Source organism: Sphingomonas sp. RB1R13 (genome assembly GCF_036663775.1).
In the GTDB taxonomy this organism is placed as follows: domain Bacteria; phylum Pseudomonadota; class Alphaproteobacteria; order Sphingomonadales; family Sphingomonadaceae; genus Sphingomicrobium.
This window is the reverse complement of record NZ_JAXOJM010000004.1, coordinates 114397-170932: the sequence shown is the minus strand read 5'-3', so window position 1 is coordinate 170932 and position 56536 is coordinate 114397. Positions and strand designations below refer to the sequence as shown.

54 protein-coding genes and 2 tRNA genes (1 of these 56 cut by a window edge) are annotated in these 56536 nt (G+C 61.2%); 26 read left to right on the top strand and 30 right to left on the bottom strand.

Translation table 11 applies throughout. The features are described 5' to 3' along the window. Positions 1–218: the start of a dihydrolipoamide acetyltransferase family protein gene (locus tag U1700_RS13340; protein WP_332753173.1), read on the bottom strand. 943 nt of this gene lie to the left of the window's left edge; only the first 218 of its 1161 coding nucleotides appear in the window; the start codon lies at positions 216–218; its stop codon lies off the left edge, out of view. Continuing rightward, entirely contained in the window at positions 218–2329 is a 2112-nt protein-coding gene (locus U1700_RS13335; protein WP_332753172.1) for an alpha-ketoacid dehydrogenase subunit alpha/beta, read from the bottom strand. The genes U1700_RS13340 and U1700_RS13335 overlap by 1 nt, the downstream gene beginning before the upstream one ends. 120 nt (positions 2330–2449) lie before the next feature. On the opposite strand from U1700_RS13335, the gene U1700_RS13330 reads away from it, so the two are divergent. From U1700_RS13330 to U1700_RS13320, 3 genes are read left to right on the top strand one after another with little or no spacing between them, the layout of a single operon-like run. Next, positions 2450–2914 carry an Lrp/AsnC family transcriptional regulator gene (locus U1700_RS13330; protein WP_332753171.1) on the top strand — a complete coding sequence of 155 codons (465 nt, stop codon included), beginning with the start codon at positions 2450–2452 and terminating at the stop codon, positions 2912–2914. After that, positions 2829–3404, top strand: a complete 576-nt coding sequence (locus U1700_RS13325) for a MaoC family dehydratase (RefSeq protein ID WP_332753340.1) — start codon at positions 2829–2831, stop codon at positions 3402–3404. The genes U1700_RS13330 and U1700_RS13325 overlap by 86 nt, the downstream gene beginning before the upstream one ends. Positions 3405–3412: 8 nt before the next feature. Then, on the top strand, positions 3413–4273 hold the full coding sequence (locus tag U1700_RS13320) for an HpcH/HpaI aldolase/citrate lyase family protein (RefSeq protein WP_332753170.1): 861 nt from the start codon (positions 3413–3415) through the stop codon (positions 4271–4273). 1 nt (position 4274) lies between these two features. Here the strand turns inward: U1700_RS13320 and U1700_RS13315 are convergent, their stop codons facing one another. Both U1700_RS13315 and U1700_RS13310 read right to left on the bottom strand, forming a co-directional pair. Beyond that, positions 4275–4643: a DUF2141 domain-containing protein gene (locus U1700_RS13315; protein WP_332753169.1), complete on the bottom strand. Its 369-nt coding sequence runs from the start codon at positions 4641–4643 to the stop codon at positions 4275–4277. Further along, on the bottom strand, positions 4600–5421 hold the full coding sequence (locus U1700_RS13310; protein WP_332753168.1) for a sterol desaturase family protein: 822 nt from the start codon (positions 5419–5421) through the stop codon (positions 4600–4602). The genes U1700_RS13315 and U1700_RS13310 overlap by 44 nt, the downstream gene beginning before the upstream one ends. A gap of 46 nt (positions 5422–5467) precedes the next feature. Here U1700_RS13310 and crtY point away from each other — a divergent pair, with 46 nt between their 5' ends. From crtY to U1700_RS13295, 3 genes are read left to right on the top strand one after another with little or no spacing between them, the layout of a single operon-like run. After that, positions 5468–6628 carry a lycopene beta-cyclase CrtY gene (crtY, locus tag U1700_RS13305; protein ID WP_332753167.1) on the top strand — a complete coding sequence of 387 codons (1161 nt, stop codon included), beginning with the start codon at positions 5468–5470 and terminating at the stop codon, positions 6626–6628. Further along, positions 6625–8094, top strand: a complete 1470-nt coding sequence (locus U1700_RS13300; protein WP_332753166.1) for a phytoene desaturase — start codon at positions 6625–6627, stop codon at positions 8092–8094. Before crtY ends, U1700_RS13300 begins: the two co-directional genes overlap by 4 nt. Then, positions 8091–9038, top strand: a complete 948-nt coding sequence (locus U1700_RS13295; RefSeq protein ID WP_332753165.1) for a phytoene/squalene synthase family protein — start codon at positions 8091–8093, stop codon at positions 9036–9038. The genes U1700_RS13300 and U1700_RS13295 overlap by 4 nt, the downstream gene beginning before the upstream one ends. Positions 9039–9077: 39 nt before the next feature. Here U1700_RS13295 and U1700_RS13290 read toward each other — a convergent pair whose 3' ends face one another. The 3 genes from U1700_RS13290 to U1700_RS13280 are packed head-to-tail and all read right to left on the bottom strand — an operon-like array spanning position 9078 to position 10464. Beyond that, positions 9078–9578 (bottom strand): beta-carotene hydroxylase, encoded by a 501-nt coding sequence (locus U1700_RS13290; RefSeq protein WP_332753164.1) that lies wholly within the window; start codon positions 9576–9578, stop codon positions 9078–9080. Between the two features lie 46 nt (positions 9579–9624). Next, entirely contained in the window at positions 9625–9957 is a 333-nt protein-coding gene (locus U1700_RS13285; RefSeq protein ID WP_332753163.1) for a hypothetical protein, read from the bottom strand. Between the two features lie 9 nt (positions 9958–9966). Continuing rightward, the gene (locus U1700_RS13280) at positions 9967–10464 is read right to left on the bottom strand and encodes a DNA-deoxyinosine glycosylase (protein ID WP_332753162.1); all 498 of its coding nucleotides are present in this window, start codon (positions 10462–10464) and stop codon (positions 9967–9969) included. 47 nt (positions 10465–10511) lie between these two features. Here U1700_RS13280 and U1700_RS13275 point away from each other — a divergent pair, with 47 nt between their 5' ends. Continuing rightward, positions 10512–11678, top strand: a complete 1167-nt coding sequence (locus tag U1700_RS13275) for a glycosyltransferase family 4 protein (protein ID WP_332753161.1) — start codon at positions 10512–10514, stop codon at positions 11676–11678. Positions 11679–11887: 209 nt separating this feature from the next. Continuing rightward, the gene (locus U1700_RS13270) at positions 11888–12532 is read left to right on the top strand and encodes a hypothetical protein (protein ID WP_332753160.1); all 645 of its coding nucleotides are present in this window, start codon (positions 11888–11890) and stop codon (positions 12530–12532) included. An 83-nt stretch (positions 12533–12615) separates the two neighbouring features. Here the strand turns inward: U1700_RS13270 and U1700_RS13265 are convergent, their stop codons facing one another. Further along, complete coding sequence (locus tag U1700_RS13265; RefSeq protein ID WP_332753159.1) at positions 12616–13218, bottom strand: PadR family transcriptional regulator; 603 nt, start codon at positions 13216–13218, stop codon at positions 12616–12618. Between the two features lie 156 nt (positions 13219–13374). On the opposite strand from U1700_RS13265, the gene U1700_RS13260 reads away from it, so the two are divergent. The 4 genes from U1700_RS13260 (at position 13375) to U1700_RS13245 (ending at position 17045) form a co-directional block, all read left to right on the top strand. Next, positions 13375–14748 (top strand): replication-associated recombination protein A, encoded by a 1374-nt coding sequence (locus U1700_RS13260; RefSeq protein WP_332753158.1) that lies wholly within the window; start codon positions 13375–13377, stop codon positions 14746–14748. 29 nt (positions 14749–14777) lie between these two features. Then, positions 14778–16058, top strand: coding sequence for a mechanosensitive ion channel (locus U1700_RS13255; RefSeq protein WP_332753157.1), 1281 nt, complete (start codon positions 14778–14780; stop codon positions 16056–16058). Next, a complete protein-coding gene (locus U1700_RS13250) occupies positions 16055–16936 on the top strand; it encodes a hypothetical protein (protein WP_332753156.1) in 882 nt (293 codons plus the stop codon). The genes U1700_RS13255 and U1700_RS13250 overlap by 4 nt, the downstream gene beginning before the upstream one ends. Positions 16937–16969: 33 nt before the next feature. Then, positions 16970–17045 (top strand) — tRNA-Thr (locus U1700_RS13245). 206 nt (positions 17046–17251) lie between these two features. Here the strand turns inward: U1700_RS13245 and U1700_RS13240 are convergent. The 7 genes from U1700_RS13240 to U1700_RS13210 all read right to left on the bottom strand — a co-directional run bounded on the left by U1700_RS13240 (position 17252) and on the right by U1700_RS13210 (position 23761). After that, positions 17252–18826 (bottom strand): recombinase family protein, encoded by a 1575-nt coding sequence (locus tag U1700_RS13240; protein ID WP_332753155.1) that lies wholly within the window; start codon positions 18824–18826, stop codon positions 17252–17254. Then, positions 18823–19275, bottom strand: coding sequence for a DUF2924 domain-containing protein (locus tag U1700_RS13235; protein ID WP_332753154.1), 453 nt, complete (start codon positions 19273–19275; stop codon positions 18823–18825). The genes U1700_RS13240 and U1700_RS13235 overlap by 4 nt, the downstream gene beginning before the upstream one ends. After that, complete coding sequence (locus U1700_RS13230) at positions 19262–19516, bottom strand: DUF3489 domain-containing protein (RefSeq protein ID WP_332753153.1); 255 nt, start codon at positions 19514–19516, stop codon at positions 19262–19264. Before U1700_RS13230 ends, U1700_RS13235 begins: the two co-directional genes overlap by 14 nt. A 373-nt stretch (positions 19517–19889) precedes the next feature. Next, positions 19890–20471, bottom strand: a complete 582-nt coding sequence (locus U1700_RS13225; protein WP_332753152.1) for a hypothetical protein — start codon at positions 20469–20471, stop codon at positions 19890–19892. 31 nt (positions 20472–20502) lie between these two features. Beyond that, positions 20503–21648 (bottom strand): hypothetical protein, encoded by a 1146-nt coding sequence (locus U1700_RS13220; protein WP_332753151.1) that lies wholly within the window; start codon positions 21646–21648, stop codon positions 20503–20505. A gap of 349 nt (positions 21649–21997) precedes the next feature. Continuing rightward, positions 21998–23086 (bottom strand): outer membrane protein, encoded by a 1089-nt coding sequence (locus tag U1700_RS13215; RefSeq protein ID WP_332753150.1) that lies wholly within the window; start codon positions 23084–23086, stop codon positions 21998–22000. A 354-nt stretch (positions 23087–23440) separates the two neighbouring features. Further along, positions 23441–23761: a PepSY domain-containing protein gene (locus U1700_RS13210; RefSeq protein WP_332753149.1), complete on the bottom strand. Its 321-nt coding sequence runs from the start codon at positions 23759–23761 to the stop codon at positions 23441–23443. 115 nt (positions 23762–23876) lie between these two features. Between U1700_RS13210 and U1700_RS13205 the strand changes: the two genes are divergently transcribed. The 3 genes from U1700_RS13205 (at position 23877) to U1700_RS13195 (ending at position 26754) form a co-directional block, all read left to right on the top strand. Continuing rightward, positions 23877–24554, top strand: coding sequence for a response regulator transcription factor (locus U1700_RS13205; protein ID WP_332753148.1), 678 nt, complete (start codon positions 23877–23879; stop codon positions 24552–24554). A 61-nt stretch (positions 24555–24615) separates the two neighbouring features. Next, positions 24616–25926, top strand: a complete 1311-nt coding sequence (locus U1700_RS13200) for a sensor histidine kinase (protein WP_332753147.1) — start codon at positions 24616–24618, stop codon at positions 25924–25926. 21 nt (positions 25927–25947) lie between these two features. After that, on the top strand, positions 25948–26754 hold the full coding sequence (locus U1700_RS13195; RefSeq protein ID WP_332753146.1) for a COG4705 family protein: 807 nt from the start codon (positions 25948–25950) through the stop codon (positions 26752–26754). A 169-nt stretch (positions 26755–26923) separates the two neighbouring features. Here U1700_RS13195 and U1700_RS13190 read toward each other — a convergent pair whose 3' ends face one another. Further along, on the bottom strand, positions 26924–27694 hold the full coding sequence (locus tag U1700_RS13190; protein WP_332753145.1) for a COG4705 family protein: 771 nt from the start codon (positions 27692–27694) through the stop codon (positions 26924–26926). A 420-nt stretch (positions 27695–28114) separates the two neighbouring features. Between U1700_RS13190 and U1700_RS13185 the strand changes: the two genes are divergently transcribed. Together U1700_RS13185 and U1700_RS13180 are read left to right on the top strand one after the other, a co-directional pair. Next, complete coding sequence (locus U1700_RS13185) at positions 28115–30031, top strand: potassium transporter Kup (RefSeq protein ID WP_332753144.1); 1917 nt, start codon at positions 28115–28117, stop codon at positions 30029–30031. A gap of 204 nt (positions 30032–30235) precedes the next feature. After that, positions 30236–30622, top strand: coding sequence for an energy transducer TonB (locus U1700_RS13180; protein WP_332753143.1), 387 nt, complete (start codon positions 30236–30238; stop codon positions 30620–30622). Positions 30623–30811: 189 nt separating this feature from the next. Here the strand turns inward: U1700_RS13180 and U1700_RS13175 are convergent, their stop codons facing one another. Both U1700_RS13175 and U1700_RS13170 read right to left on the bottom strand, forming a co-directional pair. After that, complete coding sequence (locus tag U1700_RS13175; RefSeq protein ID WP_332753142.1) at positions 30812–32056, bottom strand: hypothetical protein; 1245 nt, start codon at positions 32054–32056, stop codon at positions 30812–30814. Between the two features lie 5 nt (positions 32057–32061). After that, on the bottom strand, positions 32062–32643 hold the full coding sequence (locus tag U1700_RS13170) for a PepSY-associated TM helix domain-containing protein (RefSeq protein ID WP_332753141.1): 582 nt from the start codon (positions 32641–32643) through the stop codon (positions 32062–32064). Between the two features lie 343 nt (positions 32644–32986). Here U1700_RS13170 and U1700_RS13165 point away from each other — a divergent pair, with 343 nt between their 5' ends. Then, the gene (locus tag U1700_RS13165) at positions 32987–34876 is read left to right on the top strand and encodes an alpha/beta hydrolase family protein (RefSeq protein WP_332753140.1); all 1890 of its coding nucleotides are present in this window, start codon (positions 32987–32989) and stop codon (positions 34874–34876) included. A gap of 260 nt (positions 34877–35136) precedes the next feature. Here U1700_RS13165 and U1700_RS13160 read toward each other — a convergent pair whose 3' ends face one another. Then, positions 35137–36249 carry a ScyD/ScyE family protein gene (locus U1700_RS13160; RefSeq protein ID WP_332753139.1) on the bottom strand — a complete coding sequence of 371 codons (1113 nt, stop codon included), beginning with the start codon at positions 36247–36249 and terminating at the stop codon, positions 35137–35139. Positions 36250–36878: 629 nt separating this feature from the next. On the opposite strand from U1700_RS13160, the gene U1700_RS13155 reads away from it, so the two are divergent. Next, positions 36879–38969, top strand: a complete 2091-nt coding sequence (locus tag U1700_RS13155) for a TonB-dependent receptor plug domain-containing protein (RefSeq protein WP_332753138.1) — start codon at positions 36879–36881, stop codon at positions 38967–38969. Between the two features lie 135 nt (positions 38970–39104). Here the strand turns inward: U1700_RS13155 and U1700_RS13150 are convergent. The 6 genes from U1700_RS13150 to U1700_RS13125 form a co-directional block, all read right to left on the bottom strand. Continuing rightward, positions 39105–39181, bottom strand: a tRNA-Arg gene (locus tag U1700_RS13150). Between the two features lie 23 nt (positions 39182–39204). Then, positions 39205–39801 (bottom strand): phosphatase PAP2 family protein, encoded by a 597-nt coding sequence (locus tag U1700_RS13145; protein WP_332753137.1) that lies wholly within the window; start codon positions 39799–39801, stop codon positions 39205–39207. 423 nt (positions 39802–40224) lie between these two features. Next, positions 40225–42819 (bottom strand): M1 family metallopeptidase, encoded by a 2595-nt coding sequence (locus U1700_RS13140; protein ID WP_332753136.1) that lies wholly within the window; start codon positions 42817–42819, stop codon positions 40225–40227. A gap of 470 nt (positions 42820–43289) precedes the next feature. Then, a complete protein-coding gene (locus U1700_RS13135; RefSeq protein WP_332753135.1) occupies positions 43290–43802 on the bottom strand; it encodes a MucR family transcriptional regulator in 513 nt (170 codons plus the stop codon). A 30-nt stretch (positions 43803–43832) separates the two neighbouring features. Next, entirely contained in the window at positions 43833–44840 is a 1008-nt protein-coding gene (locus U1700_RS13130) for a hypothetical protein (RefSeq protein ID WP_332753134.1), read from the bottom strand. 456 nt (positions 44841–45296) lie between these two features. Continuing rightward, entirely contained in the window at positions 45297–45737 is a 441-nt protein-coding gene (locus U1700_RS13125) for a hypothetical protein (protein WP_332753133.1), read from the bottom strand. A 407-nt stretch (positions 45738–46144) separates the two neighbouring features. Here U1700_RS13125 and U1700_RS13120 point away from each other — a divergent pair, with 407 nt between their 5' ends. Continuing rightward, positions 46145–46915, top strand: coding sequence for a hypothetical protein (locus U1700_RS13120; RefSeq protein WP_332753132.1), 771 nt, complete (start codon positions 46145–46147; stop codon positions 46913–46915). A gap of 256 nt (positions 46916–47171) precedes the next feature. Here U1700_RS13120 and U1700_RS13115 read toward each other — a convergent pair whose 3' ends face one another. Then, positions 47172–47801: a protocatechuate 3,4-dioxygenase gene (locus tag U1700_RS13115; RefSeq protein WP_332753131.1), complete on the bottom strand. Its 630-nt coding sequence runs from the start codon at positions 47799–47801 to the stop codon at positions 47172–47174. Between the two features lie 283 nt (positions 47802–48084). Here U1700_RS13115 and U1700_RS13110 point away from each other — a divergent pair, with 283 nt between their 5' ends. Continuing rightward, complete coding sequence (locus tag U1700_RS13110) at positions 48085–48996, top strand: IS1595 family transposase (protein ID WP_332753130.1); 912 nt, start codon at positions 48085–48087, stop codon at positions 48994–48996. A gap of 58 nt (positions 48997–49054) precedes the next feature. Here the strand turns inward: U1700_RS13110 and U1700_RS13105 are convergent, their stop codons facing one another. Further along, positions 49055–49405 (bottom strand): hypothetical protein, encoded by a 351-nt coding sequence (locus U1700_RS13105; RefSeq protein WP_332753129.1) that lies wholly within the window; start codon positions 49403–49405, stop codon positions 49055–49057. Between the two features lie 339 nt (positions 49406–49744). Next, positions 49745–49879, bottom strand: a complete 135-nt coding sequence (locus U1700_RS13100; RefSeq protein WP_332753128.1) for a hypothetical protein — start codon at positions 49877–49879, stop codon at positions 49745–49747. On the opposite strand from U1700_RS13100, the gene U1700_RS13095 reads away from it, so the two are divergent. Continuing rightward, positions 49878–50438 carry a hypothetical protein gene (locus U1700_RS13095; protein WP_332753127.1) on the top strand — a complete coding sequence of 187 codons (561 nt, stop codon included), beginning with the start codon at positions 49878–49880 and terminating at the stop codon, positions 50436–50438. The genes U1700_RS13100 and U1700_RS13095 overlap by 2 nt on opposite strands. Before the next feature lie 81 nt (positions 50439–50519). Here U1700_RS13095 and U1700_RS13090 read toward each other — a convergent pair whose 3' ends face one another. After that, positions 50520–51551, bottom strand: coding sequence for a DUF2268 domain-containing putative Zn-dependent protease (locus tag U1700_RS13090; protein WP_332753126.1), 1032 nt, complete (start codon positions 51549–51551; stop codon positions 50520–50522). Positions 51552–52334: 783 nt separating this feature from the next. On the opposite strand from U1700_RS13090, the gene U1700_RS13085 reads away from it, so the two are divergent. The 3 genes from U1700_RS13085 to U1700_RS13075 all read left to right on the top strand — a co-directional run bounded on the left by U1700_RS13085 (position 52335) and on the right by U1700_RS13075 (position 55251). Beyond that, positions 52335–53543: a glycosyltransferase gene (locus U1700_RS13085; RefSeq protein ID WP_332753125.1), complete on the top strand. Its 1209-nt coding sequence runs from the start codon at positions 52335–52337 to the stop codon at positions 53541–53543. Continuing rightward, complete coding sequence (locus tag U1700_RS13080) at positions 53540–54988, top strand: ArnT family glycosyltransferase (protein ID WP_332753124.1); 1449 nt, start codon at positions 53540–53542, stop codon at positions 54986–54988. Before U1700_RS13085 ends, U1700_RS13080 begins: the two co-directional genes overlap by 4 nt. 125 nt (positions 54989–55113) lie before the next feature. Continuing rightward, on the top strand, positions 55114–55251 hold the full coding sequence (locus U1700_RS13075) for a hypothetical protein (protein ID WP_332753123.1): 138 nt from the start codon (positions 55114–55116) through the stop codon (positions 55249–55251). Positions 55252–55287: 36 nt separating this feature from the next. Here U1700_RS13075 and U1700_RS13070 read toward each other — a convergent pair whose 3' ends face one another. Next, positions 55288–55830, bottom strand: a complete 543-nt coding sequence (locus U1700_RS13070) for a DUF4337 domain-containing protein (protein ID WP_332753122.1) — start codon at positions 55828–55830, stop codon at positions 55288–55290. Between the two features lie 265 nt (positions 55831–56095). Between U1700_RS13070 and U1700_RS13065 the strand changes: the two genes are divergently transcribed. Continuing rightward, positions 56096–56425, top strand: coding sequence for a hypothetical protein (locus U1700_RS13065; protein WP_332753121.1), 330 nt, complete (start codon positions 56096–56098; stop codon positions 56423–56425). The last annotated feature ends 111 nt before the right edge of the window (positions 56426–56536 follow it).

The following is a 56536-nucleotide window of genomic DNA, read 5'->3' as shown; positions in this document are numbered from 1 at the left end:
AACGCCCCCGGCACCGCCTCGCCATCGCTCGCGATCAGGATCTCGGCCAGCACCCCTGCTCCGGGCGACGACACTTCCTGCGTCACCTTGTCGGTTTCCAGCTCGACCAGCGGATCGTCGAGGGCCACCGCCTCGCCGACCTGCTTCAGCCAGCCGCGAACCACCGCCCTCGTCCCCTCTTGCTCGGCGGGCACGAACACGTCGATCATGCCGCTCATCAGTACCCCACCAATTCATCGATCTTCGCCGCGATCTTCGCGACACTCGGCACCGCCCAGTCGAGCAAGGCCGGATGATGCGGGCTGGGAATGTCGGGCATCGTCAGCCGCACGACCGGCGCATCGAGGTCGATGAACGCCTCGTCGGCCACCACCGCGGCAATCTCCGCTCCGAACCCGGCGGTCTGCAGATCCTCGTGAACGATCAGGCACCGCCGCGTCCGCCGCACACTCGCCAGCACGGCCGCCTTGTCCCACGGCATCAGCGTGCGCAGGTCGATCACCTCGACCGACCTCCCGCCTTCTGCCGCTGTGGCGCCCGCCTCCTCGCAGCGCGGGACCATCGCCCCCCACGTTACGATGGTGATGTCGTCGCCTTCGCGCGTGACCCGCGCCTTGCCGAACGGCAGCGCATAATCATCCCCCGGATATTGCCGCCGCGCCCATGCCGCATCGAGCATCGCGCGATGCTCGAAGAAGATCACCGGGTCATTCCCGCGAAGCGCCGTCCTTAGCAACCCGACCGCGTCCTCGGCATTGGACGGCACCGCGACCTGCCAGCCGGGATTATGGATAAAGGCCACTTCATTGGTCTGGCTGTGCCACGGATCGCCGCACTTGAAAAAGCCTCCCGGCACCCGCACCACCATCGGCGCGGCGAACCGATTGTCTGTCCGCCAGCGCATCGTCCCGGCATCGTTGATCTGCTCGGTCGCGGGTTCGGCATATTTGCGAAACTGGATTTCGGGGACGGGCATCAGCCCGGCGATTGCCATCCCGACGGCGCGCCCGATAATCCCTTCCTCGGACAGGCTGGTGTCGAACACCCGCCCTGACCCATGCTTGTCCTGAAGCCCCAGCGTGACCGCATGGACCCCGCCCTTGGGCCCGATGTCCTCGCCGAACAGCAGCACGCGCGGATTGATCGACAGTTCGTGATCGAGTGTCCGCCGGATCGCGGTCACCATGTTGATCCGCTGGCCCACGGTCGCCTCCACCACATCGCTCGCTGCGGGCGCGACATAGCCCTTGGTCCATTGCCCGCCCATTTCCTGAAGCGCGCCAGTTTCCGAGAAGACATTCCGAAGCACCGACTCGACCGGCGCCACGTCGCGCCCCTCGGCGGCGACCAGCGCCGCCTCCGCCGCTGCCCCCGCTTCGCGCTCGATCGCGTCCCATTCACCCTGGCTGAGCACCCGCCCGACCAGATGCGCCTTCAATTTGGGCAGCGGATCGCGCGCCCACTCCGCGCTGACCAGCGCGTCAGACTTATACGTCTGTGTATCCTGGAAACTATGCCCCTGAAGCCGCGGCACCGTCAGCCGCAGCAACGCCGGCCCTTGTCCCCCCCGGACATGCTCCGTCGCCGCCTCGACCAGCCGCTCAGCTTCCGCTGGGTCGGTCCCGTCGCCGTCGAAAATCTCCAGCCCTCGCCAACTTGCCAGGTTCGCCGCGATATCGCCGCCTGGAGTCTGAAAGCTCGACGGCACTGAAATGCCGAAGCCATTATCCTCGATATAAAACAGCATGGGCAGCTTTTGCGTCGTCGCAATCGTCAGCGCCGACCAGAAACCATTGCTCGCCACCGACGCATCGCCGCCCAGCACTACCGCCATCGCGCCGTCGTAAGATGCATCACCCAGCACGGTGCGATAATAGTCGATCGCCTGTGCCCAGCCTGCGGTCGGCGTATATTGGGCGCCCACCCCGCCGCACATCGGGAGCGCCGACGCGCCATGCCTGTTGGGAAAATTGAACACCGTCCCGATGTCGCGTCCGCCCGAATATCCGCCCTCGCGCGCCATCGCCGAGGCCAGCGCCACTTCGGGGTCGACCCCCAGCGCGAGCAGCAGCGGCCGCGACCGATAATAGCCGCAGGCCGCGTCCTGCGGCCGGTCAAGCTTTAGCCCGAGCAGGACCTGCGCCATGTCATGCCCGCGCGCCGAAAACTGGTACATGATCTTTTTCGCCGGGATGAGGCGCGTCTCTTCCATCTCGTCGAGCGCCCGGCTCAACAGGGTAAGATAGGCCACGCGCCGCCAGTCGGTGCCACCGGGCGTCACCGTGTCGCGCAGCGTTTCCGTCGGTTGATCGATCGTCTCGACGCTCATGCGCTGTCTCTCCCGAACCGGAAGAATATCCCCATTCTGCTGCAAATACCTTCCAGTATTGCTTTGTGGGCGCAATTCTGTGATCAACTTCATTCGTCGATTACGCAATTGGTGACAAAAATGCCTCATACGCTCGACGCCATTGATCGCCGCATCCTCGCCGTTCTCCAGCGGCAGAGCGATATCAGCCACGCCGCGCTCGCCGTCGAAGTCGCCTCTTCCCCCGCTTCCTGCTGGCGCCGGATCCGCGCGCTCGAAGAGGCCGGCATCCTCGGGCCCGCAGTCCGCTTGCTCGACCCCGCCGCGATCGGGCGCGAACTCGACGTCGTCTGCTACGTCCGCCTGAACTCGCAAGCCCCCGACGCCCGCGCCAGCCTCGAGCAATTCATTCTCGCCCGCCCCGAAGTCATGTCCTGCTACTCGATGACCGGCGAGTGGGACTATATGCTCAGCATCGTCGTCGGCGCGGTCCGCGATTTCGAACGCTTCCTGATGAACGATTTGCTTCGCCACCCGGCAGTCGCCTCGTCCAACTCGCATTTCGCGCTCAAACGCGTCAAATACACCACCGCGCTTCCGGTCTGACCGGTTACCACGCTCACAAGACAGGACAGGATCCAGCATGGCCGGCCTTTATTTCGACCAGTTCACCGTCGGGCAGCGCTTCGTCCACGAGCTTCGCCGAACCATCCTCGAGAGCGATAATATGCTCTTTTCCAATATGACGATGAACCCGGCCGCGATCCATATCGATCATGACTATGCCAGTCGCACCGAATTTGGCCGCCCGCTCGTCAACTCGTTGCTGACGCTGGGCCTCGTGATCGGGCTGTCGGTTCAGGACACGACGTTCGGCACGACGATTGCCAATGTGAAGCTCGAGGAAACGACCTTCCCCAAGCCCGTCTTCGCCGGTGACACGATACGCGTCGAGACCGAAGTCATGGCATTGCGCGATAGCAAGTCACGCCCGACGCAGGGGCTCGTGACCCTGCTCCACGTCGCCTATAACCAGCGCGACGAGATCGTTTGCACCTGCCAGCGGCTCGCGCTGATGATGAAGACCCCGGCATGACGGGCCGGATGCGCAGCTGGCTGTTTGTCCCCGGCGACAGCGACCGCAAGGCCGACAAGGCCGCGACCTGCGGCGCTGACATCCTCATCTTCGACCTGGAAGATTCGGTTGCTGCGAGCCAGAAGGAACTCGCGCGCAAAATGGTCGCCGACCGCATCACCGATTCCGGCCGCGACTGGTCGCTGTGGGTCCGGGTCAATCCGCTTGACGGCGGCCTGACCCTCGCCGACCTCGACGCCGTCGTCCGACCCGGCCTTGCCGGCATTCTCTTGCCAAAGCCCGAAGGCGGCCCCGACGTCTCCCGCCTCGCCGACGCCATTGCGAGCCGTGAAGCCGCCGCCGGCATTCCCGCCGGAACGATCAGGATCGCCCCCGTCGCCACCGAAACCGCGACGGCACTGTTCACGCTGGGCAGCTACGCCCCTGCCCATCCGCGCCTTGCCGCGCTGACCTGGGGGGCGGAGGATCTCGCCGCCGACATCGGCGCCGCCACCAACCGCGGCGACGACGGCGATTTTACCGCGCCCTACAAGCTGGTTCGCAATTTAGCGCTGTTTGCCGCTGCTGCCGCGCGCGTCCCCGCAATCGACACACTCCATGCCGATTTCCGCGACGTTGAGGGACTGGAGTGCGAATGCCGCACCTCGCGCCGTGATGGCTTCATCGGCCGCCTCGCGATCCACCCCGCGCAGGTCGAAGTCATCAACCGTTGCTACACTCCGTCGGAAGCCGAGATCATTTGGGCGCAGCGGATCGTCGATGCCTTCGCCGCCAATCCCGATGCCGGGGCACTCGGCCTCGATGGCAAGATGATCGACCTGCCCCACCTCGTTGCCGCGCGCAAAACCTTGGCGGCGGCGGGAGGGTAACTCAAAAAATATAGCGCATCTTGATCTGTTGATGCGATTCGCCTGCGGGGATCTCGAACCGCACGTCGTCGGCGCTGGGCGCGCCGAACTTGATTGCCGGATTGCGCGAGAAGCCGAACCCCTCGCGCGGAATCCCAAATCTCTTGTCCAGTTTCCCGTTCATATTGCTGTCATGGATCATCAGCAGCGCCCATTCGCCCGGCGCCACATGCTGGAAATCGAGTGTCCCCACGCTCGCCGCGACGCTGCCATGGACCGCGCCCGGATCCTTGTCGCAATCGAGGTACTGCGCCGTCCGCCGGGTCAGGCAGAACAGCAGATTTCCCTTATGGTCGCGAAGCCCCGCGACGCTGACCGTCAATTCGGCCAAGGACGTCGCTGGCATCGGGCTCGCCGCCCCCAACGCCACTGTTGCGAGCCCGAGGACGACCAGCCGCCGCGAACTGCCCCAGCCCGGAATCGGTCCGGCACAGGCGGTCCCAATGGCGGAAATACAACCCGTAGTTGCAGCGATAGCGTTGGTGATGAAGTTCATGATGGCTTGCCGTTATCAGCCATTGCCCGACCTTTCCATGAACGATCGCTCGCGGGAACATCTCCCACCCCATGTGATTGGTGACCCCCATCAGCGTCATGATTGCCAGCACGACGCCAAGGGCGCCGACATGGATCGGGATCAGGAACACCAAAAGCGGGATGACCACCGCTCCCGTCACTGCTTCCCACGGGTGAAAGCTCATCGCCGCCCACGCCGTCGGCGGGCGGCTCGCATGATGGACTGCATGCGCGACGCGAAACGGCACCGGGCGGTGCATCCAGCGATGGGTCCAGTAAAACCATGTATCGTGCGCCAGCAAATAGGCGATCACGCTGAGCGGCAGCCACCACAGCGGAAAGGCGTGCACGTCGGAATAAATCCGCGTCCACCCGCGCTGCTGCCAGCCCCACGCCACGATCCCCGCCGGTGCACCGTAAATGACGGCCGAGGCCAGGCTCCAGCCAATCTCGCGACGCACCTGCGCCCGCTGCCCCGCCAGCCGCTGCGGGAAGCGCCGCGCGGTCCAGTAGGCAAAGCCGCCGCTCGTCGCCAGATAGCGAAGCGCGACGATCACGCTCATCGCCAGCGCAGACAGAAGGATCGCGATCATCGGCCAAGCCTAGTCGGACGCGCGCCTCCCGGCTAGGGCGAAGCCGATGGACCTTGCTTCCCCGCCCCTCCACTCCCTGATCATCGTCGGCGGTGGCCTTGCCGGGGGGCTTGCCGCGCTCGCCATTGCGAAACACCGCCCCGATGTCGGGCTGACCCTGGTCGAGGCGGGCAAGGCGATCGGCGGCAATCATCTGTGGTCCTTCTTCGATACCGATGTCGCTGACGAAGCGCGCGAGTTGGTCACTCCGCTCGTCGCGCACCGTTGGCCGGGCTACCAAGTCCACTTCCCCGCCCACCGCCGCCACCTTGCACAGGGCTATAACAGCATCCCCAGCGAGCGCCTCGACGCCGCCGTCCGCGCCGCCCTTCCGCCCGCCGCGGTCGTCCGCGCCGCCGCGACCGCGCTCACCCCTACCAGCGTCACCCTCGACGACGGCCAGACCCTCCACGCCACCGCCGTGCTCGATGCGCGTGGCCTCTCCGCCCCGCCCGCCGGCCTGACCTGCGGCTGGCAGAAATTCGTCGGCCAGCAGCTCACCATTCCCCAGGGTCACGGCCTTGCCGAGCCGATCGTGATGGACGCCACCGTCGACCAAGCGGATGGCTATCGTTTCGTTTATTGCCTCCCCTTCTCGCCCACCGAGATGTTCGTCGAGGACACCTACTACAGCGACACGCCCGACCTCGCGCCCGATCGGCTGGCGGAGCGCATCACCGACTATGCCATCACTGCCGGCTGGCAAGTCGCCGGCCGCTCGCGGTTCGAGACCGGTGTTCTCCCCGTGGTCATGGGCGGCGACTTCGCCACCTTCTGGCCCGCCAATGATCCCGTCGCCCGCGCCGGGGCCTGCGCGGGCCTGTTCCACCCGTTGACCAGCTACTCGCTACCCGACGCGGTCCGCTTCGCCCACTGGCTCGCGACTGAGGCCGTGCTCGACATGACTCTCGGCCCCGCCACCCGCGCCCGTGCGCAGGCTCATTGGCATGGCGGCGCCTTCGACCGCTTGCTCACCCGCATGCTGTTTCGCGCTGCCGACCCGCCACTGCGCTACCGCATCCTCGAACGCTTTTACCGCCTGCCCGCGCCACTGATTGCCCGTTTCTATTCAGGACGGAACTCGCTAGGCGACCGGGTGCGCATCCTTGCCGGAAAACCGCCCGTATCTATCGGGCGCGCCCTTGCTGCGCTGATGGAGCCCAAGTGAAGACTGCAATTGTTATCGGCGCCGGTTTCGGCGGCCTCGCCCTCGCCATCCGGCTTCAGTCGGCGGGTGTTCAAACTACCATCGTCGAAGCTCGCGACAAGCCCGGCGGGCGCGCCTACCATTGGCACCGCGACGGCCATATGTTCGATGCCGGTCCAACGGTCATCACCGACCCCGATTGCCTCCGCCGCTTGTGGGGCCTGAGCGGGCACGACATGGCGGCGGACGTCGAGCTGGTCCCCGTCACGCCCTTCTACGCACTCGACTGGCCCGACGGGACGCGTTTCGACTATACCAATGACGACGCCTCGCTGTTCAAGTCGATCGCCCGGCTCAACCCGGCCGACGTCGAAGGCTATAAGCGCTTTCTCGACTATGCCGCCGGGGTCTTTCACGAAGGCTATGAAAAGCTCGGCACCAAGGCCTTCCTCAAGGTTGGCGACATGCTCAAGGCCGCGCCCGCGTTGGCCCGGTACCAGGCATGGCGCAGCGTCTATTCGATCGTTGCAAGCTTTGTCGAAGACGAACATTTGCGCCAGGCACTGAGCTTTCACACCCTCCTCGTCGGCGGCAACCCGATGACCTGCTCGTCGATCTACGCGTTGATCCACAAGTTGGAACGTGACGGCGGCGTGTGGTTCGCCAAGGGCGGCACCAACAAGCTCATCGCCGGCATGGTTACCCAGTTCGAACGAATCGGCGGAACGCTGCGCCTCGGCGACCCGGTCGAGGCGATCAGCGTGGAGGGCGGCATTGCCCGCTCGGTTCGCACCAAGTCGGGCTGGACCGCCGCTGCCGACGCCATCGCCAGCAACGGCGACATCGTCCACAGCTATGGCCTGATCGAAGGCGACGACCGCGGCCCCAAACAGGTGAAGGCGCTCAAGAAAAAGCGCTACTCACCGTCGCTGTTCGTGCTCCACTTCGGGCTCGAAGGGCTGTGCCCCGACATCCCCCATCACATGATCCTGTTCGGCCCGCGCTACAAAGGGCTGCTCGACGACATTTATAACGGCGGCAAGCTTGCGCCCGACCCGGCGCTCTATCTCCACCATCCCACGATCACCGATCCGTCGATGGCCCCGCCGGGCTGCTCGACCTTCTACGCTCTGGCGCCCGTCCCCCACATGGGCAAGGCCAAGGTCGACTGGGAGACTGCCGGCCCGGCCTATGCCGAGACGATCATCGCCACGCTCGAAGACCGGTTAATCCCCGATATTCGCAGCCGGATCCGCACCCAGTTCCATTACAGCCCGGCTGACTTCAAGGGCGACCTCGCCGCGCATCTGGGCTCGGCGTTCAGCCTTGAACCGGTGCTGACCCAATCGGCCTGGTTCCGCACCCACAACCGCGACGACAAGATTTCCAACTTGTACTTCGTCGGCGCCGGCACCCATCCCGGCGCGGGTATCCCGGGCGTCGTCGGCAGTGCCGAGGCCACTGCGCGGTTGATGCTCGCCGAATGACGAGTTACGCGCCCGTCACCCCCGCCGAGCGCCAGGCCCTCGTCGACGAGTCGGGCCGGGTCATCGCGCAGGGCTCGAAAAGCTTCCGCTTCGCCAGCCAGATTTTCGACGAGGAAACTCGAGCGCGAAGCTGGCTGCTCTATGCGTGGTGCCGCGCGTGCGACGATGTCACCGACGGCCAGACGCTCGGCCATGACGCCGTCACCCCCGACAATCCGGCCGAGCGGATCGCCTTCCTGCGCGCCACCACCACCGAGGCGCTCGCCGGCAAGCCGACCGGGCTTGCCGCCTTCGACGCCTTTGCGACCGTCGCTGCCGAATGCGCCATCCCCCCCGGGCTCGCCGCAGCTCACCTCGCTGGCTTCGAGCGCGACGCCACCGGCTGGATCCCCGAGACCGAGACCGACCTGCTCAGTTACTGCTACCAGGTCGCCGGCGCGGTCGGGGTGATGATGGCCCATGTCATGGGGGTCGAGCCACAAGAGCGTGACACGCTGGACCGCGCCGCCGATCTCGGCATCGCCTTCCAGCTCGCCAATATCGCCCGCGACATTGTCGACGATGCCCATGTCGGCCGCCGTTATCTGCCGGATGCATGGCTAGCCGAAGAGGGGCTGACCGGCGCTGACCTCTCCGACCCCGCCCATCGCCGCGCGCTTGCCCGCATCGCCATTCGCTTGGCGACGCTGGCCGACCGCTATCGCTGCAGTTCGAAAGTCGGCGCCGCGCGCCTGCCGTTCCGCAGCCGCTGGGCGGTCAATTCCGCCGCGCGAATCTATGGCAAGGTCGCGACCCGCGCGGTCGAGCTTGGCGCCGGTGCATGGGACCGCCGCATCTCGATCCCGCGCCGCGAGAAAATCTGGCTGGTGACGCTGGCGCTGGCAGATTCGCTCCGCACCCCGCGCAACGTCAGCCGCGAAGGGCTGTGGACCAGCGAGTCTTAGTTGAGACGCTGATTCACGTTTCGGCGAGAGCCGAAACGATCATCGTCTGGGCGCCCGAACGCCCGCCATCCCGCTGCTCGCCAACGCCGCCTTGAGCACGTCGACCGGCGGTGCATAGATGAACCCGAAACTCACCGTTCCTTCGCGAGTCTCGATCGCGTGGTGGATCCGGTGCGCTTGCACGATCCGCTTGAAGTACGTCGACCGCGGCACGATCCGGTGCGCGATCCGGCGGTGGACGATGACATCGTGAAACCCGAAGTAAATCGCGCCATAGGCCGCAATCCCGGCGCCCATCCACGTCGCCCACTCGCCCCAGCCCCAGCGCACCCCGCCCGCCAGCAGCAGGATCGACGGCCCGGCGAAGATTACCGCATAGAAATCATTGAGCTCGAACCACCCACTGCGCTCGCGATGATGGCTTTCGTGGAGCCACCATCCGATCCGCCCGTGCATGATCCAGCGGTGAGCGACATAAGCCACCCCTTCCATCGCTGCGACGGTCGCGAAAAAAATCAGGATTCCAAGGGAAGTCGACATGGTGAAAGACATATAGCAACTCGCCCGCCACTTGGGGAGGGCAGTGTTACTTCACGACCGCCAAAAACCGCATCAGCTCGGCCAGCGTCATTTCCATCTGGTCCTGCATTTGGGTGACCAGCTCGTTTTCGCGCATATGTTCGTGATCGAGCGGCTTGGAATAGCTGTCCGAAAAGGCCTTGAGATCGTCCTGGTCGAAGATCCCCTTCGCCACCAGCTTGGCCACGATCACCAGCAAGCCATTGGTATTGGCGATATTCCCGGCGACCAATGCTTCATCGACCATGCTCAGCGCCGGCGTCTCGCCGTCCTCGATTTCGTCATCGGGGATTTCGTCATCGGGGATGTCGTCCTCGGGCTCGTCGATCGCTTCGCTCATGCGCGACATCTAGGCGGGATCGACATGCTCTGCCAAGCATTGCCAGCGCGCCGCCTTGGCCCCCAACCCCAGCGTATAGGCCGCGCTCGACGACGGCAGGTCGATCAATCGCACCCCCGCCATTCCGGCCAGTGCCCTGCGCCCGATCGCCGCGGCAGTCTTGCCGTTGAACGCCACCGCTTCGACCCGCTCATGCCCGACGACAAACTCGGCCAGGGCATTGCCCCGCACATCGCGAATTGCCCCGTCTAGGCTACCCGGCCGCATCGCCTCCGCGACAACGTCCCACAACGCCACGCCGCGCACCGCCAGTCGCTCCAGCCGCGCAGCATAAGCCAGCCCGGCCAGATCCTCCCCTATTGCCGCGCCCAGCAGTCGCCAGAACTGGTTGGTCGGATGCGCATAATAACGCTGCGCCGCCAGGCTAGCGTCCCCCGGCAGGCTCCCCAGCACGACCACCCGGGCGTCCTTCGCCCCGACCGGCGCCATCGACGATTTGCGCGTCATCGCCCCTGCCCTAGCCCCCGCCGCATAGCTCGGCTATCCCGCCCGCCATGTCTGCGCCACTCCGTATCGCCCTTTTCTCGGGCAATTATAATTACGTCCGCGACGGCGCCAACCAGGCGCTCAACCGGCTCGTGGGCTATCTTCTTGGCCAGGGCCATGCTGTGCGAATCTACTCGCCGACGACTGATACGCCGGCCTTTCCGCCAACTGGAGACCTCGTCGGCCTGCCCAGCTTTGCCATTCCCAAGCGCCCCGAATATCGCTTCCCGACCGGGCTAACGCGCGCCGTCCGCCGCGACCTTGCCGACTTCAACCCCGACATTGTCCATATCTCCAGCCCCGACATTGCCGCGCGCCAGGCAATTGCATGGGCGCGCCGGACCGACCGCGCGGCGATCGCCTCGATCCACACCCGCTTCGAAACCTATTTGAGCTATTATCACCTGCAGATGTTCGAGCCCGCGCTGCGCGCGCTCATGCGCCGCCTCTATCGTCAGTGCGACGCCCTGCTCGTCCCCGCCGAATCGACCGCCGCCGTGCTTCGTGCCCAACGCATGAACCGGACGATCTTTCTGTGGACCCGTGGGGTCGATCGCGAACAGTTCAACCCCGAACGCCGCGACCTCTCCTGGCGCCGCGACCTCGGCATTGCCGACGACGAGGTCGTGATCGGCTTCCTTGGCCGGCTGGTCCTCGAAAAGGGCCTCGACGTCTTTGCCGACGCCTGCGACCTGCTCACCGCGCGCGGGATCGCCCACCGTGTCCTCGTTATCGGCGATGGTCCGGCGCGGGCCTGGTTCGCCGAACGCCTGCCCCAGGCCATTTTCGTCGGCCAGCAGGTCGGCACCGACCTCGCCCGCGCGCTCGCCAGTGCCGACATCTTCCTCAATCCCTCGGTTACCGAGGCGTTCGGCAACGTCACGCTTGAGGCGATGGCAAGCGGGCTTCCGGTCGTCGCCGCCGCCGCCACGGGCGCCAACAGCATCATTCGCGACGGAGTGTCGGGAACCCTCGTCGAACCCGGCGAGATCGACCAATATGCCGACGCGCTCGAAGCCTATGTGCGCGACCCCGCGCTTCGCCGCAGCCATGGCGATCACGGACTTGCCCACGCCAAGACGCAGGACTGGACCCAGATAAACGCCGCCGTCGAGGCCGCCTATTACCGCGTGATCGAACGCCGCGCGCGCATCGCGCGGGCCTTGGCCCGCTAGCGACAACGAAATCGCGCGGGCCTTGGCCCGCTAGCGACAACGAAATCGCGCGGGCCTTGGCCCGCTAGCGACAACGAAATCGCGCGGGTCTTGGGTCGATAGCGACCACGAAATCGCCAGGACGCATGCGCGCTAGCGGACGCAGCACCCCGCCCGGAACAGTCGTTACTGCTCGCTCGTTGAACGCGCATTATGACATCGGAGAAATCATGACAGCCAAGCATCTGCTCGCGCTCGCCCTGGCGGCATCGACCTGCCTCGCCCTTCCCACCGCAGCATCTGCCGAAGGCAAGACCGACCGCGCCCGCAAGGCGATTGCCGCCGCACAGGCCAAGATCGACGCCGCCAACATCGTCGGCGCGGCAGGCGATGCCCCGCGACTGCACGCCGAGGCGGTCGCCACGCTCCACTTGGCGCAGGACGAACTCGATCATCATGCCAAAGACGACGCAATCCGTGACGCGACGCGAGCGTCGGAAATTGCCGATCAGGCACTTGCCGCTTCGCGGCGCGATCGCACCAACGAACAGCGCGGGGCAGTCAACGCTGCCCAGTCACAGGCCTCCGAGGCCAACGCCCGTGCGGCCGACGCTCAGGCAGCCGCCGCCGCGGCCCAGGCCGGCGCCGCCGCAGCTCAGGCCGATGCAGCCGCCGCGCGCGCCGCGCCGCCGATCATCATCGCTCAACCAGTCGTTGCCGCGCCGACAACCACGACCGTCACGACCACCGCTACCGACAAGGTTGCGGCAACCACGCCGGTCCGCCATCGCGTCGTTCGCAAGAAGGGCATACGCCACCACCACATCGCCGCGCCGCGCAAGCTCAGCACGACGACCACCGTCACCACCCACTGATGGCATAAAAACAGCCGCGCGTTGACCGCGCGGCTGTTGTCAGAGTTATCGAACAGGTCTCGCCCGGTGGACGGGGCCGGCGCTTACTTCAGCCGTTCGATTTTCTGCGCGGCCTCGTCGAGGATCGCAGTCAGTTCGTGCACCGCCTCCGCAGTCCAGCCTTCGCCACGAACGCGGTTGCGCATCGCCTCGCGAAGATTGCTCATCGCGCGGTGGATTGGCCGATAACCGGTTTCGCTCTCGGCGGGCTTGGCCGCGTCAAGCCGCTTGAACAACTCGGCAACAACGGCGCTGTTTTCCTCGAGATTCTTGCTCCCGGCGTCGGTCACGGCATAGGCCTTGCGCGAACCCTCGGCGGCCTGTTCCTCAATCTGGCCCATGTCGACCAGCATGGTCAGCGTGGGATAGATCACCCCTGGGCTCGGCGCATATTGGCCTCCGGTGTGCTCCTCGATTGCGCGGATCAGGTCATAGCCATGGCGCGGTTCGTCGGCGATCAATTTGAGCAGCACAAGCCGCAGTTCGCCCGAGCGGAACATCCGCCGCCGCCCGCGCTGGTCGTCGCCGTCGCCACCAAAACCGCTGCCGTCGCCACCTCTGCTAAAGCCGCGTCCGCGACCATGTCCGCCAAAGCCGCGACCGCGCCCTTCGCCCCGGCCCTCTTCCGTCATCGTGATGCGACCCATGCCGCAGTTGCCGCGCATGCGACCGTCAAAAAAATGCAAATGCATCAAATCGTGTTTCCTTTCATACGATGCGTCTAAGATATATCTTCGAGCTATCTTTACAACCCCCGATTTCGAGATTCTGGATTTTTCCGAAATAGGATCGTTTAAGGCCCCATGGCAGACCTCTTCACCACCGATGAAGCCCCCCCGAAAACCGCCGACGGCACCGTGTCCGAGCGTGTCGCCTCGGACGCCCCTCTGGCCGACCGCCTGCGTCCCGCCAGCCTCGATGATATCATCGGTCAGGAACATCTCACCGGCCCCGAGGGCGCGATCGGGCGGATGGTCGCGGCGGGAAAATTGTCGTCGGTGATTTTGTGGGGGCCACCGGGCACCGGCAAGACCAGCATTGCCCGCCTCCTCGCCGCCGCCGTCGGCCTGCGCTTCGTCGCCCTCTCGGCGGTCTTCTCAGGGGTTGCAGACCTCAAGAAGATCTTCGCCGAGGCTCGCCAATTTGCCCGCGCCGGCCAGCGCACACTGCTCTTCGTCGACGAGATCCACCGCTTCAATCGTGCCCAGCAGGACGGCTTCCTGCCGTTCGTCGAGGACGGCACCATCACGCTGGTCGGCGCGACCACCGAAAACCCCAGCTTCGAACTCAACGCCGCGCTGCTCTCGCGCTGCCAGGTGCTGATCCTCCACCGCCTCGACAGCATTGCACTAGGCAAGCTGCTCGACCGCGCCGAAGCCCTGCTCGACGTCCCCCTGCCCCTCACCCTCGAGGCGCGCGAGGCGCTCGTCGCCAGTGCCGACGGGGATGGCCGCTTCCTCCTCAACCAAGCCGAGACTCTGTTCGACATCGTCCCCGATGAGGCACTGGACCCCGCAGCGCTAGCCGCCCTCCTCCAGCGCCGGGTGGCGGTCTACGACAAGGATCGCGAGGGCCATTACAATCTGATCTCGGCGCTCCACAAGGCGATCCGCGGCAGCGACCCCCAAGCCGCACTCTATTACCTCGCGCGCATGCTGACCGCCGGGGAGGAGCCACTGTTCCTGCTGCGCCGACTCGTCCGTGCCGCAGTAGAAGACATCGGCCTCGCCGACCCCCAGGCGCTGGTCCAGTGCCTCGCCGCCAAGGACAGCTATGACTTCCTCGGTTCCCCCGAAGGCGAGCTCGGCATTGCCCAGGCCTGCCTCTACCTCGCCACCGCGCCCAAATCGAACGCCGTCTATGTCGCGCAAAAGGAAGCGTGGCGCTTGGCAAAGGAAACCGGCTCGCTGATGCCGCCGATGAACATCCTCGGCGCCCCGACGAAGCTGATGAAGGAGCTCGGCTATGGCAAGGGCTATGCCTATGACCATGATGCGGAGGGCGGCTTTTCGGGCGCCAACTACTGGCCCGACGCGCTGCCACCCCAGTCCTTTTACCGCCCGACCGATCGCGGTTTCGAGAAAAGGCTTCAAGAGCGGCTGTCATGGTGGGAAGATCAGCGTAGAACCAAAGCGGACGGCGGTTCGTTGAACGAACGCCAAGAGGGAGGCGAGTGATGTATATCGATAGTTCAACAGGCGCATACATGCGCGACCAGATGGTCCTGTGGGGACCGCGGATCCTGATCGCCATCCTGATCGTCATCGCCACCTGGATCGCCGCGCGCGCGGTCAAGTGGGCGCTGCAAAAGACCGTTGACAAGTCCCCCACCCTCCAGCGCCACCACCATGGCGCGCCGGGCGAAAGCGTCGGCCACCAACTCGGCACGATCGCCCAGCTGATCGTCTGGCTCGTCGGCATCATGGCCGCGCTTCAGTTCCTCGGGATTGGCCAGATCCTTGCCCCCATCAACGCGCTGACGCTCCAGATCTTCGGATTCCTGCCCAAGCTGCTTGGCGCTGGGCTGATCTTCTTCATCGGCCTGATCGTCGCGCGCATTGTCCGCAAGATTGTGGAAACCACGCTCAACATCGCCAACCTCGACGGGCTGCTGGCCCGCGCCGGTATCGGCGACAATGCCAGAAACGACCCCATCGTCAGCGGCGGCAGTCCGTCCATCTCGACCGCTGCGACGACCCGCGCCACGCTGGCCAAAGCGGCCGGGATCCTCGTCTTCGCGCTGATCATCATCCCGGTATCGATCGCCGCGCTGCAGGTGCTCGGGATCGAAGCCATCTCCGGCCCGGCAATCGCCATGCTCAACGAGATTCTCGCCGCCATCCCGCGCGTGCTCACCGCCGCGCTGTGGCTTGGCATCGCCTTCATCGCCGGTCGCTTCCTCAAGACGATCATCGAGGGGATCCTTCCTCCGACCGGCTTCGACCAGGCGATCAAATCGACCGGTATCCTGCCCGGCGCGACCACCCCGTCGAAGATCGTCGCCAACATTGCCTTCATCGCGATTATCCTGACTGCGGCGATCGAGGCCGCCAAACAGCTCGGCGGCGACACCATTGCGGTGTTCCTGGCCCAGGTCACCGAACTTGGCGGCAAGGTCATCTTCGGCACGCTGATCATCGTCGCTGGCGTCTTCCTCGCGCGTATCATCGCCCGGCTGGTCGGCTCGGCGAGCGGCGACGGCGGCTATGCCCAGACCATCGTCCGCTATGCGATCATCGCGCTGTTCACCGCGATCGGCCTGACCTTCATGGGGCTGGCCGACACGATCGTGATGATGGCGTTCGGGTTGATCCTGGGTTCGGCAGCGATTGCCGCCGCGCTCGCCTTCGGACTCGGCGGGCGTAACGCGGCCGGCAAGTTCCTCGAAAGCTATGCCGATCGCGCCGCCGACAAAGCGCCGGTGCCAACGCCAGTCGTCCCGTCCCCGCCGGTCACGCCGCCTGCTCCCCAGCCGCCGCTGATGTGAGCGTCCGCTTCGGCGCCCCTCGCTTTGACACGTTCGTCGCGATCGACTGGTCGGGGGCGAAGGGGAAGAAGCACAAGGGCATCGCGATTGCCGAGGCGCGTCGGGGAACCGGCGCGCCTCGCCTTGTGCGGCCCGGTCATATGTGGTCGCGAACCGAGGTGCTCGACTGGCTCCTCGAACAGGCGGCCGCCGAACCCACCCTTTTCGGCTTCGACTTCAGCTTCGCCCCGCCGTTGATCGAACGCGGCGCCTACCTCCCCGGCGAGCCCGACGTCCCGACCGATGCTCGCTCCTTGTGGGCCTACGTCGACGCGCACGCCGCCGACGAGGATCTTGGCGCGGCAAGCTTTCTTGAAACGGTCCACCGCCGCCATTTCTACTTCGGCAGTGCCGACGGGGTGAAGGCCGACTTCGTCCATTTTCGCCAGTGCGACGCCGCGCTCAATGCGCAGGGCGGCCGCAAGACCGCCTCGGCCTATGATGCGATCGGCGCCGCACAAGTGGCCAAGGCGAGCTTCGCCGGGATGCGCCTGCTTCACCACTTGGGCCGAACGGTAGCCGTCTGGCCAATCGACCTTCTCCCGCGTGAGGGAAGCGCCGTCGTCGAAATCTACACGCGTATCTATCTTCGCCGCGCCGGGATGGACGGCCGCAAGCTGCGCACCTCGGTCGACCTGGACCGCGCCCTTGTCGGCCTCGGCAGCGATCCTGCCCGCCTCGATTATGATCCCAACGACCACCAGACCGACGCGCTCGTCACCGCCGCCGGGATGCGTGCGCTTGCCGAAGATCCCGTTCTTGGCCCGGCCGCCTTCGCCCCCGCCGCGCTCACCCGCCAAATTGCCCGCACCGAAGGCTGGACGTTCGGCGTCCTGTGACGCAAAGGGGCCAGGCATCACGACACGATGCGGGCCGGTTTAGCTCAGATGGTAGAGCAGCGGTTTTGTAAACCGAAGGTCGCGGGTTCGATTCCTGCAACCGGCACCACTCCCCTTCCAAAGTTGCGCACCAAAACCAGTGAGCAGGCACAGCGGCCTTTTTGTCCCGCAAGAACCGCGAGTTACGAGCGTCCTGCGTTTACGATTGTCAGCCAAGAGGCGTTAGTGGCGACGCACATGGTCACAAATTCGATGCACTCTCTCTAGTGCCCAGTTTTCCGGACGACGGTTGCAGTTGCGGGTTGCAGTCCTGACTTAGGCGAACCCAAGGAGCTCTCGCTGATGCTGCCAGTTCAGCGGGATGTTCGCGGTGCGGAGAAGTCGGCGCCCAGTCAATGTGACTGGCTGACGCCCCTCGACCACGGCCGAGAGGATGTCCGGGGCAAGCCAGCTGATGCGAAGAAGCTGCTGTAGATGCGCCTTGCTGTAATGCGACACGAGCGGATCATCTGTCCCGTTCAGCCGCGCTTGCTGTGCCACCCGCGCAAGCACAACCAGCTTCAGCAAGGCTGGATCAGGATGCCGCTCGGCCGAGCTATCATCGTTGCCGATCAGCAGCCTCACTTCTGACCCCCGCCGAGCAAAACAAGCCGGGAGCGCAATCGACGTTACTTGCTCGTCAGGCCCAAGCGTGATTAGCAGTCCATCGCCCGTGACCTGAACTCTTGCCGAGTGGTGAAGCAGTAGCGCTCTTTGGTCGGGCACTACCATTTGCGGAACCGCGGACGACGGTCCCTCATCATCGTCGAACTTGACTGCCTCGCTTGCTTCCATCCATCGCACGAGGCACTGGATCACTGCTCGATCAATCTCGCCAGCTGGCACGCGCCAGATGCTCTTGCGATCTTCGCCAGGCTGAAGCTTCGAGATATAGTAATGATGCCGAGTGCTGCCCTTCGTGGCGAACGTCGGTGACATCACTCTGCCTTCCGGATCCTCGATCATGCCGGTGAGCAGGCTTGGATAGCGTGAACGGGAACCGAGCCGTCGTGCACGGCGGTTTGTCGCCAAGGCAGATTGCACCCGGTGCCAAAGGTCCTCGTCAATGAGGCCGTCGTGCTCGCCCTCGTAAAGCTTGCCGTCATGGGCGACCTTGCCGATGTACACCGGGTTTTTGAGCAGGGCGGCGATCGGCCCAGTGGTGAATGCGATGCCTCCCACTGTTCGCCCGTTGCTGAACTGGCGGATCTTTGTGCGAACGCCACAAGCGGCCAGCTCATCTGCCAGTGAGCACATCGAACGATGAGCGAGATATCGCTCGAAGATGGTTCGGACAACTCTTGCCTCTTCGGCGTTCATCACCAGCTTGCGGTCCGCCAGCCGATATCCAATTGGCACTGGACCGCCCATCCACATGCCCTTGCGCTTGGAAGCCGCCACTTTGTCGCGAATGCGCTCGCTGGTGACCTCCCGCTCGAATTGGGCGAACGACAGCAGGACGTTTAGCGTCAGTCTACCCATGCTGCTGGTCGTGTTGAACGCTTGGGTAACGCTGACAAACGAAGCCCCTGCCCTGTCAAGCGTATCGACGATGCGGGCAAAATCCGCGAGGCTGCGCGTAAGCCGGTCCACCTTGTAGACGACGATCACATCGACCTTGTCAGCCTCGACGTCGGTAAGGAGCTGCTTAAGCCCGGGCCGAGCCATGTTGCCGCCAGACCAGCCGCCATCGTCGTAGAGCTCGTTGATGAGCTCCCAGCCCTCATGGGTCTGACTCATGATGTAGGCAGCACAGGCTTCTCGCTGCGCATCGAGGCTGTTGAACGCCTGCTCGAGGCCCTCTTCCGTCGATTTGCGGGTGTAGATCGCACAGCGCCGCTTGATGATCATGCCGCAGACCGGGACTGAAGGGCATGCCGCTTCCTCAGCCCGAAGAACTTGGGCCCCGAACAATGCACACCGGTGATGGCCGACGCGATCTGCGTAAGGCTGGAGTAGCGCCGTCCATCATGCTCGAACCCTTGGTCGAGGACGACCACCTGGTGCACTTTCCGGCGCCACTCGCGGACGAGGCGGGTCCCGGACTTCAGCGTTACCGCTCGCGCTAAGGTGATCGGCTCGCCCCTGCGTAACCGATCAGCCGCAGCATCCAAGGCACGCTGAGTGATGGATGGAAGCACGCCATGAACACGAGACTGAAGCTTCCATGCGATCCCTCGGCGCAAAAGGTCGGGAGCCATGTCGGGTGTTGGCCTGCGCCAGCACTCGCGCCACAAGGCACGAAGCTGGGCAGGTGACATCGAATTAAGTTCGGCAAGCTTGCGATCAAGCTCGCTCATTGTGAAAACCTTGGCAGGTTGGAACCACGAGCTCGTGGATGATCCGGTAGGTGAGCTTGCCGTCGGGCCGCTGCTCCTTCGAGATCGAGAACTTTTTGCGAAGACCGGTCAGGAAGGCTCGGCAGCTATGCGGTTGCCAGCCGGTTGCCTTGGCCATCTCGAGCACTGTAGCGCCCTTATCGCGCCACAGTATCTTCGTCATCATGGCAGCCTTCGTCGTGGCTTTTGATTGTGGTGTCATGTGGGTCTCCATCAATCCAGCGCTGGAACTCCCAGCCGGTACTGACGGGAGCCGCCGAACTCATGCGTTCGTGCGGCCATCAACCCGACGATGAGCAACCAATGCTCTGTTTGACGGACTAGTCCAGTCGTCTGTTGAGCATTTAGGGCAATGCAAGCGTCGGCTTCGCGCCCAATTTACGCCGTTCCGCTCGACGATTGCGAGGCCCAGTATCTGCCGAAGGCTAATCCGAACTCGAGACGCCGACAGGCGCGAGCGCCGCAACGAAGGCGCGCGCTATAGCAATTGCGAAATGACGTAGTAATCGCCAGCCGCGTCTAGAATGACAAAGGCGAAATGCCGTTAGCGGCCCCTGCGATGGCGAATCGCACGATCAAATGTCTTCGCGCGTCGCCTCAATATCGCCGCTCGTTTTCCGCGCGGTAAAATACTGCCCTGTTACCTTGTCAGGGTCGTCCGCAAGCGACACCTCTAGCCATGCCACTCCTTCATGGCGCGATGAACGGTGCTGCACCGACGCGATAGGCCGATTGTCATAGGAATACCAAAGCCGATAGCAATCGGCCTGCGGCTCGGCTTCCGCTATCACTCTGGTCGAATATGAGCTGGACTCGCCGGTCTTCATTTTCACCGAAATGTCGAACAGCGTTTGTCGGATCGTCACGGTTGTCGGTATCGGGCCGGGGGATTTGCCGGTCGCGGGGTCGATCCAGGTCGATTGAACGATACCGGTCCAAGCGCCGTTGAAGTCCGGAAATAGCCAACGGTTAAAGCTAGGAACCCGCCGCCAAAGCCACCGCCATGTGACGTTCGCCAGTCCGGTAAACACCGTGCCCACAGCAAATGCGACTAGCGATACCGACTTATAGAGTGGCGGCGTTTCGTGGCCCCACAGTTGGGCAGCCGCTTGCATCGCCAAAATGACGATGATTGTTAGCGCAACCAGGATCGTCACCTGTTTCGACCGCGATATGAGTTGCCACACGCTACGCCTCCAGTTGAGTGATTGCGGCTGCGACAAAGGCGCGCGCTTCATGCAAAGTCCAGAATTGGCACGTGTGAAACAGGTACTTGATGTCGTTCACTTCGGTGGCCGTCTTATGCCACTCGGCATCCCAAAGGAGGGCGCTAAGGCGATAGAGAACACGCAACAGCCGATCATACCGATCATCTTCTAGTTGCAGAAAAAAGGCATCTTCGACCGCGTAAATGAGGCATTCAATTAGGAACGACGGCATGCGGTGAGGTATCGCTCTATCGTCGGCTAGTTCGCAGTTGAGCCGCTTCGCCATGCGGACAACCTTTTTAAATCGGTGCGCGGTATTAGGTCGCTTCGTCTTGCCGTTTACATGGTGTTGCTCGGGGAAGTTTTGGGTAATGGCCCCGTTCGCGCCAACGATCGCAACGCCTTCGGTAATGTGATAGCCCCCATATCCGTTATTGACGATCCAGTGCAGTCGGAACGCTGGCACTAGGTCAACGTCGGCGTGGCTGCCGCTAAGCCCCTCCACTGACACAGCCTTGCCTCCAATTGAAACACGGTTGGCGCCGAACTTTGCACGACACGCCGACGCCAATTCATTCCTCACTAAAGTCGCGATTTCAGAAAAGGTCCGGCCGGTATCCCTATAGCCTTCGGAGTTATCGGCGGCGGCTTGATCGACATCCCCGGCATAGTCGATAAAGATATCGGGAAGCTGCAAGCGAAGGTCCATGTCGGCTTCGAGGCGAACATTCGTGTTGTTGAAGTAACTACCTTGGGGCCGAACCATCACACGCTCGGCAGTCAACATCGCGCTGGCACTGACTAAGGCCATGGCTGCATTCGCAGTACGCTCAATCTGCGCTTCTTCATTGTTGCTCGGCGGTCGTTCCCAATGAGTCAGTCGGTCATTCCAAGACGAGCGCGTCCGCGCTTTCGCCATTGCTTCTAGCAGATAGCTGCGCGTGTCTAAGCTCGACGTAAGCCTGAATCTGGTCGCACCGCAACTATGGAACGCAACACGAAAGATACGGCCTTGTGCGCCACGAACGCGGCCGGCTTTCACTTGAACACGAAATGCCTTGATTTGGGCCGGTAGCCGACCGTCGGCTTGTCGGCTTGTCGGCACACAACCAGTCAAAGCAGACATTCGGGCGCGGTTGAGCGAATGGCCGCTCTAAAACATAGCGGGCTAAAAGAACTTTTCCGCTACCGACCCAATCGATCCCGTTCGGTCAAATGAGATGAAGCCAGAGCAGGCATGGTATCTCTGGGTCGAAATCACCTCGTAGGTGGGCGCGTCACGACACCACCCAAAGACGGATTGGCTACTAGCAAGTAAAGATCTTGTGCTCCGATGATGAAGCTTGGCCTATGACGCGCCGCTAAGCAGCGTGCCATACCAACAACTGGGGCGGCGGCTAGTTACCAGGTACCAACCGCCGCCCGTGCGATGCGACCCGAAAGGAAACAGGTCACGTCGCTAACATCACGACTTTTTAGCCACGCTCGCCCTGCGAGGGCGGCGGTGGCGGCGGGGGCGGAGGTGGCGGCGGAACCGGGCAAGCCGCGGTCGCGTCGATCACCGAGCCATCGGCGCAGGTCTGCGTAGCAGGTGGCGGTGGCGGTGGCGGTGGCGGCGGTGGCGGAGGAGGAGGGGGAGGAGCAACTTCGGGAGCGCCGAAGTTGAAGATCAAGCTCGCCAACAGGCTATGCGAACGAAACTTGCCGCTGTCGCTGAAGCCGTAGTTTGTCGTGTAAGCTGTAGACGTAGTCGTCGCGACTGTCGTCGTAGGACCTTCACCCCCACCACTTGTCGTCGTAGTGGTCGTAGTCACCGGGGGAGTGTTACCCGTGAACGGCCCAACATTGCTGTTGTTGAAATGCAGCTTGCCAGTCTGGAAGTAGCGATATTTCAGGCCAAGATCGACATTAGGCGAGATCGCGGTCGCAAGACCGGCGATGAACTGCCATGCCCAGGCACTGTCTCGAGCGCCAAAAGTCTTAACGCGGGCGCGACCGACACCACCGCCGAGATAGGCACGGACCGAAGGATCCATGCCAAAGTCGAGTAGGCCGTTGACCATTCCCGAAAGAACGGTCGTGCGGTCACGGAAATTGAACTGTGTACTGGCATTCGTGTAGCCAGTAGACGTGTAGGTCGGGAGGCCCAACGGATTGTTGATTGAGTTCAACACGGCGCTGCTGGCAAAGTAATCCCGAGCGCGAGTGCGCTTGTAGCCAAGTTCGCCTTCAAGACGGAACATGCCAAAGTCGTAACCGGCGATCGCATCGAGATCGACGCCACGCTTGTAGTCGGCATTGAAGCCCGAGCCGTAGGTCGCCGTGCCACTTGTAAGTACTGGCGCACCAACGACAGTCACGGTGGTGGGAGCACCGCCTCCGACCGTTGTCACGGTCCTGGTGGTCGTGACAGCCGACGTCGCCCGATTGGCGGTTGTGTTGAAGTTGCTGTGACGCGGGAAGAGAATGCCTCCTTCAACGCCCACATAGCCGGCGCCATCGCGAGCCATCGCCGGGCTGGCAATAGCCGCAACCGCTACGGCCGCGAGTAGGTAATTGCGCATTTTCGAGATCCTTGGCTGGAATAGTGTGCACATGCCAGTCGACGGGCGATGGGCTACTGGTCGACCACGATCAATGAACACAGATCGGGCGGCGTAACAAGTCTGTCCTAGCCGAAGGAGCGCTCAGGACCCCATTAGAGGTCAAACTTCGATCTCGACACGACAGTGATCAATAGGATTTGGTTAGTTTACGACCGAATTTTGGCGCCTGAGAGTGCAGCAAGAATTCTCTTGTGCGTGTATGAGAATGCCGCAGCTGGTCGCGAAAGCGATCCTTGACGCGCCATTCGATGGAAGTTCCCCCTTTGCGACTGCTACACGCAAAAGGGGTGACCGTAGTATTGCTCAGGGAGCTCAGTCAGGATTGGGACCCTCGGCCTTGTTCTCGAGGACCTTGCCGGTGCGGCCGTCCACGCCAACTTCGAACGTCTTGCCGTTCGCCTTGATGTCGAAGGAATAGCGCAGGCCAGTTCCGCCACCTTCTTTTTCCAGTTCCTGGTCAGTGATCACGCCGGGATGGGCTGCGAGCGCCGTCTTGCGAGCTTGGACGAGGCTGATCTTGGCCATCGGCAAAAGCTTCGCGCCGTTGAAGTGCGTTGGCGCAGCGATCGCGGCGCTGCCTAGCGTCAGCGCGACTAGCGACAAGGAAACAAATTTACGCATGATGATCTCCACTAAGGCAAATCGCCTTATACATTCACTAGCGTGGTAAGGGTTCGGCCAAGCTCGGCCGAAGATTGGGAATTGCCAACTTGCCCTGCGCGGCAATCTGCCGTTTGCGCTTTCGGACATGAAGCTGCTCCTTCTCGAAGATGATGACGAAATGCGCACGCATGTCGCGAGCCTCCTGCTTGCGGCAGGTCACATTGTCGACACCTGCTCGACGGGTCCCGATGCAATCTTCATGGCCACCAGCAGCGACTATGCAGTGCTGATCCTCGACCGGATGGTGCCAGGTCTAGACGGCCTCGGCGTTCTGAAGGCGATACGGGCGGCCGGAGTTCACTCGCCAGCGCTGTTCCTGACCGCGCTTCACAGCATCGCGGACCGGGTCGAAGGGCTCGAAGCCGGCGCGGACGACTATCTTGTAAAGCCATTCGCCGGTTCTGAGCTGCTTGCCCGCATCAGCGCACTTGGTCGCCGCCCGCCGATCACCGAAGCCATCACTAAGCTGGCCATTGCCGATCTCGAGCTCGACTTGCTCAAGCGGACAGTCACCCGGGCCGGAACCCGCATCGAGCTCCAGCAGCAGGAGTATAAGCTCCTCGAATATCTCATGCGTCACGCGGGCGAGATCGTCACGCGCACCATGCTGCTCGAGAATATCTGGTCGTTCCACTTCGACCCGGGCACCAATCTTATCGAAAGCCACATCAGCCGACTGCGTGCGAAGATCGATCGAGGCTTCGACATCGAGCTGATCCAGACCGTCCGCGGCGCGGGTTACCGGTTGCGCGGCAATGACTGAGTGGCGCAGAAGCGCAGCCTATCGCATCGCCCTCGCCTACGCAGCGGCGTTCGCGCTCGCCATGGCGCTCCTCGGGGTCGTTGTGTTCTGGGCGATGCACGTTGCGTTTACGCGCCAGCTCGATGCGACCGTAGCCGACGAAGTGCAAACGCTCGTGGCAGAGTATCGGAGCGACGGTGGCTCCGAGCTCGCCGACGCCATTGCCCAGCGCGAGTTGTCTCGTTCACCCGGCCGGCTGCTCTACGCCGTGTTCGCACCGAATGGCCGACGAATATACGGCAGCCTCAAGACTTCGCGGCCGTCGCTCGGGGTTCATGACATTGCGTTCAATGATCCAAGCGAGGGTGCAGATGCGGCCCGCGCTCTGGCGATCGACCTGAGTCCGAACGAGCGGCTGGTGGTTGCGGCGGATCGCGAGTGGATCGAGCAGATCGACCAGACGATCTTGATCGTCTTCGCGATGGGTTTTCTTGCTGTCTGCCTGCTCGGTTTCGCGGGGGCATTGCTGTTCGGAAGCTATCTGCAACGTCGGCTTCGTTCGATCAGTGATGGCGCCGTCGCCATCATCGGCGGGGACATTCGAGGACGAATGCCGGTCGGGCCGCGCCAAGACGAGTTCGACCAGCTCGCCATAACCCTCAATCGGATGCTCGAACGCATCGAGGGGTTGCTGAAAAACCTTCGCCAAGTGTCGACCGACATCGCGCACGATCTTCGCTCGCCCCTCACTCGGCTGCGCAATCGCCTCGAGCAGGGTAGCTCCGCTACAGAGACTCAGAATTGTCAGCCACTGATCGAGGAGGCGATCACTCGCGTCGATGACGTGCTGGCGCTTTTCTCTTCGATCCTGCGCTTATCAGAAGTCGAAAGTGGCGAAACCCGGCGCTTCTTTGCGCCGGTTGATCTGAGTGCGCTCGCTCATGATCTGTTCGAAAGCTACGCCCCGCCCATCCGGGACAGCGGACGAACACTCATTTCTTCCATTGAGCCGCATGTGACCATCGCTGGTGACCGAGAGCTTATTGGCCAAGCCTGCGCCAACCTGCTCGAAAACGCCCAGCTACACACGCCGCCCGGAACAATCATTCGCCTCAGCCTGGTGGCGGCGGGTCAACATGTCTGCCTTCAGGTGAACGATAATGGTCCAGGTGTCGGCAAAGCCGACAGGGGCAGGATGATCGAGCGGTTCAAGCGCCTGGATGCGAGCCGGAATACGCCCGGCCATGGTCTCGGCCTCAGTTTGGCGAACGCTGTGGCCGCTCTTCATGGCGGCAGGTTGCTCTTTCGGGACAGCCAGCCGGGCCTTTCGGCGACATTCGAATTTCCGGCCTCCACGCCGGGCAGGCTCTCGCACAGCGATGCGCCCGAATGAGAAGAGACAGGAGCAATTTGCGTGACAAAGAATGAATATTCGAGCGTCAGCAAGGTCCCCGCGATCACCCTCGGATTTTGGCTGATCAAGATCCTCGCTACGACCCTCGGTGAAACGGCAGGCGACACACTGAGCATGACGTGGCTTGGCGAGACGACGCCCCACGCGACTCATTCGTGGCTGAGCGGTTATCTGGTTGGCACGGTGGTCTTCGGAGCCGTGCTGGCGGCCATGGTGTGGATCCAGATCAAAGCGCGATCCTTCAATCCATGGCTCTATTGGGCGACGATCGGTGCGTCGACCACGGCTGGGACGACGCTTGCTGACTTTGCGGATCGCTCGCTGGGTATAGGCTATCCGGGTGGATCAGTGTTGCTCCTCGCATGCGTGCTCGCCTCGCTGTTTGCCTGGCATCGCTCGCTCGGAACGGTGGACGTCAACACCGTCGTGGGACCCAAGCCCGAGACATTTTATTGGATCACCATCACCTTCTCTCAAACGCTCGGCACGGCGCTTGGTGACTGGATTGCCGACTCAGGTCCTGGTTATTCGGGTGGCGCGCTGATTTTTGGAGCGGGTCTGCTGCTACTCGTTGCTCTTTACTACGCGACCGATTTGAGCCGCGTCGCGCTGTTCTGGGCGGCGTTCATCCTGACCCGTCCGCTGGGCGCTACCGTTGGTGACTTCCTAGACAAGCCGATTGCGAAGGGCGGCCTTGCATTCAGCCGTCCCCTGGCCTCCGCCGCACTCGCCGTAGTCATTGTCTTGCTGATCTTCCTGCTGCCTCAGCGAGCGGGCCAGCATCCGGGCGCGGAGGAAGCGAAATGAAGAAATCTGTTGATGGGTCAGGGTCCGAGGAAGACCGGAGCGACCAATGGCAGCAAGTCGTTCTAATCGGCGCCATGATTGCGATGCTGGCCCTGACTGTTGTGACACTCCTTCTGGCAACGGACGCGATCGGTTAAACACGCGCCTATCCATTGGCAGCGCTGGCGGCCTATGCGGAGACTTGTTCACGGTCCGCTCCGCGGACCGTCAGGTAGGCCACCATTGCAATGATAACGACCAGGAACACGCCGCTCACAGGCATTGTGGAGAAGCCGAGGCCGCCATCTTTGTGGGCTTGGGTAAGAAAGTCGCCTAGTGAAGCGCCGAATGGCCGCGTCAAAACATACGCCGACCAGAACGCAAACACGGGATTGAGAATTTTGGCGTAAAACCCAATCGCCATCAACGCGATGAAACCCCCGAAGATTACTCCCGCCAAAATGTAACCAAGCCCTAGCTTCTCGGATACGAGGTCGCCAGCCGCTGTGCCAAGGGCAAAGGTGAAAAGGATCGCTGCCCAGTAATAGGCTTCGCGCCGTGGCGTGGTGATGTCGTGAATGGAAAGAGTGTGCTCGCCGCGATACCAGGCGATGAATGTGATCGTGAGTCCGCCCGCAAAGATCGCGCTCGACACGTAAAGGCTGACACGAAATGTGTCCGACAGGCTGTCGGTAATTAGCGTCCCGACGATGCTGAGGAAGACGACCGTCATCCAGTAAATCCAGGGCACGTAGCGAGCCTGCCGCATCTGCAAGGCAAGAAATCCCATCAAGATTACGGCTGCAAGCAGCGAAGTCTTCGTAAGGCCGAATCCCAAGTTGAAGTTCAGGAAGTCGGCGCCGGTCTCGCCCACGGTGGTGGCCAGAATTTTGATGATCCAAAAGTAAAGTGTGACCAAGGGCACCTTGTTCATAAATGATTGATCAAGCGCGTTCGGCATCGTGGTTCCCATCTGAATAGAGTTATTCGGCTGCCACCACAACATGAGGGGGGCCAGCTTGATAACGACCGAGATGGGCGGGGGTGCCCACCTCAACATTGGGAATTTCCAATGCCAGAATAGACGAAAGCTTGCCGAACCTAATTGTCCGTCGGTAGTTTTGCGCGACGATTTTGAAAAACGAAAATCTGGGAGCTGAGTAACCGCTGGAGGTAAGCGTCTTGCTCGAGGCACCGAAGGTGGACAGGCTACTTGCCCATACTGAGCTTCGGCCCCGGATCACGTGGCAGACAGTCCCTGCTACGAACCGAGAAGGTCAGCAGTAGGGCGGTTTTGCGCCCAATCCTTGGCGGCGATTAGTGATTTGCAATTGTAGGGGCACCGGCGCATTGAGCCGCGGTCTTTCGTGGGGAATAATCGATGCTGACCGTTCCTCCCGAGGTGGACGATCCCGAAGACAGTGAGATTTACGGTAGCCCCGGCCCGTCTCATGGCTCGCTTCCCGCCCTCGCGCTCGGGGCCCTCGGCGTCGTTTTCGGCGACATCGGGACCAGCCCACTTTACGCGATGAAGCAGGTCTTCACCGGCCACCACTCGCTGAGCGTCGACCGCCTGCACATCTTCGGCACAGTGTGCCTGATGTTCTGGTCGTTGGTGTCCATCGTCACGATCAAATACGTCTTTTTGATCCTGCGGGCCGACAACAAGGGTGAAGGTGGAAGTTTGGCGCTGCTGGCCCTCATCCAGCGCTCAATGGGTGGCGGACGGTGGAGCACCGGTCTGGTGATGCTGGGTATCGCTGCGACCGCGCTCTTCTTCGGTGATGCCATGATCACGCCAGCAGTATCAGTACTCTCAGCGGTCGAAGGACTTGAGACCGTCAACGCTGGATTTACGCCGTTCGTCATTCCAGCGGCCATCGTTATCCTTGTCGGGCTGTTCCTCATTCAGTCGCGGGGCACGGAGGCAGTTGGTCGGCTGTTTGGCCCTGTCATGATTTTTTACTTCGTTGTGATCAGTGTTCTTGGTGTCATCCAGATCGTCCAGCACCCGTCGGTCATGGCTGGATTGAACCCTATCTGGGCGGTCCGCTTTATCGCCGTGAACCCGCCCCTGGCCTTTCTGGCGCTCGGTTCGGTTGTGCTATGCGTTACGGGAGCCGAAGCTCTTTATGCGGACATGGGTCACTTCGGGCGGCGCTCGATCACGCTCGCGTGGCTGTGGATGGTGTTTCCCGCCTTGATCCTCAACTACCTTGGCCAAGCCGCTTTGATGCTGGGAAGACCCGAGACTGCGGAGAACCCGTTCTACTACATGGCGCCCGATAGTCTTCGTCTACCACTCGTCGGGCTTGCCACCATCGCGACCATCATTGCTAGTCAGGCGGTCATCACCGGCGCCTACTCTGTGGTGCAGCAGGCCATCCAGCTCGGCCTCATGCCTCGAGTTCGCATCGCCCATACGAGCGAACGCGCTGCCGGGCAGATTTACGTGCCCTTTATCAACTGGACGCTGATGATCCTGGTCATCCTCCTTGTTCTTGGGTTTAGGAACTCGGACAACCTCGCTGCAGCTTACGGCATCGCCGTGACCGGCACGATGTTCATCACTGCACTCGATCTTGGTGTCCTTGCCCGCCGGGTGTGGAACTGGCCCTTGCCCCTCGTTATTGCCGTTATCGGCACGTTCATGCTCATCGACGGTGTCTATTTCGCCTCGAACCTTACCAAGTTCTTTGCGGGCGGCTGGTTCCCCCTACTGATCGGCGCTGTAGCTTTCACGCTTCTCACGACGTGGGCAAAGGGCCGTCAGTTGATGATGCAGCGGTTGAACGAAGACAGCTTGCCGCTGAACATTTTCATCAAGTCAGCCGCGAGTGCGATGCGTGCGCCCGCCACCGCTGTTTTTATGACAAGCCAGCGCGATACCGTGCCGCCGGCCCTGCTTCACAACCTCAAGCACAACATGGTGATCCACAAGCGGAACATCCTGCTGACGGTTCGCATCGAGGATGTGCCCTTCGTCGACGACGAGAAGCGAGTGACGAGCAAGGAGCACGGCGACGGCTTCTCCCGCGTCGTCATCCATTATGGTTTCATGGATCAGGTTGATGTTCCGGCAGCGCTAGAGAAAATTGAAGGCTGCGGCCCATCGACGATGATGAGGACGAGCTTCTTCCTGTCGCGGCAGACCCTGTTGACCGCCGAGAAGCCAGGCATGGCTGTCTGGCGTGAAAAACTATTTAGCTGGATGCTCCGCAATGCGCAGACACCAATGGAGTTTTTCAAGCTCCCCGCGAACCGCGTCGTTGAGCTTGGGAGCCAAGTTGCGATCTGAGGCGGCAACCCCCCTTCTGACAAAAGGCTGTTTTTGTTTCTCCGAAATCTAACCTGTCTGGCAGCTTACCACCCAGATCGTGCCGTTCACGGTAACGACGGTAGGCTCCGCAAGCTGCCTAACAGCTACCGATTTAGTTGCAGACATTTGACAGGCGGCTTACGGTGGAAAGTTATGACGGAAACCAGATTGCGGTGTGCATTGGTGAAGCAGGCGCCACTTAGGTCGTTAGCCAGCATACTGTTGGTTTGGAGCTGGCCTGCGATTGCACAAATCACTTCGCCCTTTGGCGAACAGATTAGGGATTTCGGCGGAGCGACCTTGCTCACGCCTCATTTGGTATCTTTCTTGGACTATCCAGGCCAAGCCTTAAGTAATGCTGTTCAGGGCCGGGTGGTCGTAGCCTTCGACATCAACGTCAAAGGGCGAGTTGAGAACTGCGCAGTTAAATTATCGAGCGGGCATAAAGAGCTGGATGTGGTGCCCTGTCCACTGCTCGAACGCAAATCTCGCTTTGACTCTCCAGTAAATGATGCCGGCTCGCCAAGAGCAACCAAGGGAATATACAGCGTTGATTTCTGGCTACCATAGTGGGTAGCCGGTTGGTTGAGTACAGGCGGCACGCAACCCCTCGGCTCCAGCCAATCGGCAGGCCAACATCCGCCGGCAGCAGCGGACCGTCCGCTACCGACCCAGAAGTGGTCGTTCAAGCACCGATCATTGGCGCTCGGAACCGGCCATTCACCGGGCATTGCAATGTTGGCTACTCACGGCACCCCGTCAGTGCCGTGCATACTGCTGTAAGCTCACCCTGAACCCGACGCGAACCTCGTCGACATTGCGGCGGTCGGTAACGATAGCGACCGGTCCCGCGACCCTGCTGTGGCCATATTCGACGTGAAGGCTGGCGAGCTTGTTGGCGTAGGGCAGGTTGTAATTGAAGCCGGTTCGAATGGCCTGCTGCGTTGCGCGCCGCGCGATCTGAGCCGCACCGAGGCTGACAAGATCGTAGCGCACGAACAGGTCGAGATCTCCCGTCCTGGGCGCGTCGAACAACGACAGCTGCCCCATGACATAGCCGCCATAGACATCGCTGCGACTTTCCGAAAAGCGCGAGACGATGCCCTCGGCCTCGATTGTCGCCGGATGACCAGCGATGGGGAAAGTGTAGGCAATGTCAGCCTCGCCGCTTGTCTTGGTACCGGTGGCCGCCACGCCGCCGATTTGCGCGAGTGCGACGGCCGTCGCCAGGTTGAACGTGCGGTCATGGATGTCGGTTGTGCGGTCAACGGCAAAGCCTGCCGTGAGCTTGCGCCCGCCCTTGTCGTCGCTGATCGGGGTCAGCACGATCTTGGCGGCGACGGCGCGGCCGAACGAGAATTTGACCTGTTGGGCGTTCAGCCCACCACGGTTGTCCCCGATCGAGCCGAGCAGCGTCACCTTGGGCGACAGCATCTTCTGCACCTGAACGCCAAGCTGAGCGCCGAACGTATTGGTCGAGCCATGTTCCTCGAGGATCAGCGAGCGGTTGATGGTCGGCAGATTGCCTGACGACAGATTATCGTCGCGCGACAGGATGCTCGTGTTGTGGCCGAACAAAAGGCGGAACTTGGCCGGATCGTCGGCATCCTGCAGCGATATGAACAGGTTCTCGAAATCGTGGCTGTTGAGGGGGCCAGCAGGTCCGGGATTGATGCCAAAGGCGTTCGTGTCGGTCAGGTCGATCTCATAGACGCCGGCGATGCGCAGATGATCGCCGATGCGCGGCAAGTCGATCTCCGCGCCCTGCCGCACGCGCCGGAAAGTGTCGGGTCCGTCGGGATCGATCAGCCGTTCGGCAAAGCCCCACGCGGTCAGGCGGAAGTCGCCCGACTGATAGACGATCCCCGCATCGGGCTTGAAATAGAGACCCTGTCGCGTCGGCGCAGGAACCTTGGGCCGCGGGGTAGCATCACCCGCAGTGCCGGTGGTCTGCGCGTACACCGGTGTCGCAGCGATCAGCGCCGCGAGGACGACAGTCAGCACGACCCTCACCAAAAATACCGTCGCCAGCCGGTGAGCTGCGATGCCGAACCCTTTTGCCGGGCGCGATACATTTTGATGTAAATCCACACGCCGGTCAGCGTCATTGCGACCAGCCCAAGTCCCCATAGCAAGCCGACGAACTTGCCGCCGTCGCCGATGATCTCGCCGGAATGGAGCCGGATCAGCCAGTCCTCGCCGTCTGGCTCGTCAGATAGGATCGCGCCGCTCGCCACGCCGACCGCCACCTTGCGCGGATCAGCCCCGTCGAGATGGAACACAAACGCCGGGGTCGGGGCCTTGATGTGCCAGTCCACCCCCGCAACCGGGCGATCGCCGTAGCGCGCGAGAAGCGTCGTGCGGGCGCGGTCAAGCGCGGCCGGGTCGAGGCCGGTCGGCTTCCCGAGTGTCAGCGGCGAGACGATCGACGCTGCAGCCTCTTTCGCTGCTTCCTCCGACCCGAAAATCTGCTGATACTGAAGCACGACGCCCGTTCCCGACACCAACAGAAACAGCACCGCCGCGCCTATCCCCAGCCAGCGATGAAACTGACGCGAGGTCAACCGGCGCTTCTTAGTCGATGGGGGCACGCGATTCTCCGTTGATGCAACAAGTTCACCGTAACACATCACGTCTGCCGTCCGCTTTAGTGTTCGTAAGCCCCGATACCGGCCAGACGGGTTTCCACCCAGTTGCGCCCATTTTCGATCAATGGCATCGACGCCGTAAGCCGACCATAGCAAGCGTGTTGCGAAGCTTGTCGAAGCCAATCATTTACATTGCTTACCCCGGCTCATTCACGGGTTGCGTGAAATCTATAAGCATGCAGTATGCGCCGACTACAGGGGGGACTGCATGCGTTCGTGTTTTGCGTTGCTCGCCGGTGCGAGTTGTTTGGCGTCTGCTTCTTGGGCCACGCCGCCTGCGAGATCGATGTCGTTAGAACAGGCTTCAAAGCTATTTGGAGCGCGCCCGACTTCTTTTGCTCCCGACCTGTCCCCCAATGGTGACAAGCTCGTCTATCTTTTTGCCGGCCCCGGCGCGTCCACCGTCGCTATTGTCAAAGATTTGTCGTTGAATACAGAAAAGGCACTGCTCCGCTCCACCGGCAAACCTGACCAGCTATACTGGTGCGCATTTGCCGACGAACGCTGGGTGATCTGCCGCTTCGGTGGACAGGTCAAAAGCGGAGGCATGATCTTTGGCGTGGGCCGGACTATGGCGGTGGATACGACCAACGGAGCGACGCACCGCCTAGGCTCGCCATCTTCTACCGACGGTGACGCTTTCGTCCAGTTTGATGGGAAGATTATTGACTGGCTTCCCGACGCGCAAGGCAAGGTCCTCATGCAGCGCGCTTATCCCCGCGCGACAACTGGTGCCGATCTGATCGGCGTTGACGAAATTCAGATCGATCCTTTTAGAATCCAAGTCGTCGAACCGGCCAATTCTGAGGACGTCAACTTCATGACGGATGGTCATGGATCAGTGCGGATTCGGAGCGACTTGGGAGCCGACGAAAACAATCTCCTTACGGGCAAAACGAGTTACTATTATCGAACGAAAGCCGGCAAGAAATGGCTGAGGCTACCGGAAAATGATCCCGATTTCACGCCGCTGGTCGTCGATCAGAGCCTTGATTCCCTCTATTTTCTGAAGCCGCTCAAGGCGCGGTCCGCGCTATACCGCATCAAGTTGGACGGGAGTAACGCCGAAACGCTGATCGCGAGCAATCCCGACGTCGATATCGATACGGTTATTCAGTTTGGACCAGGCCAGCCGGTGGCCGGCTATCGCTACACTGACGATCGCACGCGCTCGGTCTACACCAGCGCGCCGATGCAGGCGCTTGGCAAAGCGCTTGCCAGCGCGCTCCCGAACCTTCCGCTGATCAATTTCGTCGGTGCGTCGAGGGACGCGATTAAAGTGCTTCTACATGCGGGGAGCGATGTCGATCCTGGCTCCTACTTCCTGCTCGATCGGCAGAAGCGCCGGATGGAACCCGTGCTAAACTCCAGCGACGTGATCGACGGCACTGGACTGGCGCCGATGAAGGCTGTTTCGATTCCGACTGCGGATGGACAGCATATTCCGGCCTATCTGACGATGCGCGACGATCTCGGCTCCGGGCCGCATCCTTTCATCATGCTTCCGCATGGCGGACCGTCGGACCGCGATGCATGGGGCTTTGACTGGCTTACTCAATTCCTCGCTGCGCGGGGCTACGTCGTGCTGCAGCCAAATTATCGCGGGTCTTCCGGTTACGGGAAGGACTTCCTCGGCGAGAACGCCTTCAAGGGATGGCGAAAGGTCATGTCGGACATTCACGATTCAACCGACTGGGGCATCAAGCAGGGTCTGGCGGATCCGAATAGAATGGCGATTGTCGGCTGGTCATATGGGGGTTATGCCGCCCTTCAGTCGGCGACCCTGGATCCGCGCTACAAGGCGGTCGTCGCCGTCGCGCCGGTCACCGACCTGAAGCAGCTTCGCCGGGATGCCCAAGGCTTCCGCGAGGAAAAATTGAACCAGGACGAAATTGGCAAGGGTTCCGAACTGGTGGAGGGGTCTCCCATCCGTCATGCAGCCGATATTCGGGCACCCGTGCTCATGGTGCACGGCACGCTCGACGCGAACGTGGCGTTTGACCACAGCAAGCGTATGCTGGCCGCACTACGCGGAGCAGGCAAGACTGCCGACCTGCTAACGTTCGAAGGCCTGGATCATCAGCTTGATGACAGCAATGTGCGGGTCCAGATGCTAAGTCGAATTGGCGAGCTGCTCGATCGGACAATTGCGACAAATCAGCTATCCAATAAATAGGATGTCTCGACGGGCGTGTTTTCTATGGCGGGGAACGTCCGCTTCTGTCGATTACACTACAACTGCGGACCGACTAATAGCGACACAGTTGCCGCCGTTCGGGACCCGTTTGCGGAATTCCGAAAGCCGACGTCCGATCGCCATCAACGGCCCTTGCGGCGGGCAAGGCGCCGCCTAGTTTCGACGGAGCCAGAGTGCGCCTCCGGGCAGCTGCACCCCATCTCAGTAATGATCGGAAGAAGGCTTTCGCTGATCGTTCGTCAGTTCGGGACGGTCACGCGAACGACTTGCCCGAGTCCCACTGGAGGCGGTCCGAAGCCGACGTTGGACACATAAAGCGCGCCGTCGGGTCCAAAGGTCATTGCCGTGGGTAGGAACAGGCCGGACGCAATGACCTCCGGGTTTCCTCCGCTTGAAATGCGCACGATGTCGCCAGTGCCCGGCGTCGGAAATGGATTGCCAGTTGTGTTTTCCAGGACATACATGCGCCCCTGATGATCGAAGGCGACGCCAAGCACGGTCGTCAGACCCCAAACTACTGTTTGAATTTGTCCAGCGGGATTGATCTTTAAAATCTTGGAAGAGCCGCTGTGGATCGGGAATGGGTTGAGATTTCCGACGTAGAAATTGCCGTGATAGGCGACCGACGTCGGAACGCTGTGTCCTTGGCTCGCCGAGATATCGCTGATCCGACTGATCTGGCCGCCGGTGGTCACCCGGTCGAGTTCGCCGTGATTGGGTTCGACGACATAGAATGATCCGCGCTCGGCAACCATGCTGTAAGGAGTGCCATCGGGCTCGAAATCGTCCGGTTCGATGGTCTGTGTCGGATGAGCTTTATAATAGCTACTCAGGTCGGCAATTAAGTGATGACTACCATCGGAGTTTACGCGGTAAATGCCATTGGTCGAGTTGGGAACGCCATGCGAGCATCCAGCCCCGGCGGTCAACGCGTAAAGCGTGCTACCAATGAACGCCACGTCGGCCACGCCGCTGACTAGGTTGCCCTCAGTTGCAGCGGTTTGACTGGACGGGAAACTCGCGGTGACGGTGGTGCGATGGCCACCCGAATCGACTTTCGATATTCGCCCACCATGAGCACTTCCAGTGTAAGGACCCACTGGGGATGGGACTTGATCGCATTGGCCGACAGTCGAGGCCGACCCGCCGGTGCCGCCTTCTGCAACGTAGAGATTGCCATCGGGCCCGAACTTAAGACCGCGAGGATTGTTGAACCCCGTGGCGAATACCGAGACATTGGCCGACGGCGCCGCGATAGCAGGCATAGCGACCAAGGATGTTGACAAGAACAAGGAGGCGGCGAGCGCGGTGCCAGACGAAGTATAGCCGAAACAAGTGCGATTCTTTTGCATGGCGACCTCCTGTTCAAATTATGTATCTCGAATCGGCTTCCCGTTCTCGACCTTGGGCAAAGTCGACGTTTTGAAAAATGGTAAAATCCGCGACAGCGTGATACGCAAGGCGTACTGATGACGGGTCGATTGGCCACGTCGATCGGCGATATCGATTGTCGGCGAAGCAGTCTCCGGCGACTCGAAGCTTTACTGCTCCGAAACGAATTTGTTGTCAATAATCTGTTAAATAGATCATTAAGCGACATGCCCGATCGCCTTACCCTGCATTAGGGTCAGCGTGCTTGATGTTAAAGCGGCTAAGAAGCTCTCATCGCTGGTAGTTGGCCTTCGTTCAGCCTGGAAGACGCGACATACCTCGTTGTAGATTGTTCCCAAAGGACAGGTGCCGTGGCCAAAAAGCTAAAGGCTGGTTCTTAGCTTCGATCGCCGGAAAGCCGCCGGACCTCTTTCCACCCAGTTCGTGCCGTTCCCGGTGACGACGGCGGACCCTACAAGCCGCTAGTCGGCTGTCGCCCCAATGGCAGACATAAAGAAAGCGGGTTATAACGGCAGTATGAATTATCCATCCCCATATGCAGGCAAGACCTTCAACGAACGGCTATACACTGTTGGCCTCATCGACGCCTATGACCCAGATCCAGGTTTTTGAGCCGGCGGCCGTCGTTGCTCCCGCCGGTGACGCCGCGCCCATTGAAGTCGTCGCCTCCCGCCCGGATCAGGCGCAGAAGATCGACCGCCGTATATACCGGGTAAAGAACAATTCACACGCTGCGCAGTCGGACACCCTTCAACTGCTCCGGGGGATACCCGCCGTAGTCGTCACCCCAGATGACGAACTACTGCTACTTGGCAGCGGCGGCGTCACCGTGCTGGTCGACGAACGGCCCATCCGGGGAGACACCGCCCAATATTTGCGCACGCTCCACGGCAGCGATATCGAGCGGATCGAGATCATTACGAACCCGTCGGCGCAATACGCCGCGCAAGGGTCCGGCGGGATCATCAACCTGGTGCTGCGCCGGAAACTCGCGGATGGCCTGTCGGGATCGGCCAGTCTGTTGATTGCTTCGCCCGGCCGGAGTGAAGCTAGTGCGACTGTCAAGCGCAAGCAGGGCAAATGGACGTATGAGCTGAGGGCGCAGTCAGCGATTGGCCGCCTACCCGGAACGACGGTTCGTAAGCTGCGGTCGGTCGATCAGGCGGACGGATCAACGAGCACGAACAGTGCCGCGGGCGAAAGCAGTTTACACATCGCCAATATATCTGGCGGGGGCACGCTGACTTACGACCTTACGCAGGGCACGTCCCTGATCGCGCAGCTGTCTGGCGGCGGCAATCATTATGCGTCAGAAAGCCGCACCGCCTATTTTGCCCTGACCCCCGATTTTCATTCCTTCACCGAGGCGCAGCACTATCTCAACCACAGCGGCTTCGAGAATTTGACGTTTACTTATGACCACAAAGGCAAGGTCGAGGGCGAGACGTTAAAGGCAACGTTCGACCAGTTCGACGTTCACACAGCGCCCCTGCTGACTGGCACTTACGACGATGGCGGCGGCTATGAGATAGCGATGAGAGCCCGGCAGCGGGGACTTAGCGGGCAAATCGACTGGAACCACCCGATTGGCAAAACCCGGATCCTGTCGCTGGGCGGCCGTATCGACAATGGGAAGTCGGCACGACAATCGCGCTCAATGGCGTCGGGAGCGGGCGGAGCGCAGCTATTCGACGTTAGCGATGCGTTTAAGACTAACGACATCACCATCGCAGCTTATGCAACCTATCAATTCCAGTCAGGCAAGTGGACGCTGCTCCCCGGCGTTCGGTTTGAGCGATTTGATCGCCGGTTGAAAGTCCCGGGGCACCCCTCGGTGGACGTTCATCGCAACGCGCTCTTCCCAAGTTTCCATCTTGACCGGCCGATCGGCAAGGAGGTCACCCTCTCGCTGAGCTACGCGCGGCGGATTGACCGGCCCGACCCAACGCAGCTGAGGCCCTACGCAATCCTGCTCGGCGCGCTGGCCTATGAACGCGGCAACCCGGCGCTTCGCGACCAGACGGGCGATAGTTACGAGCTCAATCTCCATTACCACCATAAGAGCCTTGACCTCGGCGCCATCGTCTATGACCGCGAGACCGCCAACCTGTGGGACAAAAGCTATTCGGTCGACTATGCGGGAAACAGCATCGTAATTCCTGTCAATGTAGGACACAGAAGCGATCGCGGTGCCGAATTCGACGCATCACTGCCGCTGCTCGCGCGGGTCAAAGGCAGCACCAGCGTCAACCTATTCGATAGCGTTGTCCCGTTTGACGCGCTTGGCGGCGGCATGCGGATTGGCCAACTTCGCTACACCGCAAATGCGACGATCGATTGGCAGGGGAAGGACCGTAAGACGCGCCAGAGCGACACGGGGCAGTTACAATTAGTCTATGAAAGCCCGGCGCGGAGTTTCCAGATCCGCCAGAGCGCCTCCGTCTCGGCCAATCTTTCCTACACTCACAGCCTCTCGCGGAGCGTTGCTCTAACTGGATCCCTGCTTGGCATCGGAGCAGGGCACAATCATCACCGCCTGGATGCCGCGACGGTGCGCGAGGTTTATGACCAGTGGACGCGCCAGCCCGAGATCAGGATCAAACTGGTCAAGACGCTCGGCGGAAAGAAATTAAAGGAGAATGGGAGCGTCAGCCGAACACAGCCTTGGCGGCAAACGTAGCGACTACATCGGCAAACAGCGAATGTCCGCTACCCACCCAGTTTCAGCCCTTCGAGCCAGACGCTGGCAAAGCCACAAGCGGACCGTCAGCCCTCGCCCCACTTGCAGACATTGCGTCAAGTACGACCAGCTGGCTGGCCTGCTCCGAGGGACTTGATCCCCCAGCATCCAGGTTCGAAGCCGAGCGCTCTATCCAGTTGAGCCAGGAGAGGTGCACGTTGAGCGGATAGAAGACTTAAAAACGAACAGCCATCGTGGCGCCGCCGCCATGCGCGTCGCCCCAAGGTAGCCAATGGACACGATCGCTGCGCTTGGAGGTCAACAGCCAGCCAGACGCTTCGCCAATCGCCGCGCCTATTAATACGTCTCCCACGAAGTGCTTTTTCGCTTCGACCCGCGACAGGCCAACGAATGCCGCGACAATGTGCGCGGGAAGCCCAACGTGCCAGCCAAACCGTTTCTCCAATGTCGCTGCTGCAGCAAAGCTAACCGAAACGTGACCCGACGGGAAGCTCTTGTTGTCGCTACCATCCGGGCGTTCTTCAGGAATGGCGTACTTTAGGCCCTCAGTAACGGCGAAGGCAGCACCCATTGAAAAGCCAGCTTGCTCCGCTCCGCCCCAGTCACCCTCGACAGCAGGAAGCCCCAAGGCAACGCCGACAAGTCCGTCGCGCGCGATTGATCCGGCCTGGCTCCAACTATGATGAGATAGCGCCAATGCTGGTGATGGCGTAACGATGCTCGCGACAGCGAGTAGGGGGAGGAATGATCGCATATTCACATGCGCGATATGGCGAAGCGGACTGACTTCGTGGTCAAACAAAAATTCCACGCATACACGATTGTCTTTTGCATCTCGTCACTCCTCTATTTGGATTTTGATTTCGATCTGCAGAAGCGCCTGGAGATCGATTGAACCCAACTTCGCGTTTGAACGTAAGTTACGACGGATAATCCAAGTGTGACATACGGCTTAAAGGCCATGTGATTCGAGCGCGACTTCGCGCTTGGTAAGGAGATTGCCGGAGTTATCGCCGGCGCTAGGGGCCGCAGGAAATCACACTCAAAAGACAAACCGTAGACCCGTTAACAGACTGTCCTGACGTGCACTCGGGAACCCCGTTTGAATGGCCACTTTCCACCCTAGTTTGAGCCGCTAGCCGGGCAACGACCCAGCGCTAGGATCAGGCGGTCCGTCTCGCTCCACTTTCGAACGTACAGGTTGCGTCGGGTGCTGCCCCAAAATCTGAAAGCCCTAGCTTCGCCGCCCAGCGTGGCCGGCGAGCCAGGCACTAGTTTCGCTCTTCATTCTCGGCAATTGCGCGATCCGCGTCGCGATCACTCCGGTAACGCGCTCGATTGGCTTGCGATCACTCGCCGCGACGTTCGCTTGGGCATAGACATCGAGCTTGTCGATCGTCGCCCGCTTGCGGCTTCCCGATCCGAGTCCGGCGAGGAAGCGCGACCAGCCCGAGGTGTCGACCAGCTTGCGCACCGCGTCGAGATGCGACAACGCGAAGTCGAGCGCCATTTCGGGATGCTCGGCTGCGACCGTGCTGATCATCGCCGAGCTGACCGTTGGTCCCGGCTCGTCAGTCAACGCAAGATCGAGCGCGCGTCGCGCCAGGCCGTCGTCCTTTGCCGCTCCGAGCAGCTCGTAATAGGTTGTCCGCTCGACCGCGCCCGAGGCACCCTTGGCGAGCACGTGGAGTTGCTCCCAAGTCCCCGCGTCGGCGTTTTTGGCAATAACGCCCAGCCAGGTCGCCTTGAGCGATCCCGGGATCGTCGCCGCAGACGCAAACAGCCGCCGAGCCTTCGCATGGACCGTCGTGTCGCCAACCGTGCCGAGCTCTGCGATCAGTGTCGGGCGAAGCGTTGCGTCGAGCACAGGCTCGCCAGGGCGGGGGGCCATTCCGATTCGAGCGAGCAACGGCGCGAACCGCCGCTCGATCTCGGCCGCAACTACCGCGCGATGCGCCGGGTCACCTTCGTACATGTCGTAGATTGCGCCCCACTGCGCGAGCGCTCGACCGGTCAGTTTCTTATTGGCGTCAGCCGGGACCGCGGCGAGCAGGTCGAGCCCGACCGCAACCGGCTGGTAGCCTGCTCGAGACAGCGCCAGATTGTCTGTGAGCAAGCCATATTGGTCGACCGCGCCGAGCCTTGCATAGGCTTTGGTCAGCGCCGCGATCTGCACCGGTTGGTAGAGCGTCCGATAATAGCCGGTCTGCCCGGCATTGAGCAACAGCGGGCTACAACCCGGGACCGAGACGCTCGTCATCCGCCCGTTGGTCACCGCGCTCATCACGTTCCCGCCAAGGGTCAACGCGCGGACCGGAACTCGCCAAGTGAGCGCGGTAAGCTTGTCATTGCGATCTTCGCTATACTGGTCCTGTGCTAACGTTACCCGCGACATGCCGTTGAGACAGGTCGTCGGCCCCACGCGCAACAGCGGGATCCCCGGCTGGAGGGTGAAGTCGTGGGCGATCCGGGTCAACCCCGGCGCGCCCGCTGTTTCGACCGCGGTCCATAGGTCATCGGTCCTGGTGTTGCTGTACTGGTGCTTCGCGACATAGGCTTGGATGCCCTTCTGCCACACGGCGGAGCCAGCGAACCCTTCGAGCATCGAGATGACCGATTCGCCCTTTTCATAGGTGATCGTGTCGAACGCCTGATTGGCCTGTTCGACGGTGCGCACCGACTGGACGATCGGGTGAGTCGTGGCGAAAGCGTCCACTCCGAACGCCGCGTCGCGCGCGCCGACATGGTCGAGATCCGCGCCCCAGTCGGGATGGAAATGTTCGGTCGTGCGGCTTGCCATCCAGCTGGCGAACCCCTCATTGAGCCACAAATCGTCCCACCACGCCATGGTGACAAGATCACCAAACCACTGATGCGCCATTTCGTGCGCCTGGACCCCGAAGATGGCTTGGCGGTCGCGGTCGCTGGTGATCGCCGGATCGTCGAGCAGGATCCGCTCGAAGGTGAAGATTGCGCCCCAATTCTCCATCGCGCCGAAGAATTGCGATTGGCCCGGGCCGGCGATATTCTCGAGCTTGGGCAGCGGATACGGGGTGCCGAAATAATCGTTGTAATACGACAGCACCTGCGCCTCGGCGTCGAGTGCGGTCCGAGCCTTGATCTCGTTGCCCTTGGTCATCGTGATCGCGACTTCGGTGTTGCCAACCCGAGTCGCGATCCGCCCGAAATCGCCAGCTCCGAGAAACAACAGATAACTCGACATGAGGGGCGTCGTGGCGAAGGTCACGCGCTTGAGCCCGCCCGGAAGAAGTTCGGTTCGCGCTGCGGGCAGGTTACCGACCGCCATCTGGCTCGCGGGAATAATCGCGCTCAAGTCCCAGTATGCCTTGTAGTCGGGCTCATCCCAGCTCGGCACGAATCCTCGCGCATCGGCTGCCTCAAACTGGGTGTAGAGCGAACGGCGCGGTGAGCCGTCCGGCGCCTTGCTGTCGAGCGCAAAGAAGCCGTTGGCCTGTTGGTGGATCACGCCGCCATAGCCGATATCCAGCCGGTAGCGTCCCGGTGCGAGCGGCGCGGCGAAGGACAGCGTCGCGGTTTGATGAGGAGCGTCGATGATCGGCATCCCGCGTCGCGCGAATCCGTTGGCGCCGCGGATTGTGACATCGCCGAACGCTAGTTCCTTGGCATTCAGCGTCACGCTGTTGGTCGTCTGGACAATGTCGAGGTCGATCGCGACCTGCCCCATAAAGCGCAAGTGTGCCGCATCGGGCGTAATCCGGACCGCATAATGACGAGGCACGGCGGTACGGGGCAACTGGGTAACGCTTGACTCGATTCCGTCCTCGTACGGCCGGCCCGGTTGCGCCATGGCGCTCGTTGCGGCGAGCAGGCAACACGAAGATAGCAGCATTGTCCTTGCGTTAAGCACTCTTCTCGCTCCTCTTTCGACTCATTTTCCCATTTCGCTCAACGCGTTATCCGCAAAAGGCCGCGCGTCAATGGCGGCCTACCGGATGTGCAGGCGCTGTTCGGGTGGCCGGTGGACATTCCCGACGAATCTGAGTTCAAGGACAATGCATTGGGCGAGGATATTAAAGGCTCAAGTGACCGGTTTCTTACGATTTGAGATGTCCGTTTTCTACCCAGTCTCTGCCATTTGGATAGCCGCTGGCGTTGCTAGAATCGGTCAGGCGGCCATTGGACTAAATTTCGGCTGCGATCTCAAATTCCATGATCGGGGTCGCGACAAGTTGCTTCCCTTTACTGACGCCATGTCCCTCCCGGGCTGGCCTCTTGCGAACGGGAGTGCGTGATGGAACGTCCTCTTGCAATGCTAAGTCAATCTGCGTTTGGCGACTTGGCCTTCCGACCCCGACGAGTAGCTGCCTTGACCGGTGCAACTTCGGTAGCCGGCAAGGTGCGGCTCGGCCTACCCTTTTGACCCAGGCCGATCTTTTTCGCCATTGAGCGACGAACCTCTGAGTAGCTTGGCGCGACCATCGGATAGTCCGGCTTCAGCTTGTAGCGCTCACGATACTGCGCAGGGGTCAGGCCGTGGGTCGAGAGGTGCCGCCGCAGTGTTTTATAGGGCTTGCCGTCGATCATCGAGATGATGTGATCGGCAGAGGACAGCGATCGGCGGGCCGTAGTGGCCGGCGTGTAGTCCGCTGTAGGCTCTTCGGGAGCACCCGGCTGCACCGAGCTGTCTAGACCGCGCACTGCGTCGTACATCGCCCTAAGAAAAGCGGGCACATCATCACCGGTAGCTCGGGTGTTGGGATTGCCGAGCCATGCGATTGTCAGTTCAGTCGCGAGCTCGACTGGCGTCGTGGAAGTTTCTTCGTCGGCCAAGGTGGTTCTCCTGGTTCAGCCGGTGCTGAATTAGCGCAGTGCCGCGAGTTGATCGAGCAAGCGAGTATTGGCGAGCGTTGCGGCCTTCGTTGCTCCAGCCTGATAATCTGGCCGCGCGGTGAACGTGAAGGTCTTCGAGTTTCCAAACTTCATTCCCCCAAAGCCACCGAAGCCGCCGAGCCGACCAAGCCCGCCCATCACGCCGCTCGCGATGTTCGCCGCCTTCTGGATCCCAGCGCCCTTCGTCGTGTCTTGCTTGGCCGCGAAATCGCCTTCGACCACAACCGGCTGATTGATCGTGATCGTTGCTACCTTACCGGTGGGAGCGACCATAGTGAGCTTCGAATAGTCGTCGACCACTGCGATCCCTGAATTAACCTGCAAGCCACCAAAGCTGAACGCGCCGGGCCGCTTCAACTGAGAGAAGTCGATGAGGTAGGTGACGTCGATTACACCTTGGCCCGATGTCTTAGCGAACTGGCTCACCCCGTACTGGTTGGTGCCCGTTGCCATCGTCAGGCCCATCCCGCTCATGCCGCTTGATACGATGTCTCCGGGGAGCATGAACTGCGAAGGGAGGGCATTCGGCTTGTAGTAGCTTGCCTTACCCGTGCTTCGCTTATCGAGCCGCACGCCCGCTTCGTAGGGCGCCACCATCTGCTTCACACGGCCAAAGTCTGGACTGGCGAAGAGCGAGGCTGCCTCGGCCACTCGGAAACCACGAGCGCCGAGCTGTGCCTTGAAGTCAGCGTAGGCCGCGTCCGTAATCGCCTGCATCATGACGGGCGTTACCCCGACAAGGATGCTCTTGGCGTCCGTTGCTCCGCCAAAGGCACCGATCATTCCGCCGTTTTGTTTACCGCGGTCCATAGACTCGAAGATGAAGCCAACGTTGAAGGCTCCGACGGTGACTGTTTGCACGCCCTTAACCGCTTCGGCACTGTGCACCTTCAAAGCGGCGTCCTGGGCCATCAGCGGACACGCCGTGGAAAGCGCCAGCGCGAACAAAAACGCACTGAATTTAAACCTGTTTGGCATGCCATTCCCCCTCAAGACTTGTGACTTCCTATTCAGTCACGATCCGAAAAGAAAGTTCCTCCGTTGTGGATAAGTGCCAAAGGCAAAAGCGATCAGGCTGGGAGACCGCTGTTTGCGCTCCCGAGTGGCCTAGGTACCGGGACGGCGCCGGCATGGGTGCGGCGACCTCTGGGCCGATAGCCGTCGATCCGCTTCTGGCCTTGGACCTTTGACAGCCGCCGTTCCCCGGGAAGAGCCGTCGGTTCGCTCTGATTTTCTTTGATCGTTGCGGCCCCCCTTTGCTGGCTGATGGGAAAGTGCCAACCAGCCGGGAAATGCGCTTAATCTGCTCCAGTCGCCAAAAGTGAGCTAGGACTGGCCCAGCGGCAAAACGCGTCGCTGACATGATAAATTCTAAGCTACTGAGGTTGGAATGCCGCTGAGCCCTTAGGCCGAGCGGCATCCAATCAGACAATATCAGTATCCGTAGTAACCATAGCTCTGCGACTGGCGGCGCCACTCGTCAAGTTGGTGCTGGTACTCATGCTGCCGCTCGAGCTGATCATGGGTGTAATTGTGCTGATACCGCAGCTGGCGATGAACCTGAGCGTGCTGCCATGGTTCCAGCCCTTGCTCATGAGCTTCGGAATGCTCTTCCTCGATTTGATCATGGGCATCACCATGTTCATCGTCGATGCCGTCGTGTTCCTCTTCGTGGCGCCCGTACTGGGAATATCCGTAACCGCCATAACCGTAGGAATTGCCATACCCGTAGCCAGGATAGCCGTAGCCGGAATAGCCATTGCCATAACCCGATCCAATTGAGATCGAGAACGTGCCACGCGCTGACGCAGCAGACGGCATCAAGGCGGCAAGAGCCACGGCACCGCACAACAGTAAGGTGGACTTGATGCTCATCAATCGATCCTTTCGCCGATACGAAGGAAGGGCTTGAACCCGACGCCGTGCATGACGGCTGAACGCGGTCGTTATTTCCCGTTCATGCGTGCGTTCTTTTCTTTGCGCCCGAGTGGAGCACTCGCCTCGAATACAGCCACGGTAGCATTCCGGTGTTGCGACGATCTTCCAGGCTTGCATCCGCCGGGCGGCTCAGTACTCCAACAGAGCGCGAGCGCTCGCGTCCAGCTCACCAGGGCGTGAAGAATACCGCGCGCAAACCTGCCAGCCATGAGGCCGTAGCGGCGGGGGAAGTCAAAGCCGTCACCTTCGCGATACTACACTACAACCTCTTATCGAGGTGAATGGCTTCAGCACAGATCACGGTCACGACGATCGATACGATAGCGTTTTGATCCGACAGTATCATGTGCTATTTTGTGATAGACGAAGGTTGCGACGTCGAGCGGGAGACGATGATGTCGAAACAGCTGATTGCTCTGGTTGCCACGGTCGTCCTGCCCTTTTCCGCGCTGGCTCAGACCCAGCGTGAGCCAGTCGTGCCCAATGCGGTTTTTGCGTCAAAAATGGCGTGCTCGATATCGAGCGAGGGCGGTGTGTCGAGTCTTGATTACAGTTTTGGTGCATCAAATGCCGGCTCAATGCCCTCTAAGGGCGGCATGAGTGCCGATCGCGGACGGGGCAATTGGGACCTTGCCCCCGGCAAAGGCAGGATTGTCGACGTAACCCTGCGGGTGACTTCGAGCCCGTCGTCCAATGGCGGACCGCCGACAGTGACCGCGCACGCAATCAACACCAAGGGCATGGGGTCGGGCAATCGGTCAAGCGTTGACGAGTCGCAGTTGTCGCCGCAAGTCTGCGCGCACGCCATCAAAAGCAAAGGCGCGGGTGGCCCAGATGCACGTGCCACGCCAGCGATTATGGGGGGGATAACAGGCGGAGTAATCGCTTGCCGCATCAATCCTGGCAAGAGCGTGACTATCTTCAATCCGCCGCCGCCGCCGATCCCGGACAAAGTGTCGATGCAGGACTTTCACTTCGTCAATACGAGCGAGGCCGACCGGATGGCGGCGGCTGGGCCTGGCGCCGGACCGCACGTAAAGGCGATTGCCTGCAGCAGCGGCGATGGCATACCGGGCCCGGTCTCAATGTTGCTGCTGCCCTCGGTACAGAAGTAACAGGCGCTAAAGTCAGCTACTCCGCTGGCTGAGCAATCCGATCTTTTTTGTCGGTGGAATTTTGAAAGCAGCCCGTCGCGTTGCTTTTGACTGCTTGAGATCATCTCAATCGAAAAGCGGACAGTCAGCTTTCCACCCAATTCTTGCCGATCTCGGTGACGACACGGACGCTGCAAGCTGTTTGTCGGCTACCGACCCAAATGCGGACACTCAGCGCCTATCTGCTTTCCACCACGGTCCTTTTATCCGCCCAACCTCACGACATCAGCACCACATCCCAACGAAATCGCCTCAGTCCCGAGGATCCGCTTTCTTCGTTGGCCATTACGAGGGCCGAATTCAGATGGCGCGCGGTCATCGTCGAAAGCAAAGGGTCGGTTGCATTCAGCGGTTCGCTAGGAAAGTACATTTGCGTGGCAAGCCTGAACTCCTGGCTATGAATCTCAAAATGAACGTGCGGGGTGCGTGTACCAATAGGAGCGGGATATGAGCCGGGTTTTACTGTCAGCACCCGGAATGCTCCGTTTCCTCCGCTCACCAATCGCGCATAGCCTTGGAAGTCTGGATCCAGCGGAGCCGGATTGACGTCGTTCGGATGCCGATACTTGCCTGCCGCATTAGCTTGCCAAACCTCAATGGCGGCATTTCGAACCAGCGTTCCGTTCGGGCGGAAGACGCGACCGATTATCTCGATTACTTCGCCCTGCGCACGGTCGCGATGGCCGTGGATGCGCGTGAGGTCGAAGTCATGATCGGCGAGGGGATGTTCAGGGTAGAACGGCCCGAGCATTTCTTGCGGCGTGACGTGGCGCGTAGCCGCACCTCTTGCGCGAGCCGCCATGGTCGCAGCAGTAAGCCCAAAAACTACGGTCCGGCGATCCAGCATGGCGCCTCTCCTCCATTCAAATTGGTCGAGTGCATGCGGAGAATATCGAGTAGTGGTGTCGAAGCAAATGAACTTCGAATGTCCGCCTTCCACCCAATTCATGCTTTGCGGCCAGTTCGTCGGATGCTAGGTGTGGATGGTCTGCTGCCACCCCAATTGTAGTCGTTCTTTTAGACAGCTAACCTTCGGCGACCGGCAGGCGCACGGTGTCATCGATCAGGCAATTATATACTTTACTTAGCAACGGACTTGCGGCATAGGCTTTCCAAGAGGGAAGCCAGCCATGAATATCACCGACCCCATCTTTCACGACGAAGCCAAGGCACTGGCCCATATCGAAGCGTCGCGCTGGCCGGACGGTGAGCCTTCTTGCCCCCACTGTGGATCGACCCGCACCCTTCGCATGGGCGGCAAGACGCAAGCGGGGATGTTCCTCTGCAATGACTGCCGCGACAAGTTCACCGTCCGCACTGGCACCGTCATGGAGCGTTCGCACGTTCCGCTTCACAAGTGGCTCCTCGCCACGCACCTCATGGCCGCTTCGAAGAAGGGCATGAGCGCGAAGCAGATGGAGCGTATGCTTGGCGTCACCTACAAAACAGCGTGGTTCCTTTGCCATCGCATCCGTGAAGCTATGGACGGCGCCACCGGCAACAGCCCCCTGGGCGGCGGTAACAAGGTCGTGGAAGCCGACGAGACGTTCGTGGGCGGCAAGGCCCGCAATCGCGCCTATCGCGCACCCAACCCCAAGAAGGCCGTCGTTGCCCTTGTTGAGCGCGAAGGCCAAGTCCGTTCGTTCCATGTTGCCAACGTCACCGCCAAGCAGCTTCGCGGCCTGATCGTCACTAACGTTGACCGCGCTTCGCACCTCATGACCGACGAGAGCATGGTCTATACCCGCGTAGGCCGTGAGTTCGCCGGTCACTCAACCGTCGTTCACTCGGCTAACGAATATGTCCGTATGGGCGGCTTCACTCACTCCAACACCGCCGAAAACTTCTTTTCGATCTTCAAGCGCGGCGTGATCGGCACCTATCACCACATGAGCGAGGCTCACTTGGGCCGCTACTGCCGTGAGTTTGATCTTCGCTACAACACCCGCACAATGACCGATGGCGAGCGCGCCAGCGTCATTCTGAAGGGCATGGAAGGTAAGCGCCTCACTTATCGGCGGATTGATAAGCTCGCCGCCTAAGATTGCTCCGCTGCTCGATCAGATCGGCGAGCGCCGAAAGCGCTGGACCTGGTAAAACTTAGACCTCTGGACAATACCGCTCTAGGCGATTCACCCGCCGAGCTGACTGGCGATAGCCCGTCCACGCCACAACCCCTCCGCAAACCATTGATATCAGACACACTAGGAACACTGGATTGGCAGGCCCCTCACTAATTAGCTTATCTACCCCGAGCCAAAAGGCACCGGAGGCGAAGAATGTCCCGACGACGGATAGCATCCGCTCCTCAAAAGCCGATGAGGTTGCGTCCTTAATTTCCATGACTGGAACTCCAACCACACCCTGTTTTCCCTGATGATAAATTGGTTCAAGGGTCGCCCCACCGGGGGCGAGGTCTTTGCCGAACGCTTTTTCCGCGTCGTCGTTCATGAACCCGCCCCGAAGGGGTTGTAGCCGAGCTGCGCAAGAAGGAAGAATTTAGTATTCCCGCAATTTGTGCAGACCAAATGTACACTCGGATACGTCGTTAAAAAGTCCTGTCCGTAGGCCTTAGAGAGCCGGTTGATTTGAAGTGGAACCGGCTGAACGATATTATCGCCAATGGCCCAGCTTAGCTGGGCGCACATTTCGCAGGATCGGCTGCCCAGCTTGGAGAAGAGCAGCGCCGCGATTTCTGCCTTTTGAGCGTCCGTCAGTTTCGTCGATGATACGTAAGCCGCAAGAGCGTTTAGAGTCGAGGGAGTGCTTGCCATCCCCCATTGCTAACCGTCACTTCTTCAGGTTGCCAGGCCCTTTGGTCTTGTGCGGCTTGTGAGGGGTCGCCAGCATTACCTTTAAGGTCGCGGCGGCGCGCTTTGCCGCCTCGGCTTCCGTGTAAGCTTCCGTTTTAGGATCATCGGTCATGGACTTGCCTGTTCCCAGTTTCACAGATGGCGACCCTGGAAGGGTCGCGTTCGCACGCCCGGAGGGCTTCGAAAGGCTCATAACAGATTTGATCCTTGCTTGGGCAAGTCTGGATTCTGGCCTTACTTTCTTCATGTCGGACCTATTTGAAATGCCCCCTCGCAACGCCCGCATCCTGATTGGAAGCATGAACATAAAAACCCGGATTGGAAGGGCTAAAACCCTCGCTAACCATGCGGGGCTTTCCGATCTCGCGACACTGATGAGCCAGATGGAGCGACAATACGAACCGGCCGTAAAGCCCCGCAACGTCGTCTGTCATATGCACTACTTTGGCGTAGTGCCGGGCGATGAAGTTCGGTTCCTGTTTGGCCCGTCAAAGGCAACCGCCGGGCCACCCTCCCAGACTACAACGCTTACTCTGCATCGCGACTACCTTGTCCACTCAACGCGGTGGGCGCTGGAACACGCAATGCAGATCCGCGACGTTGCGCAAGCGCTGCGCAAACAACCGCTTTCAAAATGGGAAGCGGGTCCTCCTCCCAGCCATCCAGCGTAGCGGCATAAAACGCCTCTGCCGCCGCATCCAACATAGCGGCCGTAACCTCATCAATGAGGGCATCGGTAGAATGCCGGCCTGTCAAGGGTGAGATGTAATCCAAAACATCCTGCTAAGTAAAGTATATAATTGCCATCGATCACGAGAGTTGCAGCCGCCGGCTTCCTCCACCATTGCATCGATTTCGGGCATCAATACTGCGAGCGCTCTAGCATGGTCCATGTGATCAAGCTGGGCGAGCGAGTAGCGCTTGCCCAGCCGCTCCATCACGCGGTAGCCGAGATAATAGCCGAATCGCGCCGGATAGGGATGCTTGCTTCCTCCGCCTGTAAAATACATCGCATACGTCGGCCGGTCAGACCTCGCGAGATCGTCCTTGAGCAAACAAAGTGCGCCCATCCAGTCGTGATCCACTGCCGGCCGTATCGGCCCTGGCGTTGTAAGCATCAGCATTGCATCGTCGTGCGTCTTATTCATCGTGCCTGAGACGTAGGTTGCTAGTCCCTCCTGCCATAGCGCACACCAGACCGTCATGTCCGGCTCGCAGTCTGGGAACCAGCGGCTGTTCTCGACATGAAACATCTCATGATCGAGAAATGGCCCGATGTCGCGGCCATTGTGATAGTGCGCGATGACGTCCGCCCCGAAGATCAGTGTGTTAACACCACGGATATTCCGGGTGCCGCCATCCATCCGCCCAAGCGAATGGACTAACCACACCGGCATCGTCATGCGGAAGTCTGGGAAAGTTCGGTGAAAATGCACAATTCCGGCAGCATAGACGGCCGGGAATTCGCGCTGGGCCCGCCTATACTTCGGGCGAACTTCGCCAAAGCCTTTGATCGCAGCCTCGACCGTTTGGTCGAACTGCTCCTGCGTCTGTCCGTCCATCGGTTCGTAAAAGCCAGGGAAAAGCACGTCGAAACGCCTCTCAAACAGCTTGACCCGCTGGTCCTCGGGCATCGCCACGGTTTCGTCGTAGAAGCGGGTGAATTCGCTGGTGAGCGAATGAAAGGGTGGCCCTTGCGACTGGGTAGGCATTCGCGCGGACGCCGGGGCGAGGGCTGCCGAGACGAGACTAAGCAGCGTGAGAATGCGCATCAGTTGCGCCATGCCATAGCAACACACGAGACGCCAGCACATCGACCGAGCCTTTAAGACTCATGCTCCCGGACCGCTTTCCACTCAAACGTAGTCCTTCCATGCGCGTCGAGTGCGCCCCGAAAGCGGTCGGTTTTCGCTTGATCGCGAAAAAATGATATGATTTGGGCCGGGAACCGACAATCGGCTTTCCGGTCACAATTTTAGAAAGCTGTCACTGTCTCAGAAGCAGCCAAAGGTCTGCTTAGCCGGGTCGTGAGCCGATTAACCCGCGGTCGACTTCGGCCCCGGTTCCCGCCATTCCTTTTGCAATCACGACGCCCGGAAAGCAAACCACACTGGCGCGCTCCCGCAGGGCCGATGCATTAAGCGCTGGCGTGGAGTAGCTTGCCCATGATGAACGTGATGGCCATTGCGAGCTACGGCCCGAGCGACACCGCTAAGCGGCGCAAGGCCCTGTCCGGCACCTTCCATATGATAGTCGTTCAGCCGGTCGATGGGATGGTGGCGGAATCAACTGGGCCATAGCGTCGGGAGCATACGCCCGCGCGGCGGCGCCTCCGGCCGTCAGCATCCGCCCCGGCCCTTGTGCCGAATCGGTAGGCAGGCGGCAATTGGCAACGTCGGTTAAATTTTACGGGCCCGGCGCGCAGCGACAGGCGAGCTAGTCGACGGCTAACGCTCGTTTCGTTAATGGAATCAGCGTGACACCATTAGCTGCTTTCATTTTTAGAAATTTTACTGCTTCCTCTGAAGGGCAGAAGTTCGCTTGAGCCATAGCAAAAGATGGGTCGCTTGCGAGTCCTGACATTCCTCCATAGTTTCGAGCCTGGTGGCGTCGAGCGGGTAGCCCTCCGGCTGGTCCGGCAGTGGCGCGACTTGGGCATCGATGCGCCGCTGTTCATGGGCCGCCGCGACGGTGCACTGCGCTCGGAACTCGCCGGCGACCTCGCCTATGACGTCCCGGCGCGGCGGCGCTGGACCGCAGCGCTCGAAACGCTGTGGATGATCTGGACCCTGCCCGACGCCATCTTGGCGAGCGATCCCGACGTGCTGTTCTGCGCCGGCAACACTTACACCATCGTCGTTATCGCGATGAAGCTACTGCTCGGCCGTCGCTGCCCGCCGGTTGTCGCCAAGGTCAGTAACGAATTGACGAGGCCGGGACAGGGCAAGGCTTTGCACTTGCTGTTCACGGCCTGGGGCTGGCTACAGTCCTGCTTCGTCGACATCTGGGTGGTGATGCACCCGGCCATGCGCAGCGAAGTCGCCCGCCTGCACCCGTCGACCCCGATCGTGGTCATTCCCGACCCCGCGCTGACCCTGCGCCAAGTCGAGTGCCTGCGCTACTGGCGACCGCGCAACGGCGGCCCGGGCGGGCGCCGCTTCGTTGCCCTCGGCCGACTTGTGCCGCAGAAAAACTATGACCTGCTGCTGCGGGCTTTCGCGACCGGCGCCGCTCCCGACGACCAGCTAACCATCTACGGTGACGGGGAAAACCGCTCGGGACTCGAGCGGCTCGCGGGTCAGCTCGGGATCGTGGCGAACGTCACCTTCGCCGGCCACGTCGCCCATTCCTCCGCCTGCCTGATCGGGCAGGACGCCCTGCTGATGACCTCGCACTTCGAAGGGATACCCGCGACGCTGGTTGAGGGGATGACCTGCGGCATGCCCGTCGTCGCGACCGACTGCGGCGTTGGCGTTCGTGCCCTCGTCGACGATTATCGCGGCGGCACGCTAGTCGCCCGCGGTGATGTCGCTGCCTTCGCTGCGGCCATCCTGGCGCAAGCGCCGGGTGCCGCCCCGGCCGCCCCGTTCGACGCAGAACTTTACACCATCGAAGCCGGCGCGGTCGCCTACGCGGACGTTTTCCACAAGGTTCGGCGCCGCAGCTCGCTGGTTCTCGCCCATGCCGTTTCCATCGAACGCCGCGATGCCATCCTCGACCATAGCCTGGGCGTGCAAGCCAATGGTGCCTTACCGGATCAGGCTGGTTCCGTTTGACGCATGACAGCCGGCGCTGGTCGCTGATAGTCCCTTTGCTGTTACTGCTACTCGCCGTCGCGGCGCGGGCGCAAACCTTCGGCAATCCGGTCATCGGCTACGACGAACAATTCTACCTGCTCGTCGGCGACCGCATGATCCACGGCGCGATCCCGTTCGTCGATATCTTCGACCGGAAACCGATAGGCCTCTTCCTGATCTATGGCGCGATCCGGCTGATCGGCGGCGAAGGCACGTTGCAATATCAGCTCGTCGCCCTACTCGTCGCTTGGGCGACGGCGCTGTTAGTCTGGCGTTTCGCCACCCGGCTAACGACCCGTTTCGGCGCAATCGCCGCGGCTTGCGCCTACCTCATCTGGCTCAATTTTATGGAAGGCGAAGGCGGGCAGGCGCCGGTCTTCTTTAACTTGCCGATTATCGCCGCGGCGATGCTCATCGAGCGGGCGGTGCGCCGGTGCGTTTTAACCCTCCGCTCGGGCCTGCTGCCAATGCTACTCGTCGGCGTCGCGATCCAGATCAAATATACCGCTTTGTTCGAAGGTATTTTTTTCGCCTGCCTGCTGCTGTGGACGGCATGGCGATCGGAAGTTGGCCCTGCCCGGGTGGCAGCCATGGCGTCATGCTGGTCCGCTATGGCGCTGGCGCCGACACTCGCCGCCTATCTTGCTTACGCTGCGGCGGGCTACGGCAATATTTTTCTGTTTGCCAATTTCGTGTCGATGTGGGGCAAGCTCCCCGATCCGCCAATGACCGGCATCGTCGGCCTCCTGACCATCGTCGTCATCCTCACGCCGCTGCTCGCCTGCGCGGCCTGCGCCCCGCCATCTAGGAACGACGCCCAGGAATCGAGCCGCCGCTTCGTGCTCCAGTGGTTCGCCGCGGCGATCGCCGGGATGCTCGTGATGCGTAGCTTCTCGACACCGCAATATGCCATGCCCGTGCTCGTCCCCGCGGTCCTCGCCGCGGCCCCGCGCCTCGGAAAGCCCGGCGCGCAGCGCAAGGCAGTATGGCTCAACCTTTCCATCGCGTTCGTCATCGCGCAGTTCGTTCTCGTCTCGCTCCAGGAGCTAAAAGGCCGGGCGCCGGAGGCGGCGCGGATCGCGCGGGCGGCCACCCCGACGCACGGGTGCCTGTTCGTCTACGACGGCTATCCTGCGCTCTATCGACTGACCCACAGCTGCCTGCTGTCGCGCTTCGTCTTTCCCGGCCATCTCAACATGACCAATGAGGGCAGCGCCGCAGCGCTCGGCGTCGATCCCGCCGGCGAGGTACGGCGCATCATGGCGCTGCATCCCGAAAAAGTGACCATGGACGACCCGCCGTTCGAGCGCGTCAACCACAAGACCTATGCGATCATGGAGCAGCTGTTGGCGCGCGACTACCGCCTCGTGTTCGCGATGCGGACCGGCAATCGACGGCGGCTGGTTTATCGACGGAGCGATTGACGCCGCTTGAGTTCAGCAAGCGGACGAACAGCGATTTCATCTTAATCACTGCTACAGGAGCGGCGGCGGCGAAATAATCTCAACATATGAAGGTCATGGCTGGTAGCGAACCGAGGAGAGCGAAAATGACCAGTTTCTCTGGCGGAATCAGGCCCGGAATTCGCTGTGCTTATGTGTACCGAGCTGCCGCTGGCCGCGTTGATGATGGCCGCAGCGGCAACGACCGGCCGAAGGCCTTAATTGTCATTCCGATCGCGGCGTAAGGCGGGAAGCCTCGATGCGCCTTTTGTCCGCGGAAGCTAACCCAGCAGGCTACTTAGAAAGTCCGGATGGAAGGCCCAGCCCATGAAGCCAGCGGCCGTGAGAAAGAGACCAAATAATCCAAATCCCCAAGCCGCGAAGAGCGGTATCCAGCTCTCAGCGAGTGCAGCGACTGCCGCAATCGAGACGGCAGTCGTAAGGGACGCTTCGGCCGCGTCGAACTGGTCATCGTGGACATTTAACGCGTCGTATTGAGCGGAGAACTGCTCGGCCTCCGCTGCCAGTCTTGGGCTCTCGGCTCGGTATTTGGCAGCTTCCGCTTTAAATTGCGTTAGCACTTCGGTGCCTTTGCCTGCGGCTAAACCTGCTAGCGCTGTTTCAACAATGTGAAGCTTGGTGCGAGTTGCCTGATATTCGTTCCATCGATCCAGAGACTTGGCTTGGGCTTGGCTCATGTTTTGAACGATGTTGCCGTCCTTGATATTGCCCAGCCCCGCCGCAACCGACAAGACCACGACCGTGATCGCAACGAGGCGATTCAGCCTTTTGTCCTTCGCTTCGGCACTGAGCTCAAGATCCATGTGTCCGACTTAGCCGGGTGCAACTTCACTTACGAATCTTAAAGTCTGGCAGCGCTTGGGCCGGTGTTGGCTTGCCGGGGATACATCTATGAACGGCGGCAAGTTCTCCCGGCCGCCGTCGAACGAATCAAACATGCGCCATAGCTCGTCCACGGTGGCGTTCATGGTGTAAAGGTTGGCTCGGCGGAACCATTCGTTGTACTAGAGGGACCACGAACCGCATGAAAGGTCATCAATGTTTCGCCGACTGACCCTTGTTGCCGCAATGAGTGTCTTGATCTGGACGGCACCTGCCAGCGCTCAAGGCCCCGACAATGATGTTCGTTGCCTCACCACGAGCAAATTTTTCGCTGCTACCGAGAAAGACCCTCAGAAAAAGCAGCTCGCCGTGGCCAGCGCATTTTTCTTCCTCGGGCGAATTGATGCGCGATTATCCCCGGCCCAAATCAAGGCTCAGCTTGTAGCGCCTAGTGCCTTGATCAAGCAGAATGATGCGGGCGCGCTCATGAACGACTGCGCAAAGCGGGTTCAACTGACGCAGCGATCGTTGATGATGATCGGACACACCATAAACACCCGGTCCGGGAAAAAGTAAGAATGTCACTCCATACCAGTCACCGTGGCAATAGGGACGATAAGGACAAAAGCCCGCCGGAACGAAGCCGCTACTGATCAAGCGATAGTCATCGCTTGAATCGGCCACATT

Bases quoted from the DNA above. Each gene is read 5' to 3' on its own strand.
- U1700_RS13335 (WP_332753172.1), bottom strand. From the start codon at position 2,329: ATGAGCGTCGAGACGATCGATCAACCGACGGAAACGCTGCGCGACACG.
- U1700_RS13330 (WP_332753171.1), top strand. From the start codon at position 2,450: ATGCCTCATACGCTCGACGCCATTGATCGCCGCATCCTCGCCGTTCTC.
- U1700_RS13320 (WP_332753170.1), top strand. From the start codon at position 3,413: ATGCGCAGCTGGCTGTTTGTCCCCGGCGACAGCGACCGCAAGGCCGAC.
- U1700_RS13310 (WP_332753168.1), bottom strand. From the start codon at position 5,421: ATGATCGCGATCCTTCTGTCTGCGCTGGCGATGAGCGTGATCGTCGCG.
- crtY (WP_332753167.1), top strand. From the start codon at position 5,468: ATGGACCTTGCTTCCCCGCCCCTCCACTCCCTGATCATCGTCGGCGGT.
- U1700_RS13295 (WP_332753165.1), top strand. From the start codon at position 8,091: ATGACGAGTTACGCGCCCGTCACCCCCGCCGAGCGCCAGGCCCTCGTC.
- U1700_RS13290 (WP_332753164.1), bottom strand. From the start codon at position 9,578: ATGTCGACTTCCCTTGGAATCCTGATTTTTTTCGCGACCGTCGCAGCG.
- U1700_RS13285 (WP_332753163.1), bottom strand. From the start codon at position 9,957: ATGAGCGAAGCGATCGACGAGCCCGAGGACGACATCCCCGATGACGAA.
- U1700_RS13280 (WP_332753162.1), bottom strand. From the start codon at position 10,464: ATGACGCGCAAATCGTCGATGGCGCCGGTCGGGGCGAAGGACGCCCGG.
- U1700_RS13275 (WP_332753161.1), top strand. From the start codon at position 10,512: ATGTCTGCGCCACTCCGTATCGCCCTTTTCTCGGGCAATTATAATTAC.
- U1700_RS13270 (WP_332753160.1), top strand. From the start codon at position 11,888: ATGACAGCCAAGCATCTGCTCGCGCTCGCCCTGGCGGCATCGACCTGC.
- U1700_RS13265 (WP_332753159.1), bottom strand. From the start codon at position 13,218: ATGGGTCGCATCACGATGACGGAAGAGGGCCGGGGCGAAGGGCGCGGT.
- U1700_RS13260 (WP_332753158.1), top strand. From the start codon at position 13,375: ATGGCAGACCTCTTCACCACCGATGAAGCCCCCCCGAAAACCGCCGAC.
- U1700_RS13255 (WP_332753157.1), top strand. From the start codon at position 14,778: ATGCGCGACCAGATGGTCCTGTGGGGACCGCGGATCCTGATCGCCATC.
- U1700_RS13240 (WP_332753155.1), bottom strand. From the start codon at position 18,826: ATGATCATCAAGCGGCGCTGTGCGATCTACACCCGCAAATCGACGGAA.
- U1700_RS13235 (WP_332753154.1), bottom strand. From the start codon at position 19,275: ATGAGCGAGCTTGATCGCAAGCTTGCCGAACTTAATTCGATGTCACCT.
- U1700_RS13230 (WP_332753153.1), bottom strand. From the start codon at position 19,516: ATGACACCACAATCAAAAGCCACGACGAAGGCTGCCATGATGACGAAG.
- U1700_RS13220 (WP_332753151.1), bottom strand. From the start codon at position 21,648: ATGTCTGCTTTGACTGGTTGTGTGCCGACAAGCCGACAAGCCGACGGT.
- U1700_RS13215 (WP_332753150.1), bottom strand. From the start codon at position 23,086: ATGCGCAATTACCTACTCGCGGCCGTAGCGGTTGCGGCTATTGCCAGC.
- U1700_RS13205 (WP_332753148.1), top strand. From the start codon at position 23,877: ATGAAGCTGCTCCTTCTCGAAGATGATGACGAAATGCGCACGCATGTC.
- U1700_RS13200 (WP_332753147.1), top strand. From the start codon at position 24,616: ATGGCGCTCCTCGGGGTCGTTGTGTTCTGGGCGATGCACGTTGCGTTT.
- U1700_RS13190 (WP_332753145.1), bottom strand. From the start codon at position 27,694: ATGCCGAACGCGCTTGATCAATCATTTATGAACAAGGTGCCCTTGGTC.
- U1700_RS13185 (WP_332753144.1), top strand. From the start codon at position 28,115: ATGCTGACCGTTCCTCCCGAGGTGGACGATCCCGAAGACAGTGAGATT.
- U1700_RS13165 (WP_332753140.1), top strand. From the start codon at position 32,987: ATGTCGTTAGAACAGGCTTCAAAGCTATTTGGAGCGCGCCCGACTTCT.
- U1700_RS13160 (WP_332753139.1), bottom strand. From the start codon at position 36,249: ATGCAAAAGAATCGCACTTGTTTCGGCTATACTTCGTCTGGCACCGCG.
- U1700_RS13155 (WP_332753138.1), top strand. From the start codon at position 36,879: ATGACCCAGATCCAGGTTTTTGAGCCGGCGGCCGTCGTTGCTCCCGCC.
- U1700_RS13140 (WP_332753136.1), bottom strand. From the start codon at position 42,819: ATGGCGCAACCGGGCCGGCCGTACGAGGACGGAATCGAGTCAAGCGTT.
- U1700_RS13130 (WP_332753134.1), bottom strand. From the start codon at position 44,840: ATGCCAAACAGGTTTAAATTCAGTGCGTTTTTGTTCGCGCTGGCGCTT.
- U1700_RS13125 (WP_332753133.1), bottom strand. From the start codon at position 45,737: ATGAGCATCAAGTCCACCTTACTGTTGTGCGGTGCCGTGGCTCTTGCC.
- U1700_RS13120 (WP_332753132.1), top strand. From the start codon at position 46,145: ATGTGCTATTTTGTGATAGACGAAGGTTGCGACGTCGAGCGGGAGACG.
- U1700_RS13115 (WP_332753131.1), bottom strand. From the start codon at position 47,801: ATGCTGGATCGCCGGACCGTAGTTTTTGGGCTTACTGCTGCGACCATG.
- U1700_RS13110 (WP_332753130.1), top strand. From the start codon at position 48,085: ATGAATATCACCGACCCCATCTTTCACGACGAAGCCAAGGCACTGGCC.
- U1700_RS13105 (WP_332753129.1), bottom strand. From the start codon at position 49,405: ATGAACGACGACGCGGAAAAAGCGTTCGGCAAAGACCTCGCCCCCGGT.
- U1700_RS13095 (WP_332753127.1), top strand. From the start codon at position 49,878: ATGGACTTGCCTGTTCCCAGTTTCACAGATGGCGACCCTGGAAGGGTC.
- U1700_RS13100 (WP_332753128.1), bottom strand. From the start codon at position 49,879: ATGACCGATGATCCTAAAACGGAAGCTTACACGGAAGCCGAGGCGGCA.
- U1700_RS13090 (WP_332753126.1), bottom strand. From the start codon at position 51,551: ATGGCGCAACTGATGCGCATTCTCACGCTGCTTAGTCTCGTCTCGGCA.
- U1700_RS13075 (WP_332753123.1), top strand. From the start codon at position 55,114: ATGACCAGTTTCTCTGGCGGAATCAGGCCCGGAATTCGCTGTGCTTAT.
- U1700_RS13070 (WP_332753122.1), bottom strand. From the start codon at position 55,830: ATGGATCTTGAGCTCAGTGCCGAAGCGAAGGACAAAAGGCTGAATCGC.
- U1700_RS13065 (WP_332753121.1), top strand. From the start codon at position 56,096: ATGAGTGTCTTGATCTGGACGGCACCTGCCAGCGCTCAAGGCCCCGAC.